The sequence below is a fragment of the Geodermatophilus sp. SYSU D00698 genome, from assembly GCF_054050335.1.
In genome coordinates this window covers 113,201-169,762 of the sequence record NZ_JBJGZD010000006.1, presented here as the reverse complement: position 1 = coordinate 169,762, position 56,562 = coordinate 113,201, and the positions used below count along the sequence as shown (strand labels likewise).

Below are 56,562 nucleotides of genomic sequence, written 5' to 3'. Positions count from 1 at the left end.
TCAGGTCCGCGTCCGACGGCAGCACCTGGTCCTCGCCGAGCACCGGGCCGGTGACCTCGGTGAGCCGGTGCGGCAGGTCCACGGGCGTGCGCAGCGGCGCGCGCAGCGCGGTGCTCCGGTAGTCCGGGAAGCCGACGGGCGTCCGGGTCCCGTCGGGTTCGCGCAGGTACCGCGGCAGGACGAGCCTGCCCTCCGACGTGGTCCCGGTCATGGCGGGAACGTACGTCCGGGCGGCGGCGGCGGGCGAGCGTCGGGTCCCGTCCAGCGGAAGACGCCGGTCGGTCAGCGGGCCGCGGACGACGCCGCGAGCGAGGCCAGGTGGGCGTGCACGAGCGTCACCGCGAGCGCGCCCTCCCCGACCGCCGAGGCCACCCGCTTGACCGAGCCCTGCCGCACGTCGCCGGCGGCGAAGACGCCCGGCGTGCTGGTCTCCAGCAGCGCCGGCGGCCGGTCCAGCGGCCAGGCCGGCGCGACGTCGCCGCCGGCCAGCAGCGCCGCCCCGGTGAGCAGGAAGCCCCAGCGGTCGCGGGCCAGCGTCCCGGCCAGCCAGTCGGTGCGCGGCTCGCTGCCGATCATCACGAACAGCATCCCCGGCTCCTCGGTCTCCGCGCCGGTGTCCAGGTCGCGCAGGACGACGGTCTCCAGGACGTCGCTGCCGCGCCCGCCGGCCACCTGCACGCGGTACCGGACGTCGACCCGCGGCAGCGCCTCGAGCTCGCGGATGAGGTAGTCCGACATCGTCTCGGCGAGCGAGGACCGGCGGACCAGCACGGTCACCCGCTCGGCGTAGCGCGAGAGGTACACCGCCGCCTGCCCGGCCGAGTTGCCGCCGCCGACGACGAACACGTGCCGCCCGGCCATCGCCGGCGCCTCGCTGACCGCCGCCCCGTAGAAGACGCCGCGGCCGGTGAACGCCTCCAGCTCCGGCACGCCGACCCGCCGCCAGGCCGCGCCGGTGGCGATCACCACGCTGCGCGCCCGCACCGCCGTCCCGTCGTGCAGCGTGATCCGGTGCAGCCCGTCCTCGGTGCGCAGCGACGCGGCGGTGCGCATGAAGGAGAACGTCGTGCCGAACGCCCACGCCTGCAGGTAGGCGGAGAACGCCAGCCGGCTGCCGCTCACCCCGGTGGGGAACCCGAGGTAGTTGCGGATCAGCGAGCTGGTGCCCGCCTGCCCGCCGACCGCCTCGCACTCCAGGTGCAGGGTGTCCAGCCCCTCGGAGGCGGCGTACACGCTGGCACCCAGGCCCGCGGGCCCGGCGCCGACGATCGCGACGTCGTGGACGGCGTCGGGGTCCAGCGGGTCGAACAGGCCGAACGCCTCGGCCACCTCGAGGTCGGTCGGCGCCTCGAGCACGGTCTGCTCGGGCCGGAACCGGACGACGACGACCGGCAGCCGCGGCTGCTCCAGCTCCAGGTCGGCGAGCATCGCGCGGCCCTCGGGCGAGCCGGCCTCGTAGATGCCGAGCGGGATGCGGTTGCGGGTCATCTGGTCGCGCAGGTGCTGGGCGTGCGGGTCCCACCGGTGCCCGATGATCCGCACCGCCTCGAAGCCGCCGCCGCGCCGCGAGGACCACTCGTCGAGGATCTCGGTCACCGAGCGGTGGAACTCCTCGTCGGGGCAGCCCTGCGGGGCGTACACCCAGCGGTCGAGCTGGCCGACGGTGATCGCCTCGAAGATCGGCCGGGCGGTCTCGAACGCGCCCCACCGGACCAGCGCCACGGCGATGGCACCGGGGTGCTCCGCGTGGCAGGCGCGCAGCACCTCCAGCCCGTCGGGGTCGTCCTCCCCGAGGCCGCCGAGGAGCACGGCCACCGTCGGGTCGCCCGCGGCGGACAGCGCGGCGTCCAGCTCGCCGCGGCCGGTCCCGGAGACGACGCGGTAGTCGCTGCCGTAGCGGCGCTCGAGCTCCCGGGTGGTCGAGGTCCGCAGGCCGGCGTCCCGGGCGACGACGGCCAGGGCGGTGCCGGTCACGACGCCGCTCCGGACGGGCGGGCGGGGACCGGGATAGGGGCACCGTGCACGGGGCTCTCCGGGTGCGCGCATCCCCCGTGCGGACCGTGGGCGCGGCCAGCCAACCACTCCCCCGGGCCCGCTGTCACCGGGTTCCGGGGCGCCTCCGCCGTCCCTAGACTCCGCGACGTCGGCGACCTCGGCAGGAGGTGCACGTGGCCGCTCCGGCGGGGACGCCCGGGATGCCGCGGACCATCGCGACGCCCGACCAGCGGCTGCGCGTCTTCGTCTCCTCCACCCTCGAGGAGCTGGCGGCCGAGCGGCGGGCGGTCCGCGACGCCGTCGCCCGGCTGCGGCTGACCCCGGTGATGTTCGAGCTCGGCGCGCGCCCGCACCCGCCGCGCGACCTGTACCGCGCCTACCTCGCGCAGAGCGACGTCTTCGTCGGCGTCTACGGCGACCGCTACGGCTGGGTGGGCCCGGACATGGCGGTGTCGGGCCTGGAGGACGAGCTCGAGCTGTCCGAGGGGATGCCGCGGCTGCTCTACGTCCGCACGCCGGCGCCCGGCCGCGACCCCCGGCTGGCCCGGCTGCTCGAGCGGGTGCAGGCCGAGGGCGGCGTCTCGACCACGCCCTACCGCGACCCCGCCGAGCTCGGCGAGCTGGTCGCCGACGACCTCGCCGTGCTGCTGAGCGAGCGCTTCACCCGGTCGGTGCCGGCGCCGCCCGGGCTGGCCGCCGGGTGGCTGCCGACGCCGCCCACGCCGATGGTCGACCGCACCGCGGAACTGGCCACCGTCACCGGGCTGCTGGGCGACCCGGCGGTGCGGCTGGTGGTGCTCACCGGGCCCGGCGGCATCGGGAAGACCCGGCTGGCGCTGGCCGCGGCCGCGGCGGTGGAGCCCGGCCGCGACGGCGTGTGGTTCGTGGACCTCTCCGGCGTCCGCGACCGCGCCGACGTGCCCGCGGCCGTGGCCGAGGCGGTCGGGGTGTCCGCCGAGGGCAGCCGCCCCCTGCTCGACCAGGTGGCCGCCCGGCTGGCCGGCCGCCGGGCGCTGCTCGTCGTCGACAACCTCGAGCAGGTGGCCGGCGCCGCCCCGGACCTCGCGGCGCTGCTGGCCCGCTGCCCGCTCACCCAGCTGCTGGTCACCAGCCGCACCGTGCTGCGGCTGCGCGGCGAGCACGACGTGCCGATCGAGCCGCTGCGGACGCCGGCCGCCGACGAGGTCCCCGGCTCGGCCCCCGCGGTGGAGCTGTTCGTGGCCCGCGCCCGCCAGGCCGACCCCTCCTTCGCGCTCACCGCCGCCACCGCCGGCCCGGTCGCCGAGCTGGTGCGCCGGCTCGACGGGCTGCCGCTGGCGGTCGAGCTGGCCGCGGCCCGGGTGCGCACGCTGCCGCCGCGGCTGCTGCTGGCCCGCCTGGACCGCGCGCTCGACCTCGGCGACCCCGACGTCGACGTCCCCGACCGCCAGCGCACCCTGCGGTCCACCATCGCCTGGAGCCACGACCTGCTCGACGAGCGCGGCCGGGCGCTGCTGGCGCGGCTGTCGGTGTGCGCGGACGGCTGCACCCTCGACACCGCCGAGGTGGTGGGCGCCGGCCGGGGCGAGGACGGGGCCGGCGACCTCGACGTCCTGGAGACGCTGTCGGACCTGGTCGGGCACAGCCTGGTCACCCCCACCGACACCGGCGACGGCGAGCCGCGGTTCCGCATGCTCGAGCTGGTCCGCGCGTTCGCCGCCGAGCGGCTGCGCGAGCGCGGCGAGGAGGAGGCGACCCGGGTCCGCTGGGCGCAGCACCTGGCCCGGCTGGGCGCCGAGGCCGGCGCGGGGCTGGCCGGCCCGGCCGCGCGGCTGTGGCGGGACCGGCTGGACGCCGAGACCGCCGACCTGCGCGCCGCGCTGCGCTGGGCGGTGGCCACCGACCGCGCGGACCTCGCCGTCCGGCTCACCGCGCCGCTGGTCCGCTGGTGGTGGGCGCGCGGGCTGCTGCCGGCGATGGCGGGGCTGGCCGAGCAGACGGCGGCGCTGCCGTCGGCGGCCGCGCTGCCGCCGGACCTGGCCGGCCGGCTGGCCTGGGCGCGGGCCGCGCTGCGGATCGCCCTCGGCGACCGGGCGGGCGCGGCCGGCCTGCTCGACGGCGTGGTCGACGACGCCCGCCGCCGCGACGACGCGTGGCTGCTCGGCCACGCCCTCGGCGCGCGGGCGATGAGCCTGTCCCCGGCCGACCCGCGCGTCGTCCCGCTGCTCGACGAGGCGCTGGACCAGCTGCGGCGCAGCGGCGACGGCTGGTCGGTCGCGTTCAGCGGGATGCTGCGTGTGGGGGTCGCGCTGGCCGGCGGGGACGTGGCCGCCGCCGAGCGGGTCGCGGGCGAGGCGCGGGAGCTGGCCGCGGCGGCCGCCGACGACCAGCTCGCCGCGCTGCTCGGCGACGCCCTGGCGCTGGCCGCGCTGCTGGCCGGCGACCTGCCCCGCGCGCGGGCCCGGCTGGACGAGGCCGTGGCGCTGCACCGGCGCACCCGCGACCTGGAGGGCGCGGCGACCTGCCTGGAGGTGCTCGCCGCGCTCGCCCTCGCCGAGGGCCGGCACGCCGCGGCGGCCCGGCTCGTGGGCGCCGCCGACGCCGCCCGCACCACCCTCGGGGTGGCCCGCTGGTCGCCGCACCAGGCGCTGGCCGACCGGCTGCGGGAGGCGCTGCGCGCCGCGCTCGGGGACGACGGCGAGGCGCGCGGGCGGGCCGCCGGCGCGGCGCTGGGCCCCTGGGCCGCGCTGGACGAGGAGCTGGGCGGGCGCTCCTGATCAGCCGCCCGCGACCGGCGGGTACTGCGGCAGCGGCGCGGTCCCCGGGTGGGCCACGGTGAACCGGGCGAACTCCTCGTCCCGGCCGGGGTGCACGGGGGCGGGGGCGGCGTCCGCCGTCCCGAGCGGCCGGCCCGCCGGCAGCGTGCTGCGGTACCCGACGGCGCGGAAGGCGGCCAGCGGCGCGAGGGACAGGCCGAGGGCGCCCAGCGCGTCGGCGACCGGGTGCTCCCCCAGCGCGAGCTCGGCACCCCCGGGCCGCGCCTGCCAGCGGGCGAGCACCGGGATCCGCGTCTCCAGCAGCCGACCGCCGCGGACCGACCACAGCGTCCGCGCCGGGCTGCCGCGCAGTGCCGGGCCGCGGGCGCGCACGGTGTGCACCAGCACGCCGGCGCCGGCCTCCGACAGCCGGACCCTCTGCCGGCCGGGCTCGTCGACGAAGTCCATGTCGCCCAGCCACTTGGGCAGCCCCCACTCGGCGCGGCCGAGGTCCCGGGCCTCGCGGGAGGTCACCGGCAGCTGCAGCACGAAGCCGCCGACCGCCGGGCGGGCGCCGCGCACCGGCCGGCCCGCGACGACGCCCGCGGTCACGCCCACCTCGCCGTAGGGCGCCAGCACGCGCGTGCCGCCGTCGGCGTCGGTCCAGGTGACGGTGCGGTAGCGGAAGGCGTGCACCGCGACGAGCGTGCGGCCGCCGGGCAGGGCGAGCGGCCGGAGCAGCGGCCGGCCGCCGTCGCGGGGCAGCAGCGCGGCGACCGCGCCGGCCGAGGCGAGGTGGTAGGAGCTGGCCACCGCCGCGTCGTGGTAGGCCAGCGGCAGCCGGACGGGATCGGTCACGCACCCCAGCCCAGCGGGCCGGGACGCGCACCGGCAGGGTCCGAGGTCCTCCGGCTTCCGCTGGGTGGGAGACTGGTGGGGTGGCGGGCGGTGCGGGCGAGCGGGGGCGGTCGGTGACCTCCCGCGCGCTGGCCATCCTCGACGCCTTCGACGCGAGCGCGCCGCGGCTGACCCTCACCGAGATCGCCGAGCGGTCGGGCACGCCGCTGACCACCGCGCACCGGCTGCTCGCCGAGCTCACCGGCTGGGGCGCGCTGGCCCGCCGCGCCGACGGCCGCTACGAGATCGGCCGCAAGCTGTGGGACCTCGGCCTGCTCGCCCCCGTGTCGCTCGAGCTGCGCCAGGTGGCCGCGCCGTACCTGCTGGACGTGCACACGGCCACGCGGGACACCGTCCACCTCGCCGTCCGCGACGGCCTGTCGGCGCTGTACGTCGAGCGCATCTCCGGCCGCGAGTCGGTGCCGGTGGTCAGCCAGGTGGGCAGCCGGCTGCCGCTGCACGCCACCGGCGTGGGCAAGGTGCTGCTCGCCGCCGCCCCCGACGACGTCGTCGCCGAGGCCCTGGCCGCGCCGGCCCGGGCCACCCGGCACACCGTCGTCGAGCCGGCCCGGCTGCGCCGGGAGCTCGCCGAGGTGCGCCGGCGCGGCTTCGCGCGCACCGCCGAGGAGATGTCGCTGGGCACGCTGTCGGTGGCCGTTCCGGTGCCGGTGGAGCGCGGCGGCAGCACCGCCGTGGCCGCGGCGCTGGGGATCGTCGTCCCCAGCCACCGGCGCGACCTCTCCCGGCTGGTGCCGGTGCTGGAGGTGGCCGCGCGGGGCATCGGCCGCGCGCTGGCCCGGGCCGCGCACCCGGGCTGACCGGCACTTCCGCTGGGCGGCAGGCCCAGGTGTCGACCCGCGGACGGCCCGGGTCACACTCGCCGCATGCGCACCCAGGTGGGGATCATCGGCGCCGGCCCGGCCGGCCTGCTGCTGTCGCGGCTGCTCGCTCTGCAGGGCATCGACTCCGTGGTGCTGGAGAACCGCTCGCGCGAGTACGTCGAGGCCCGCATCCGCGCCGGCATCCTCGAGCAGAACACCGTCGACGTCCTCACCGGGGCCGGGATGGGCGACCGGCTGCACCGCGAGGGCCTCGAGCACCGCGGCATCCACCTGCAGTACCCGGGCACGCGGCACACGCTGGACTTCCCCGAGCTGTGCGGCCGGCGGGTGTGGGTCTACGGCCAGACCGAGGTGGTCAAGGACCTGGTCGCCGCCCAGCTCGCCGGCGGCCCGCCGCTGCACTTCGGGGTCTCCGACGTCGCGGTCGAGGACGTCGACACCGACAGCCCGCGCATCCGGTTCACCGGCGCCGACGGGACGGCGCAGGTGCTCGAGTGCGACGTCGTCGCCGGCACCGACGGCTTCCACGGCCCGTCGCGGGCCGTCGTCGCCGAGGGCACCCGGCAGCGGCTGTGGGAGCGCACCTACCCGTACGCGTGGCTGGGCATCCTGGCCGACGCCGCCCCGGCCACCGACGAGCTGATCTACGCCTGGCACCCCGAGGGGTTCGCGCTGTACTCGATGCGCTCGCCGTCGGTGTCGCGGCTGTACCTGCAGGTCGACCCGTCGGAGCGGATCGAGGACTGGTCCGACGACCGCATCTGGGAGGGCCTGGCCACCCGCTTCGCGCACGAGGGCTGGGAGATCAACACCGGCCCGGTGCTGGAGAAGTCGATCCTGCCGATGCGCAGCTTCGTCAGCGCGCCGATGCGCCGCGGCCGGCTGTTCCTCGCCGGCGACGCCGCGCACATCGTGCCGCCCACCGGCGCCAAGGGCCTCAACCTCGCCGTCGCCGACGTCGTCCTGCTCTCCCGCGCGCTGGTCCGGCTGCTGCAGGAGAAGGAGACCGACCTCGCCGACGCCTACTCCGACACCGCGCTGCAGCGGGTCTGGCGGGCCACCCACTTCTCCTGGTGGATGACCTCGATGCTGCACACCACCGGCGACCCCTTCGACGCCGAGCTGCAGCTGTCGCAGCTGCGCCGGGTGTGCTCGTCGGAGGCCGCGGCGCGCGAGCTGGCCGAGAACTACACCGGCCTGCCGTACTAGCCGAGCAGCTCGCGCACCCGGCCGGCGGTGCCCGGCGCCAGCGGCAGGTGCGGCAGCACGCCGGTCACCTCCTCGGGCTCCAGCCCCTGCTCGGCCAGGACGGCCACCAGCCGGGCGGCGCGGTCCGGGGGCACCGGGGAGGGCAGGCCGGCGTCCCGGACGGCGGCCAGCGCGAGGAACAGCGCACCCGAGAGCCCCTCGTCCGGCTCGGGCTCTCGACCGCCGTCCGCCCGGCCCGGCGCCGCCGCGGCGCGGGTGGCGGCCTCGGCGGCGCGGACCAGCGACAGCGGCAGCCCCTCCGACTCCACCTCCAGCAGCGGCGTGCGGCCCAGCGCGGCCAGCACGAGGTGCTCGGCCTCGGTGCGCAGCGGCTCCTCCCACTCCATCGCGTGCACGACCTCGCCGAGGTCGGCGCCGTCCTCGCCGAGGTCGTCGAGCAGCTCGGCCCACCGCGCCGGCCGGGTGCGGCGGGCGCGGTCGGCGGCGAGCACGCAGGTCTCGCGCACGAAGGGCTCGAGGACCTCGCGGTCGAACCGGTCGGCGAACACGGTGCCGTCGGCGTCGACGGCGTTGAGCGCGTCCTGGAAGCTGCCCGGGCGGGCGTCGCCGAGCTCGATCCGGCCGTCCTCCTCGCCGGACAGCGGCTGCCCGGTGGCGGCGCGGTCGCCGATGGTGGTGCCGGTGGCCACCAGCCGGCCGCGCAGCCGCAGGTGGTGCGGCCGGTCGGACAGGCCCACCGCCCAGGCGCAGGCCTCGGCGATCAGCGCCCCGCGGCGCTCCCGGAGCACCTCGCGGCCGAGCAGGCCGACCCAGTCGACGTCGAAGGAGGAGCCGTCGAAGGAGGAGCCGTCGGAGGTCACGCTGTCGAACACCCCTCCTTGCTACCCCTCTCGGAGCGGTCCGCGGAGCAGCGCCTCCACGGTGGCCGCCGCCCCGCGGGTGCGCAGCGAGTCCAGCGCGGCCCGGTAGGCGGCCGCGAAGCGGGGGCGGTCGCCGAGGTCGCCGAACAGCTCGCGGTCGGCCAGCGGCGCGAGCGGGTCCTCCCGGGACCGGCGCGCCGCGGCGACCAGGCGGTCGCGGCGGGCGTCGACGAGGCCGGCGGCGTCCCCGCGCCGCTCGAGCCCGTGCACCCACGCCGCGACCACCGCCGCCGAGCGCCGCACCTCGCCGCCGCGGTCCAGGTTGGCCCGCAGCACCGGGAACAGGAACTGCGGCAGCCGGTCGGAGGCGTGCTCGACGATCCGGGCGAGGGTGTCGCGCACGTGCGGGTTGCCGAAGCGGGTGACCAGCTCGGCCCGGTAGCGGCGCAGGTCGGTGCCCGGGACCGGCGGCAGCGTCGGCGTCCCCTCCTCCTCCAGGTAGCCGACCAGCAGCTCGCGCAGCAGCGGGTCGCGCGTCGCCTCGTGCACGTGCTCGTGGCCGAGCAGCGGGCCGAGGTGGCCGAGCACCTGGTGGCCGGCGTTGAGCAGCCGCAGCTTCATCAGCTCGTACGGCACGACGTCACCGACCACCTGCACGCCGACGTCCTCCAGCGGCGGCCGCCCGGCCGGGAAGGCGTCCTCGAGCACCCACTGCGTCCACGGCTCGCACACCACCGGCCAGCGGTCCTCGACGCCGAAGGTGGCGGCGAGCCGGGCGCGGTCGTCGTCGGTGGTGACCGGGGTGATCCGGTCGACCATCGACGACGGGAACGGCACCTCCCGGGTCACCCACTCGCCGAGGGCGTCGTCGCGCAACCCGGCGAAGGCGGCGAAGCTGCGGCGGGCCAGGGCGCCGTTGGCGGGCACGTTGTCGCAGGAGGCGACGGCGAACGGCGGGAGCCCGCGGGCGCGGCGGCGCACCAGCGCCTCGGTGACCAGGCCGAAGACCGTCGCCGGCGCGGCGCCCGGCCGGAGGTCGGCGACCACGGCGGGCGCCGTCGCGTCGAACTCGCCGGTGGCCGCGGACGCGTTGTAGCCGCCCTCGGTCACGGTCAGCGTGACGATCCGGGTGCCCGGCGCCGCCATCGCCTCGACCACCGCCCCGGGGTCGTCCGGCGCGAGCCGGTAGCCCACGAGCGAGCCGACCACCCGGGCGGTGAGGTGGCCGTCGGGGTGCTTCTCGACCAGCGTGTACAGGCGGTCCTGCGCGGCCATGACCTCGGCCATCCGCCGGTCCGCGGGCAGCACGCCGACGCCGCAGATCCCCCAGTCCTGCCCCGCGCCGGCCTCGAGCAGCCGGTCGAGGTACAGCGCCTGGTGCGCGCGGTGGAAGCCGCCGACGCCGAGGTGGACCACCCCCGGCCGCACCGCGGCGCGGTCGTAGCGCGGCGTCCACACCGACGCGGGCAGCTCGGCCAGCGTCGCGGCGCTCAGCCGGGTCATCGGCGCTCCTCGGGGTCCGGGACGGGACCTCCTCCTACCCCGCCCGGGCGGGCACCGGCACGCGCTGGAGATCGGTGGCGACGACGAGGTCGCCGTCGAACTCCTCCCGCGCCTCGTCCGTGAAGGCGCGCGGGTCGGCGTAGCGCTGGGAGAAGTGGGTGAGCACCAGCGTGCGCACCCCGGCCTGCGCGGCGACCCGGGCGGCCCGGCGGGCGGTGAGGTGCCCGTACCGCTCGGCCAGGGCCTCGTCGGCGGCGAGGAACGTCGCCTCGATCACCAGCAGGTCCGCGCGGTCGGCGAGCGCGGGGACGGCGTCGCACATGCGGGTGTCCATGACGAAGGCGAACCGCTGCCCGGGCCGCGGCGCGCTGACCTCGGCGAGCCGCACGGTCCGCTCCCCCACCCGCAGGACGCCCTCGCGCTGCAGCCGGCCGACGTCGGGACCGGCCACGCCCGCCCCGGCCAGTCGGTCGGGCAGCATCCGGACGCCGTCCGGCTCGGTCAGCCGGTAGCCGAAGGACTCGACCGGGTGGCTGAGCCGGCACGCCTCGAGGACGCCGGCGGGGTCGTCGGCCAGCCGACCGTCCCCGGACACCGGCTCCTCGCGGACCTCGGCCAGGTCGGCGAACGGGGTGGCGTGCCGCAGCCGGTCGAAGAAGGCCTGCCCCGACGCCGGGTAGTGCGCGACCACCGGGTGCGCGACGCCGTCCAGGGACATCCGCTGGACGACGCCGGGCAGGCCCAGGCAGTGGTCGCCGTGGAAGTGGCTGAGCAGGATCCGGTGGACGGCGCTGCTCGGCACCCCGGCGAGCAGCATCTGCCGCTGGGTGCCCTCACCGGGGTCGAACAGGAAGCCGCGGCCGTCCCAGCGCAGCAGGTAGCCGTTGTGGTTGCGGGTGCGGGTGGGCGCCTGGCTCGCGGTGCCGAGCACGACCAGCTCCCGCGCCGCCACCCCCGCGACGCTACCGGCGCCGGCCGCTAGCCGAAGAGGTCGGACAGGAAGGACTCCTTGCGCTTCTTGCCGTGCGTGCCGTAGGAGCCGTGCGACGACGAGTGCGAGGAGCCGCGCACCGCGCCGAGCACCTCGTTCACCACGGCGCCGAGCCCCGCGCCGCCGGCGGCCGGATACTGGCCCCCGTGCTGCTGCGGTGTGCCGTGCTGCTGTGGCGGCTGCTGGGCACCGTGGCCGCCGGACTGCGCGGCGGCCGGCGCGGCGTGCCAGGAGTTCTCGGCGTCGATGAGCCGCTCGAGCTCCCCGCGGTCCAGGAAGATGCCCCGGCACTCGGTGCACTGGTCGACGTGGACGCCGTTGCGCTCGTAGGTGCGCATCGTGCCGTGGCACTTGGGACAGACGAGATCCATGCCGCACGGTACGACGCACGCGGGACCCCCGGAGACCGGGACCGCGTGCCAGGGTGCGCGCCCGTGAGGACAGAGCGCACGGTGACCCTCCGGTTCGGCACGGCCTCCCGGCGGAGCGCCACCCACACCAACCTCTCCGCCGTCCGCAGCGACGGGCCGGTCCTCTGGGTGGCCGGCGACGAGACCGCCACGATCGAGCGGCTGGTGGCCGACGACCCCGCCGACCCCACCTCCTACGGCGACCAGACCAGCTTCTCCCTCGCCGACCTCGTGCCGCTGCCCGGCGGCACCGGCCCCGGGGTCGAGGAGGAGGCGGACGTCGAGGGCCTGGCGCGCACCGGCGACGCGCTGTGGGCGGTCGGCTCGCACAGCCTGCGGCGCCGCCGCATCCGCGACGAGCACGACGGTGAGCAGGCGCTGCGCCGCCTGGCGCGGGTCACCGGCCAGCCGCGCCGGCAGGTGCTGGTGCGCATCCCGGTGGTCGACGTCGACGGGCTGCCCACCCTGGTCAAGGACGACGGCACCCGCAGCGCCGCCGTCTTCGGCACCCGCGGGAGGGACCTGCGCGACCTGCTCGCCGACGACGAGCACCTCGCGCCGTTCCTCCCGATCCCCGGCAAGGACAACGGCCTGGACGTCGAGGGCATCGCGGTCTCCGGCGAGCGCGTCTACCTCGGCCTGCGCGGCCCGGTGCTGCGCGGCTGGGCGGTGGTGCTCGAGCTGCGGCCGGAGGTCGACCGGCGCGACCCCGCCCGGCTGCGCCTGCGGAAGTTCCCCGACGGCCGCCGGTACCGCAAGCACGTGCTGCGGCTGGCGGGCCTGGGCGTGCGCGACCTGTGCCCGCAGGGCGAGGACCTGCTGGTGCTCGCCGGCCCGACCATGGACCTCGACGGCCCGGTGCACGTCTACCGCTGGCACCAGGCCTGCGCGGCGGAGGAGCCGACCGTCGTCCGCGGCGACCGGCTCACCCGCGAGCTGGCGCTGCCCTTCGGCGACGGCGACGACCACGCCGAGGGCATCGGCCTGCTCGGCCCGGCCGAGGACGGCCGGCTGCTGGTCGTCTACGACAGCCCCGCGCCGGCGCGGCTCACCGCCGACGGCGGCGTGCTGGCCGACGTCGTCCGGCTGCCCTGAGTCAGCCGACGCGGACCGGCCGGGCGGCGACGACCCCGGCCGCCGCCAGGCCGAGGCCGACGGCGAGCAGGAGCAGCAGCGGCGCGGTCCACCCGCCGGTCGCCCCCGACAGCGCGCCGACGACGACCGGGCCGAGCGCGCCGACGCCGTAGCCGACCAGCTGGCTCATGCCCGACAGCCGGGCCGCGGCATCGGCGTCGGCCGCGCGCAGCACCACGAGGGTGACCGCCAGCGCGATGCCCGCGCCCTGTGCCAGCCCGCCGACCACCGCCCACGCGGGCCACGCCCCGGGTGCGGCGAGCAGCCCGGCGACCGGCACCACCCACAGCGCGGCCACGCCGAGCGCGAGCCCCGCCTGCCCGGGGCGGCGGGCGAGCACGGCCGGCACCAGCAGGCTGCCCGCGATGCCGAGCACCTGGTAGACGGAGGCGGCCACCGAGCCGGTGGCGGCGTCGGTGCCGGCGCGGTCGGCCAGCAGCGTCGGCAGCCACGCGGTGAGCGAGAAGTACAGCGCGGAGTGCAGCGCCTGCACCGCGGTCACCGCCCACGCGACCGGCGCCCGCCACAGCGGCCGCGCGCGGGCGGAGGAGGCGGCCGGGACGGGAGCGGCGGCGTCGGCGTGCCGCGCGGCCGCCGCCCAGACGACCGCCGCGACGACGGCCAGCAGCCCCTCCGCGGCGAGCGCGCCCCGCCAGCCCAGCACCGCCGCCAGCGGCGCGGTGAACGCCGCGCCCGCGGCGGCGCCGGCCACCAGGGCCGCGGTGTAGAGGCCGGTCACCGTGCCCGCGCGCCGGCCGAACCCCGCCTTGACCACGGCCGGGAGCAGCACGTTGCCCACCGTCATGGCCGCGCCGGTGAGGAAGGTGCCGGCCAGCAGCACGGGGGCGCCGTCGAGGACCCGCAGCCCCTGCGCGACCGCGAGCAGCACCAGCGAGCCGAGGACGGCCGCGCCCGCGCCGACCCGGCGCCCGACGGCGGCCGAGGCCGGCGCCAGCAGCGCGAAGCACAGCACCGGCAGCGTGGTCAGCAGACCCGCGGCGGCCGCGGAGAGGCCGAGGGCGGCGCGGACGTCGTCGAGGACGGGCCCGACGGCGGCGATCGCGCCCCGCAGGTTGAGCGCCGTCAGCAGGACGGCGGCCAGCAGCAGCCGGCCGCCGGGCGAGGCGGCCGGCACGCCCCCATCCTGCGCCGCCGACCGCGGACCCGCCGGTTCCGGACCCGGTGCGGATCGTGAAACACGGGCCGCTAGTGTCCCAGCGGCCCGTGGTCCAGCTCACACAGCGGTGAGCTCGCGGGCGACCCAGGAGGTCCCGTGCGCATCCCCGTCCCGCGATCCCTCGGCCGGTCCGTCCTCGCCCTGGTCACCGGCGCCGCGCTCGTCACCGGCGCCGTCGTCACCGCCGGCCCGGCCGCCGCGGTGCCCGGCAACGGCAACGGCGGCGGGGCCGGCGACGCCGCCCCGACGCTCGTCCGGACCGACGAGGGCAAGCTCCGCGGCACCCGGCTCGACGGGTACCGCACCTTCGAGGGCATCCGGTACGCCGAGGCGCCGGTCGGCGAGCGCCGGTTCCGCCCGCCCGTGCCGGTGCAGCCCTTCCGCGGCGTCGCCGACGCCACCACCCCGCACGAGCCGTGCGCGCAGCTGGCCAACGGCACGACCAACGCGTTCCAGACCTTCAACGAGGACTGCCTGTTCCTCAACGTCACCACCCCGGCGGGCCTGGACGCGGCCCGCTCGGACCTGCCGGTCATGGTGTGGATCCACGGCGGCTCCTGGGTCTACGGCAACGGCGCCGACTACGACGCCTCGACGCTGGCCGTCGAGGGCGACGCCGTCGTCGTGACGATCAACTACCGCCTCGGCCCCCTGGGCTTCCTGGCCCAGCGCGACCTGTCCGCCGGCAACGGCGCGGTCGGGTCCGGCAGCGCCGGGCTGCTCGACCAGCAGGAGGCGCTGCGCTGGGTGCAGCGCAACATCGACGCCTTCGGCGGCGACCCGGACAACGTGACGGTCTTCGGAGAGTCCGCCGGCGCCTCCTCCGTCTGCGCCCAGCTGGCCTCCCCCACGGCCGCCGGCCTGTTCGACAAGGCGCTCGCGCAGAGCTACAGCTGCACCGCCACCTACGACACGCTGGCCACCGAGGAGGCCACCGGCCAGACCGTCGCGACCACCGTCGGCTGCGCCACCGCCGCCGACGTCGCCGCCTGCCTGCGCGCCGCGCCCGCCGAGGCGCTGCTGCGCGCCTGGCCCGGCGGCTCGTTCGTCGTCGGCGGGTCGTCGCTGCCCGAGCAGCCGGGGACCGCGATCGCGGCCGGCCGGTGGAACCGCGTGCCGGTCGTGCACGGCAACCTGCAGGACGAGAACACGCTGTTCACCCCGCTGTCGCTGACCGAGACCCAGCGCCAGGCACTGCTGTCGGCCGACCCGGCCGTCTACACGGCCACGCTGCAGCAGCGGTTCCCGGGCCGGGCCGAGGCGGTGGCCCAGCGCTACCCGCTGGCGGAGTACGGCTCGACGCTGCGGGTGCTGGCGGCCGTGGCCAGCGACGTCGGCAGCGCGCTGTCGACCTGCACCCACGTGGCGGCCCACGACCTGCTCGGCGGGCAGCAGCCGCCGGGGGTCTTCGCCTACTCGTTCCGCGACCAGGACGCCCCGGCCCTGCTGGACTTCCCGTACGACCCGGCGCGCTACGACGAGGGCGCCCAGCACGCGGGCGAGCTGCCGTACCTGTTCCCGGGCCTGTTCGGCGCCCCGCTGACCGCCGAGCAGCAGGCGCTGTCGACGACGATGGTCCGCTACTGGACCAACTTCGCGGCCACCGGCGACCCGAACGGCCGCGGCGTCCCGGCGTGGAACGCCTACCGCACCCCGGCCGACGTCCAGGGCCTGGACGTCGCGTCGCAGGGCGGCGTCGGCCCGGTCGACGTCGCCGCGGACGCGAACTGCGCGTTCTGGGCGACCCGCTGAGCACCTGAGCAGGGCACCCGGGCAGCAGGGCCCCCGGGCAGCAGGGCGCCCGGGCACCACCCCGGGCCCCGGGAGCGGCACGTCCGGTGACCGCCACCCGGGGCCCGGGGCACGTCCCGCCCCACCCGTCCCACGCTCCGAGAGCCGGATCTACTGATCGGTAACGAATGTGGGATCGTCGAGGAACACGTCGAGACGGCGTCACACCGCCGTCAGGAGAGAGGTCCCATGCGGTTGCAGCTTTCCCCGGAGATGGAGGCCTTCCGGGATGAGATGCGCACCTTCTTCACCACCCAGGTGCCGCAGGAGATCCGCGACACCGTCGCGGCCCACCGCCACCTGACCCGCGACCAGTACGTCGAGGCCCAGCGCGTCCTCAACGCCGCCGGCCTGGCCGTGCCGCACTGGCCGGTCGAGTGGGGCGGCCGGGACTGGACGCCGCTGCAGCGCCACATCTGGCGCGAGGAGATGCAGCTCGCCAACGTCCCCGAGCCGCTCGCCTTCAACGCCAGCATGATCGGCCCGGTCATCGCGACGTTCGGCGACCAGGAGCAGAAGGAGCGCTTCCTGGCCAAGACCGCGAGCCTCGACATCTGGTGGTGCCAGGGCTTCTCGGAGCCCGACGCCGGCTCCGACCTCGCCTCGCTGCGCACCACCGCCGTCCGCGACGGCGACGACTGGGTGGTCAACGGCCAGAAGACGTGGACCACCCTCGGCCAGTACGCCGACTGGATCTTCTGCCTGGTCCGCACCGACCCGACCGCGGAGAAGAAGCAGCGTGGCATCTCGATGCTGGTCTTCCCGATGGACACCCCGGGCGTGACCCTCCGCCCGATCCAGCTGATCGACGGCGGCCACGAGGTCAACGAGGTCTTCTTCGAGGACGTCCGCGTGCCCGCCGAGAACCTGATCGGCGAGGAGAACCGCGGCTGGGACTACGCCAAGTTCCTCCTCGGCAACGAGCGCGTGGGCATCGCTCGCGTCGGCGCCACCAAGAAGCTCATCGCCCAGGCCAAGGAGCACGCCCGCGAGGTCGTCGTCGCCGGCCGGCCGCTGTCGCAGGACCCGCGCCTGACCGCGCGCATCGCCGAGCTCGAGAACGAGCTGCTGGCCCTGGAGCTGACCGCGCTGCGCGTGGTCGCCAACTCCGCCGACGGCAAGCCGCACCCGGCCTCCTCGGTGCTCAAGCTGCGCGGCTCGGAGCTGCAGCAGGCCGCCACCGAGCTGCTGGTCGACATCGCCGGCCCGCTGTCGGTCGCGTCCTTCGCCGACGGCGGCTCGCAGGTCCCCCAGTGGGCCCGGGTGGCCACGCCGGAGTACCTGAACTACCGCAAGGTCTCCATCTACGGGGGCTCCAACGAGGTCCAGCGGACCATCATCGCCGGCACGATCCTGGGGCTGTGAGCTAGCAGTGGACTTCCAGTACGACAGCGAGCAGAACGACCTCCGCGAGGCCGTCGCGGGCCTGCTGGGCCGCGCCTACGGCGACAGCGAGCGGCGCCGCCAGGTGGTCGCCACCGACCCCGGCTTCGACGAGAAGACCTGGGCGCAGCTGGCCGAGATGGGCGTCCTCGGGCTGCCCTTCGCCGAGGAGGACGGCGGCATGGGCGCCGGCCCGATCGAGGTGGCCCTGGTGGCCGAGGAGATCGGCCGGGTGCTCGCGCCCGAGCCGTTCGTCGAGGCCGTGGTCCTGGCCGGTGGCCTCGTCGCCGCCGTGGGCACCGCGCAGCAGCGGGCGGCGGTCCTCGGGCCGCTGTCCGAGGGCGGAAGCGTGCTCGCGTTCGCGCACGCCGAGCCCGGCACCCGGTGGAGCCCGGCGGCGTCGGCCGTGACCGCCACGCAGGACGGCGGCACCTGGCGGCTGACCGGCGTCAAGGAGCCGGTGCCGGGCGGCGCCCGCGCCGACGTCCTCGTCGTCAGCGCCGTGACCGAGGGCGGCACCGCGCTGTTCCTCGTCCGGGGCGACGCCGAGGGTCTGACCCGCACCGGCTACCGCACCCACGACGGCACCCGCGCGGCCAACGTCACCCTCGACGGCACCCCGGCCGAGCTGCTCGGCGAGGGCACCGCGGACCGCACCGCCGACGTCGAGCGGGCGCAGGCCCTGGCCCGGATCGCCTACAGCGCCGAGGCCGTCGGGGCGATGGACACCGCGCTCAGGACGACCGCGGAGTACCTGAAGACCCGCAAGCAGTTCGGCGTCACGCTCAACCGGTTCCAGGCGCTGACCTTCCGCGCGGCGGACATGTACGTGTCCCTGGAGCTGGCCCGCAGCACCGCGCTGTGGGCCAGCATGGTGGCCGACACCGGCGGCGACGTCGTCACCGCCGCCGACCGCGCCCGGCTGCAGACCAGCCGCGCCGGCCGGCACGTCGGCAAGGAGGCCATCCAGCTGCACGGTGGCATCGGCGTCACCGCGGAGTACTCGGTCGGCCACTACACCAGCCGGCTGACCGCGATCGACCACCTGCTCGGCGACGGCGACTGGGCCGCCGACCGGCTGGCGTCGGCCGTGGACTCCTACCCGACGGTCGACCCGCTGGGCGCCCCGTACACGGGCTGACCCCCCGCAGCAGCAGCCGGCGGCCGGCGTCCCCTCCGCGGGGGCGCCGGCCGCTGCCGTTCCCGCCGGCCGACCACCTAGGGTCCGGCGGGTGCTCGCCTGGCTCCTGGTCCCCGCCGTGCTCGCGACGGTCCTCGCCTGGGCCGCGGCGCGGCTGGTCCGGCGCCGCGCCCGCGGCCGCCGTGGCGGGCGGCTCGCCGCCGTCCTGGTCGCCGTCCTCGCCTGGCTGGCCGTCGCGGCGGGCGGGCTGCAGGTGTGGGCGCGGGCGTCCCTGGACTCCTCCGGCATCGCCCGCGCGATCGTGTGGATGGACGCCGACGTCGACGACCGGCTCCGGTTCCCCGAGCTGCCGGTCCCGGCCGGCGGCACCCCGCTGCCGCTGACCGCCGGCTCCCTTCCCGCCGGCGTCCTCGACGAGGTCACCGTCCCCGGCGGCGGCACCGAGGACCTCGCCGCGCTGCTGGACCGCACGCAGACCACGGGCTTCGTCGTGCTGCGCGGGAACGAGGTGCTGCTCGAGCGGTACGGCGCCGGCGGCACCCGGGAGACGCCGATGACGTCGTTCTCGGTGGCCAAGTCGGTGCTGTCCACGCTGGTCGGGCTGGCGATCGACCGCGGCGCGATCGGCGGCCTGGACGACCCGGTCACCGACCACGTCCCCGAGCTGCTCGACCGCGACCCTCGCTTCGGCGCCATCACGCTGCGGCACCTGGTGACCATGTCGTCGGGCCTGTCCTACGAGGAGGAGGGCCTGCCCTGGAGCGACGACGCGCTCACCTACTACGACGTCGACCTGCGGCGGCTCGCCCTGTCGGCCGAGGTCGCGCAGGAGCCGGGGCGGGAGTGGCTGTACTGCAACTACAACCCGCTGCTCGTGGGCCTGGTGCTCGAGCGCGCCGTCGGCGAGCCGGTCGAGGACTTCGCCGCCGAGGCGCTGTGGGGCCCGATGGGCGCCGAGGCGGACGCGAGCTGGAGCGCCGACAGCACGGCCGGCGGGTTCCCCAAGATGGAGAGCGGGTTCAACGCCGTCGCGCGGGACTGGGCCCGGTTCGGGCTGCTGTTCGCCCGGGAGGGCCGCGCCGGCGACCGGCAGGTCGTGCCCGCCGCGTGGGTCGCCGAGGCCACCGCCCGGGACACCTCCGCCGACCCGGCCGAGCACTACCAGTACTGGTGGTGGGTCGACACCGAGCGCGAGGGGCGGTTCTACGCCCGCGGCAACAAGGGCCAGTACGTCTACGTCGACCCGGCCACCGACGTCGTCGTGGTCCGGCTCGGCCGCGAGGAGGGCGTCGACGACTGGCCGGCGGTGCTCCGCGACGTCGCCGACCGGGTGGGCTGAGCGGGCGGCCCCCTGCAGGGGGGCGCCCCCTCAGTCGCCGACGATGGCGCGGCGCAGGTCCTCGGCGTCGGCGCGCACCTGGTCGAGCACGGCCGCGACGCCGTCCTCGCGCAGCAGCCCGCCGCTGAGCCGCTCGACCGGCACCGGCACGTGCTCCGGGTCGGCGTGGCGGGCGCCGAGCTCGAACGCGACCCGCAGCAGCGTGCCCTCGGCGGAGGTGGGGTCGTCGACGGCGGCCAGCGGCGCGACCATCGCCGGCGGGAAGCCCCACTGTTCCAGCGCCACCGCGGACAGCCGCAGCGCGGAGATGCCGTACCGGCACACCTCCGCGGTCCGCCGGGCGGCGAAGGGACGCTGACCGGCGGCCAGCTCGCGGTAGCCCTCCTGGTCGGCGGCGTGCAGCAGCGCCACGCCGACCTGGGCGAGCAGCCCGAGGCACAGGGCGTCCTGCGGCCGGCTGCCGAAGCGCGGGGCCAGCGCGGAGGCGGCCAGCGCGATGCCGGTGCTGGTCTCCCAGAACCGGTCGGGCAGCTGCGACTCGTCGTCCAGGCAGGTCAGCGCCACCGTCGCCATGGTGCGCACCGCGGTGAACCCGATGACGGTGACGGCGAACTGCAGCGTCGTCGCCCGCCCGCTCATGCCGAAGTAGGCCGAGTTGGCCAGCTTCATCACCCGGCCGGCCAGGGCGACGTCGGCGGCGAGCACGTCGGCGAGGGTGCGGGCGCTGGCGTCCTCGGTGTTGGCGACGGCCACCACCTGCGCGGCGACCGGGTGCTGCGCGGCCATGGTGTCGATGCCGGCGAGCAGCCGGTCCAGGTCCACCGCGGGGCGGGACAGGGGCACCGCGGTCACCGGGCACCCACCCAGGTGGCGACGGCCGCGCCGTCCATCGGCTCGGCCAGGGAGAAGCCCTGCAGGTAGGTGGCCCCGAGCTGGCGCAGCGCCACGGCCTGGGCGGAGGTGGCCACGCCCTCGGCGACGGTGGACAGCCCCAGGCTGCGGGCCAGCGCGATGACGGCGCTGGCGATCTCGACGTGCCCGTCGGCGAGCTCGGCCACGAAGGACCGGTCCACCTTGAGGCAGTCGACCGGCAGGTGGCGCAGGTAGGCCAGCGACGAGTAGCCGGTGCCGAAGTCGTCGATCGCCAGCGCCACCCCGAGGTCGCGCAGCCGCTGCAGCAGCGCACGGGCGGCGGCGGGGTCGGTCATGAGCGCGGACTCGGTGATCTCGATCGACAGCCGGGCCGGGGCGACGCCGTGCCGGTCCAGGGCGGCGACCACCTCGCCGGGCAGGCCGGCGTCGAGCTGCAGCGCCGAGACGTTGACGTTGACCTGGGGCGGCGCGGCCGCGCCGAGCGTGCGGTCCCACTCGGCCACCTGGCGGCACGCCTCGTCGAGGACCAGCAGCCCGAGCGCGCCCACCAGCCCGCTCTCCTCGGCCAGCGGCACGAACGTCGCGGGGCTGATCGGGCCGCGCTCGGGGTGCACCCAGCGGGCCAGCGCCTCGACGGCCTCCAGCGAGCCGTCGGCGGCGGAGACGATGGGCTGGTAGTGCAGGCCGATCCGCCGCTGCTCGATGGCGTCCCGCAGGTCGGCGACCAGCCGCAGCTTGTCGCGGGCCTCGGCGCGGCCGGCGCGGTCCAGCACCCGCACCCGGCCCTTGCCGCCGGCCTTGGCCTGGTACATGGCGATGTCGCAGTCGCGGACCAGGTCCGCGGCGTCGGCGTGCTCGGGGGCCTGCACGGTGACGCCGACGCTGCAGTGCGGCCGGAACCGCACGCCGGCCAGGTGCACCGGCACCGCGAGCGCGGCGACGATGCGCTCGGCCAGCGCGGCGGCGTCGGCCTCGTCGACGTCCTCGCAGACGACGACGAACTCGTCCCCGCCGAAGCGGGCGACCAGGTCGCCGGGGCGGACCGTGGCGCGCAGCCGCCCGGCGACCTCCACCAGCAGCTCGTCGCCGGCCTCGTGGCCGAGGGAGTCGTTGACCACCTTGAAGTCGTCGAGGTCCAGGAACAGGCAGGCCAGGCCGCCGCCGGCGGTGAACCGGCCGGCGAGGTGCTGGTCGAGCAGGGTGCGGTTGGGCAGGCCGGTCAGCGGGTCGTGCTGGGCCTGGTGCGCCAGCCGCGCCTCGAACGCCATCCGGTCGGTGACGTCCTCGACGGTGCCGAGGAAGCCCGCGCCCGCGCCCGGGGTGAACACGTGCCCGAAGCGCAGCACGGTGGTCCGCTCGGTGCCGTCGGGGCGCACCAGGCGCGCCAGCACCTCGCCGTCCCCGCCTTCGAGGACGGCGGCCACGACCTCCACGACGGCGCCCAGGTCGTCCTCGTGCACGCAGCCGGTCCACCCGGTGCCCAGCAGGACCTCGGCGGGCCGCCCGGCCAGCCGGCAGAACGCGTCGTTGACGTGCGCCAGCCGCATGCCCTGCTCGGACAGCAGCGTCGGGACCGGCGAGCGCTCGCTCAGGGTGGCGAAGCGGCGCTCGGCGGCGTCGGCGCCGGCGCGCGACACCCGGTCGGCGTTCCCGGCCCCGGGCGTGATCGCCAGCGTCCACGCGTCCCCGGCCGGCGCGGGGGTCGCCCGCACGACCGCGTCGGTCAGGCCGCCGTCCGCGGTGCGGACCGGCAGGGCCAGCCGGGAGGTGTGCTCGCGGCGCAGCAGCAGCGGGAGCTCGCCGGCGGCGAGCGTGGGGACCAGGTCGGTGACCGGCCGCCCGGCGAGGTCCTCCGGGGCGGGACCGAGCAGCCGGACGGCGCCCTCGTTGGCCCAGGTGACCCGCGGCGCGTCCCCGATGGTCTCGGCCACGAGCAGGGCGGTCCCCTCGCCCCCCGCCGCCGCGGAGAAGACCGCGGCCACCACCTCCGGGGTCACGGCACCGGCCGGACCCGTGACGGGCGGGCTGGCGGGCACGGGCGTCCTCCTCGACTGCGTCGGCCTGCACGGTCGGTGTCCCCGCACGGGGACACCCCCGCTGCGTCGGCACCGGCGGGGCCGGACTGCAGCCGGGGACGCCGTCCCCTCACCCCGAGGGGTGGGTCCGGGCCGCCTGCGATCCGCGTCACGATCGGGTCCCGGGGGGCGAGGGATGCCGGGTGCGCCTGTCACCATGCAGCCCCGGGGTGGCGAGAGCCCGCCTCCCCCGCAGCACCACCCAGGCCCGCCGGCAACGACGCCGGCCCGAGCTGTCGTTGGAGTGCGCGTGCTCATCGGTGTGCCCGCAGAGACCCGGCGGAACGAGACGCGGGTCGCCGCGACCCCCGCGAGCGTCGGCCGGCTGTGCGCCCTCGGCCACGAGGTCCTCGTCCAGTCCGGCGCCGGGGAGGCGGCCAGCTGCCCCGACGAGGCCTACGTCGCCGCCGGCGCGCGGATCGGCTCGGCCGCCGAGGCGTGGGGCGCCGACGTCGTCCTGCACGTCAACGCCCCGACCCTCGACGAGGTCGCCCGGCTGCGCCCGGACGCGGTGCTGGTCAGCCTGCTGGCCCCGGCCCTGGCGCCCGACCTGCTCGACGCGCTGACCGCCCGCGGCGTCACCGCCCTGGCGATGGACGCCGTCCCCCGCATCTCCCGGGCCCAGTCGCTGGACGTGCTGTCCTCGATGGCCAACATCGCCGGCTACCGGGCCGTCGTCGAGGCCGCGCACGCCTTCGGCCGGTTCTTCACCGGGCAGGTCACCGCGGCGGGCAAGGTGCCGCCGGCCAAGGTCTTCGTGGCCGGCGCCGGCGTCGCGGGGCTCGCCGCCATCGGCGCGGCGAGCAGCCTGGGCGCGATCGTGCGGGCCACCGACGTCCGGCCCGAGGTCGCCGAGCAGGTGCGCTCGCTGGGCGGCGAGTACGTCGGCGTGCCGGCCGACGAGGAGGAGCAGGCCGCCGGCAGCGGCACCGGCTACGCGTCGGTGACGTCGGAGAGCTTCAACGCGCGGGCCGCCGTCATGTACGCCGAGCAGGCCCGCGACGTCGACGTCGTCATCACCACCGCGCTCATCCCCGGCCGCCCGGCACCCCGGCTGCTCACCGAGGACATGGTGGCGAGCATGAAGCCGGGGTCGGTCGTCGTGGACATGGCCGCCGCGCAGGGCGGCAACGTCGCCGGCTCGGTGCCCGACGAGGTGGTGGTGACCCCGAACGGCGTCACGATCATCGGCTACACGGACCTGCCTGCCCGGCTGCCGGCGCAGGCCTCGCAGCTGTTCGCCACCAACCTGGTCAACCTGCTCACGCTGCTCACCCCCGGCAAGGACGGGCGGCTGGTCCTGGACACGGACGACGTCGTGCAGCGGGCGATGACCGTGACCCGCGACGGCGAGCTGCTGTGGCCCCCGCCGCCGGTGCAGGTCTCCGCCGCCCCGGCCGCCGCCGCGCCGCCACCGGCGCCGCTGCCGCCACCGGAGAGCAAGGCGCCGACGCCCCAGCGGCGGGCCGCGCTGGTGGGCCTGGCCGCCGCGCTGCTGTTCCTGCTGGCCGCCTTCTCCCCCGACCAGCTCATCGGCAACCTGACGGTGTTCGCCCTCGCCGTCGTCGTCGGCTTCTACGTCATCGGGCACGTGCACCACGCGCTGCACACCCCGCTGATGAGCGTCACCAACGCGATCTCCGGGATCATCGTGGTCGGCGCCCTGCTGCAGCTGGGCCACGTCAGCACCGTGGTCACCGTGCTCGCGTTCCTCGCCGTCCTGCTGGCCAGCATCAACGTGTTCGGCGGCTTCGCGGTGACCCGCCGCATGCTCGGCATGTTCCGGAGGGCCTGACCGCCATGACCGCCACCAGCGCCGCGTCCGCGGCCTACATCGTCGCCGGCCTGCTGTTCGTCCTGAGCCTGGCCGGCCTGTCGAGGCACGAGACCGCCAAGGCGGGCAACGCCTACGGCATCGCCGGCATGGCCGTCGCCCTGGTCGCCACCGTCGGGCTGGCCTGGCGCGACGGCGACGCGCTCGCCGTCGGGCTGATCGCCGTCGCCATGGCCCTCGGCGCGGCCATCGGCCTGTGGCGGGCGCGCATCGTCGAGATGACCGGCATGCCCGAGCTCATCGCGCTGCTGCACAGCTTCGTCGGCCTGGCCGCGGTGCTGGTCGGCTGGAACGGCTACCTGTCGGTCGAGGGGGCCGGGTCGTCAGGAGGCGGGGCCGGCGAGGCCGAGGAGCTCGGCCTGCCGGTCGGCATCCACTCCGCCGAGGTCGCGATCGGCGTCTTCATCGGCGCGGTCACCTTCACCGGCTCGATCGTCGCGTTCCTCAAGCTGTCGGCGCGGATCAGGAGCAACCCGCTGGTGCTGCCGGGCAAGAACGCGCTGAACCTGGGCGCGCTCGCGGCGTTCGCCGTCCTGACCGTCGTCTTCGTCGTCTCGCCCGGCCTGGGCGTGCTCGCCGCGGTCACCGTGCTGGCGCTGGCGCTGGGCTGGCACCTGGTCGCCTCGATCGGCGGCGGCGACATGCCGGTCGTCGTCTCGATGCTCAACAGCTACTCCGGCTGGGCGGCGGCGGCGTCGGGCTTCCTGCTCGACAACGACCTGCTCATCATCACCGGCGCGCTGGTCGGCTCCTCGGGTGCCTACCTCTCCTACATCATGTGCCAGGCGATGAACCGCTCCTTCATCTCCGTCATCGCCGGCGGCTTCGGCAACGAGGGCAGCACCACCGGGACCGGCACGGTCGAGGGCGAGCACACCGAGACCACCGCCGAGGAGGTCGCGCAGCTGCTGCGCGACGCCGACAGCGTCGTCATCACCCCCGGCTACGGCATGGCGGTCGCGCACGCGCAGAACGCCGTCGCCGACCTCACCCGCACCCTGTCGGACAAGGGCGTGCCGGTGCGCTTCGGCATCCACCCGGTCGCCGGGCGGCTGCCCGGGCACATGAACGTGCTGCTGGCCGAGGCGAAGGTGCCCTACGACGTCGTCCTGGAGATGGACGAGATCAACGACGACTTCCCGAAGACGTCGGTCGTGCTGGTCATCGGCGCCAACGACACCGTGAACCCGGCCGCGGCCGAGGACCCGGGCTCCCCCATCGCCGGCATGCCGGTGCTGCACGTGTGGGAGGCCGAGCACGTCGTCGTGTTCAAGCGGTCGATGAGCACCGGCTACGCCGGTGTCCAGAACCCGCTGTTCTTCCGCGAGAACACCCGGATGCTGTTCGGCGACGCGCGCGAGCGCGTCGAGGACATCCTGCGGGCGCTGTGAACGTGCTCGTCAGCCCGGCCTGGCTGATCGGCGGGCTGCGCAACGTGCCGGGCTTCCTGGCCACCGACGGGCGGGGGCTGGCGTTCGTCGGCGACACCCCGGTGTTCGACGTGCCGCTCGACGCGGTCACCGACGTCTCGTGGCCGTGGTGGTGGTTCGGCGGCGGGCTGAGGCTGTCGGCGGCCGGGCAGCGGTGGAAGGTCACGTTCGTGCGACCCAACGGGATGCCGCCGCCGCAGCCGTCGGTGCTGGCGTCGTCGGTGGGCACCGTCGGGGTGCTCACCGGGACGCTGCCCCCGCACGTCCTGGCCGACCTCGACGCGCTGCGCGGGCTGGCCGACGTCCGTGACGGCCGCGCGGCCGGACGGCGCTGGCGCGAGGTGCTGCCGGGCTGAGTTGCGGCGTGGTCGGCCCGGGCGCGACGGTGGACGACGTGGACCCCTTCCGCCTCGGCATGCCGAAGATCCCCGGCCTCACGGAGCTGCTCACGCTCCTGCAGACGCAGACCGAGGCGCTGGCCCAGCTGCCGCGGACCCTGACCGACCTCAACGCCGCTGTCCGGGAGCTCATCGCCGCGACCTCGACGGCGACGTCGGCCATCTCGTCGGCGCAACGCACCGCCGAGCGGCTGGAGGGGCTGGTCGGCGAGCTCGAGGAGCCGGTGCGGGCACTCAAGCCGGGGCTGGAGCGGGTCGGGCGGGTGCTCGACGACCCCGCGGTGGATGCGGTGCCGGACATCATCCGCACCATCGACGAGGACCTGATGCCGATGATCGCGACGCTGCGTCAGGCGCAGTCACGGGTCGCCGGCGTCACCGGCCTGCTGCGCCGCCGCGGCCGCCCCGACGAGCGCCCCGACGACCGCCCCGACGACGCGGACGCGGCGGGCTGACGGTCGCCGCGGCCGCCGTCCAGTGCGGCGGGCGCCCGAGGACGGCGGGCAGGCGGGTGCCGGCGTCGCCGCGGGCGGCGGCCACCTGCGGGCGGGTGAGGAACAGCGCACCGCTGAGGTCGGCGCCGCGCAGGTCGGCCGCGCGCAGGTCCGCGCCGAGCAGGTCGGTGCCGGTGAGGTCGGCCCCGCGCAGGTCCGCGCCGATCAGGTAGGCGCCGCGCAGGCTCACCCGGCGCAGGTCGGTCCGTCGCAGGTCGGCGCCGACCAGGTCGGCGTTGCGCCGGTCCCGCCCGCCGGTGCGGACGGCGGCGCTGACCCGGCCCAGCAGCTCCCCCGCCTCCCCGCGGACCGCTCCGGCGTCGACCGCTGCCAGCTCGGCCGGTGGGCCCGCGGCCAGCCGCTCCGTGCGCCCGAGCGCCGCGGTGACCTCCCCGTGCAGACCGGCCGGCAGCGGCAGCGCGGCCGCCTCGGTGAGATACCAGAGCAGCTCGTGCAGCTGCCGCAGGACGGGGAACGCCGCCGCGACGCCGGGGTCGGCGGCCGGGTGCTCGACGGCGGCGGCCTGCACCAGCCGCTGGCCGGCGCCGAAGCAGTCGAAGACCGTGCAGCCGGGGAAGCCGCGCTGCCGCAGGTCGGCGTGGATGCCGCAGCGGGCGTCGGCGGTGAGGTGGAGGCAGGCCCGGCCGGCCGGCTTGTCGATGGCGAAGTCGGCCGAGGCGGCGAAGGCGGGCAGCACGCAGCACAGCCCGGCGCAGGACGAGCAGTCGGCGGCCAGGTCCCGCCGCCGGTCGGCGGGGGCGGCCGCCGGCGGGGCGGGAGGGGTCACCGGCCGAGGGTATGCCGCGGGCATGGACGTGCTGAGCAGCCGCGTGCTCCTGCGGCCCACCGACCCCGAGCGCTCGCAGGCGTTCTACCGCGACGTCCTCGGGCTGGCCGTGCACCGCGAGTTCGGCCCGCCCGGGCACCGCGGGCTGGTGTTCTTCCTCGGCAACGGCCTGCTCGAGGTGTCCGGCCGGGCCGACCAGCGCCCGCGCGGGCTGGCGCTGTGGGTGCAGGTGCGCGACCTGGCCGCCGAGGTGGCGCGGCTGGCCGGGGCCGGCGTCCCCGTCGTCGCGGAGCCCGGGCGCATGCCGTGGGGCCTGCTGGAGGCGACGGTCGAGGACCCCGACGGCGTGGCGATCGTGCTCGTCGAGGTCCCCGCCGACCACCCGCTCCGGGTGGACCTCCGCCCCCTGGGTCGAGACGCGAACGTGTGAGCGGCGTGCGGGGACGGCCCCGTCCAGAGGCTCGCCCCGAGCCTGCGAGGGGCGAGGAGGACGGGGTCCCTCCCTAGTCGGTGCCGGACTCCATCGCGGCGCGGTCGAGCGCCTCGTCGTCGACCGGGGCGGTGCGGCCGGCGATCGCCTGCGCGCCGCCCTCGGTCATCCGGTCGATCAGCCCGGTGGCGGCCGCCTGCGCGGCGCCGATGACGGCGGGCTCGGCCCCGCCGCCGACCATGCCGAGCCGCGCGTACTGCTCGAGCTTGGCGCGGGAGTCGGCGATGTCGAGGTTGCGCATGGTCAGCTGGCCGATCCGGTCCGTGGGGCCGAAGGCGGGGTCCTCGGTGCGCTCCATCGACAGCTTGTCCGGGTGGTAGCTGAAGGCCGGGCCGGTGGTGTCGACGACCGACCAGTCCTCCCCGCGCCGCAGCCGCAGCGTGACCTCGCCGGTGACGGCCATGCCGACCCACCGCTGCAGCGACTCCCGCAGCATGAGCGCCTGGGGGTCCAGCCACCGGCCCTCGTACATGAGCCGGCCCAGCCGCCGGCCCTCGGTGTGGTAGGTGGCGAGGGTGTCCTCGTTGTGGATGGCGTTGACCAGCCGCTCGTACGCGGCGTGCAGCAGCGCCATGCCCGGCGCCTCGTAGATGCCGCGGCTCTTGGCCTCGATGACCCGGTTCTCGATCTGGTCGGACATGCCCAGCCCGTGCCGGCCGCCGATCGCGTTCACCTCGAGCACGAGGTCGACGGCGGAGGCGTACTCCTTGCCGTTGACCGAGACCGGCCGCCCGTTGGCGAAGCCGATCGTCACGTCCTCGGTCTCGATCTCGACGGCGGGGTCCCAGAACCGGACGCCCATGATCGGCTCGACGATCTCGATGCTCGCGTCGAGGTGCTCCAGCCGCTTGGCCTCGTGGGTGGCACCCCAGATGTTGGCGTCGGTGGAGTAGGCCTTCTCCGCGCTGTCCCGGTAGGGCAGGCCGTGCGCGGTCAGCCACTCCGACATCTCCTTGCGGCCGCCCAGCTCCTCGACGAACCGGGCGTCCAGCCACGGCTTGTAGATCCGCAGCGAGGGGTTGGCCAGCAGGCCGTACCGGTAGAACCGCTCGATGTCGTTGCCCTTGAACGTCGAGCCGTCGCCCCAGATCTGGACGTCGTCCTCGAGCATGGCGCGCACCAGCAGCGTGCCGGTGACCGCGCGGCCGAGCGGGGTGGTGTTGAAGTAGCTGCGCCCGCCGGAGCGGATGTGGAACGCCCCGCAGGTCAGGGCCGCCAGGCCCTCCTCGACCAGCGCCTCGCGGCAGTCGACCAGCCGGGCGATCTCCGCGCCGTAGGCGGTGGCCCGGCCGGGCACCGAGGCGATGTCGGGCTCGTCGTACTGGCCGATGTCCGCGGTGTAGGTGCAGGGGACCGCGCCCCGGTCGCGCATCCAGGCGACCGCCACGGAGGTGTCGAGACCACCGGAGAAGGCGATCCCGACGCGTTCGCCGACGGGCAGGGACGTGAGCACCTTGGACACGAGAGAGATTATGCACGTCCGCGCATGACCATTCACGGGCGGGGGTCGGGGCGCCCGGCCCGTGGGGCAGGATCGCAGGCGTGCCGGACCTCTCCCTCGGCGACGACCTGCGCGGTCTCGTCGACGCCGCCCCCTCCCCGTTCCACGCCGTGGCCGAGCTCACCCGCCGGCTGACCGCCGCCGGGTTCACCGAGCTGGCCGAGGCCGACGCGTGGCGGCTCGCCCCCGGCGGGGCGCACTTCGTGGTGCGGCAGGGCAGCCTCGTCGCGTTCCGGCTGGGCAGCGCCCCGCTCGCCGAGGCCGGCATGCGGCTGGTCGGCGCGCACACCGACTCCCCCACCTTCCGGGTCCGGCCGCGGTCCGACGTCCGGCAGGCCGGCTACCGGCTGGTCGGCGTCGAGCCGTACGGCGGCGGGTTGTGGCACACCTGGCTGGACCGGGAGCTGACCGTCGCCGGGCGGGTGGTGCTGCGCGGCGGCCGCACCGCGCTGGTCCGGCTCGACGGCGCCCCGCTGCGGCTGCCGTCGCTGGCCGTCCACCTCGACCGGAGCGTGCGCGAGGGGCTGACGCTGGACCCGCAGCGGCACCTGGTCCCCGTCTGGTCGCGGGACCTGGACACCGAGCCCGGGCTCACCGAGGCGCTCGCCGCGGCCGTCGGGGGATCGCCGGGCGACGTCGTCGGGCACGACCTGGTGCTGGCCGACACCCAGCCCGCGGCCCCCGCCGGCGCGGACGGCACGTGGGTCGCGGCGCCGCGGCTGGACAACCTGGCCAGCTGCCACGCCGGCGTGACGGCGCTGGTCGGCGCGGCACCCGGCGAGCGCACCCAGGTGCTGGTCGCCAACGACCACGAGGAGGTGGGCAGCGGCTCGATGTCGGGGGCGCGCGGCAGCTTCCTGGAGGACGTCGTCCGCCGGCTGGTCGCCGTCACCGACCCCGCGGACCCGCAGGCGCTGCCCCGGACGCTCGCGCGGTCCCGGCTGGTCTCGGCGGACACGGCGCACGCCGTCCACCCGACCCGGTACGACCGGCACGAGCCCGCCCACACCCCGCAGCTCGGCGGCGGCCCGGTGCTGAAGGTGAACGCCAACCAGGCCTACGCCACCGACGCGGCCGGCAGCGGCTGGTTCGCCGAGCGGTGCGCCGAGGCGGGCGTGCCGGTGCAGTACTTCGTCTCCCGCGCCGACCTGCCCTGCGGCTCGACGATCGGCCCGCTGACCGCCACCCGGCTGGGCGTGGCGACCGTCGACGTCGGCGCGCCGATGCTGGCCATGCACTCCTGCCGCGAGCTCGCCTCCGCGCTCGACGTGCCGCTGGTGGTGGCCGCGCTGACCGCCTGCTACGAGGACTGAGCGGGCGGCGGTTCCTGGCCGGTGGGCCGGTCGGCCGGCCGGTCCGACGGGGAGCGGCGGAGGACGTCGGCGAAGGACTCCTCCAGCCGCGCCCAGGTGCCGCTCCACTCGACGAGCGGCTCGAGGATCCGCTCGAAGACCGCCAGCTGCTCGTCGAAGGCCTGCAACTGGCCCACCAGACCCTCGACGAGCTGCCGCTGCGCCCGCACCGACGACGCGATCGACCGCACCTGCGCCGCCGACATCGCCCCGGGCGGCGAGGGCAGCCGCGGCAGCGACAGCCCCGACGGGACGGCGCCGGCGGCCAGCCGGGTGGCCCGGTCGGTGAAGCCGCGCAGCTGCGCCACGAACTCCTCGACCGACCGCGCCACCAGCCCGCCGTCGCGGGGCCTGTCCTCGGACTCGCTCACGCGCACCTCCCCCGGCCCGCCCGCCCCGGTGGGCGGGAACCGGACCCAGTCTCGCGGCTGCGGACCTCAGCCGCCGGTCAGCGCGCGCAGGGTCTCCGCGTTCCGGACCGCGTGGCCGTACCCGTCGTTGTTGAAGTACGCGTAGACGTCGCGCCCCTGCCCGGCCCACTCGCCGATCCGGTCGGCCCACCAGCGCAGGTCGGCGTCGGGGTAGGAGCCGGCGTACAGGTGCGCGGCGTCGGGCCCGTGCAGCCGGACGTAGACGAACGGCGCCGTCGCGCGCAGCACGCACGGCAGGCCGGCGCCGCTCATCACACAGTAGGCGGCGCCGTGCCGCTCGAGCAGCGCGAACACGCCGTCGTCGTGCCAGCTGGGGTGCCGGAACTCCACGGCCACCCGCATCCAGTCCGGCAGCAGGCCGAGGAAGTGGTCGAGCCGGGCGTCGTCGCGGGCGGCGGCCGGGTGCAGCTGGACCAGCAGCACCGCCCGCCGGGGCCCCAGCTCGTGCCAGGCCGCGGTCATCCGCTCGACCCAGGCCTCCGGGGCGTACAGCCGCTTGGCGTGGGTCAGCCCGCGCGGGGCCTTGACCGACAGCCGGAAGCCCTCGGGCAGGCGCTGCCGCCACCCGGCGAAGGTCGCGGTGCGCGGCCAGCGGTAGAAGCTGGCGTTGAGCTCGACGGTGCCGAACCGGCGGACGTAGTGGGCCAGCCGGTCGCGGGACGGCGTCCCCGGCGGGTACAGGACGTCCTCCCAGTGGTCGTAGCTCCAGCCCGACGTGCCGACGTGGACGGCCACCGGCGCCCCTGCGCGGTCAGGCCCGGCGCAGGGCGGCCAGGCGGGTGGCGGCGGCGAGCACCCTCCCGTACGAGCCGGGCGCCAGGCGCACCAGGACGTCCGGGACGACGGCGCTGGCGCCGATGAGCAGCCGCGGCCGGCGCCGCTCCACCGCGTCGACGATCCGCTGCGCGGCGCGGCCGGCCGGGTACCGCAGCAGCCTGGCGAACTCCCGCTTGCCCCGCTCGGCCTCCGCCGGGTCCGCGCCACTGGCGACACGGGCGGTCTCGGCGATGCGGGTCGCGATGCCACCGGGGTGCACGCTGGTCACGCCGACGCCGTCCTCGGCCAGCTCGTGCCGCAGCGCCTCGGTGAACCCGCGGACGGCGAACTTGCTCGACGCGTACGCCGCCTGCCCGGCCGGCGCCATGAGCCCGAACAGGCTGGAGACGTTCACCAGGTGCGACCCGGGGTGCGCCTGGAGCGTCGGCAGCAGCGCGTGGGTGAGCCGGACGGTGGCGCGGAAGTTGACGTCCACGACCCACTCGAACTCCTCGAGGGTCACCTGGTCGAACCGCCCGCCCAGCGCGACGCCGGCGTTGTTGACCAGCAGCGTCGTCCCCGGGTGGTCCGCGACGACCCGGTCGGCGGCCGCGCGCAGCTGCCCGGCGTCGGCGAGGTCGGCGACGACGGTGGCCACCGACTGGCCCGGGGAGGCCGCACGCACCGCCGCCGCGACGCCCTCGAGCCGCTCGGCGTCGCGGTCGAGCAGCACGAGGTCGTTGCCGCGGGCGGCCAGCCGCGGGGCGAGCGCGGCGCCGATGCCGCTGGCCGCCCCGGTGACGACGGCGGTACCGGTGAAGGCGTAGGGGCGCACGCGGCGACCGTATCCGGCGGCGCTCAGGGCAGCCGCCACACCGTCGTCCGGCGCAGCCCGGGCCCCTCCGTCTCGGGGACCTCGTACACCGCGGCCGACTCCAGCCGCTCGTGCGGGAGGTACGGGCGGCCGGGGTCGCCGACGAGCACCTCGCAGCCGCGGGCCCGCGCCCGGTCGAGGAAGGGCAGCACCCGCCCGGTCATCTCCCGGTCGTAGCAGACGTCCCCGGCGACGACGACGTCGACGGCGGGCGGCTCGCGGTCCAGCACGTCGCCGGTGACGCTGATGCCCGCGACGCCGTTGAGGCCGGCGTTGACGCCGACCGCCGTCCGGGAGAACGGGTCGACGTCGCTGGCCAGCACCCACCGGGCACCGGCGAGGACGGCGGCGACGGCCACCAGGCCGCTGCCCGACCCGAGGTCGAGCACCGTGCGGCCGCCGACGGTGGCGGGCTCGTCGAGCAGGTGGCGGGCCAGCGCCTGCCCGCCGGGCCAGGCGGCGGCCCAGAACGGCGGCTCCTCGCCCGCCCCGCCGGCCGCGGTCTCCATCGCCTCCCACAGGGCGACGACGTCGTCGGCGACGTGCAGCCGCACCTCGGGGACGAGCGAGGGCCGGCGCACCTGGGTGTGCGCGCGGACGAACCCCGCTGGCACCACCCGGGTGGCCGGCCCTCGATGAATCACGTGTCGATCAGTACCAGCCGGTGGCCTGGCTGTGCGCCCAGGCGTCGCACGGCGAGCCGTAGCGCTCCTCGATGTAGATCAGGCCGGCGTCGATCTGGCGGTAGCCGTCGGAGGTCTTGGCGATCCCGGTGCTGGCCCAGGTGGAGTCCAGGAACTGCGGGATGCCGTAGGCGGTGCTGGTGGGGTTCTGGGCGTTGGGGTTCCAGCCGCTCTCCTTGCCCCACAGCTTCTCCAGGCAGGAGAACTGCTCGCCGCTGCCGACCTTGCTCAGCGCGTAGTCCTTGAAGGAGCCGGAGGGCGCGGCGGGGGCGGCCTCCTCGGCGGCCTGCTCCTCGGCGGCCTGCTCCGCGGCGGCCTGCTCCGCGGCGGCGGCCTCGGCGGCGGCCTGCGCCTCGGCGGCCTGGCGGGCGGCCTCCTGCTCCGCGGCGACGCGGGCGGCCTCCTGCTCGGCGGCGACGCGGGCGGCCTCGGCCTCGGCGGCCTGGCGGTCGCGCTCGGCCTGCTCGGCGGCGAGCTGCGCGTGGGCGGCACCGGCCTCCTGCGCGCTGCGCTCGGCGCGCGAGGCGGCGATGTCGGCCAGCGACGTCAGGTCGGGGGCGGTCGCGGCCTGCTGCTGCGGGATGCCCAGCTCGTCGGCGACGCTGACCGCGGTGCCGGCGGTGTCGGTGCCGGCGGAGGCGGCGGGGCCGCTGGTGGAGACGACGCCGACGATCAGCGCGCCGGCGGCGGCGGCGCCGAGCAGGAGGGCCGGGCGGCGCGGGCCCAGCGGCGGGCTGCCGCGGCGGAACAGGCGCCGGCGGGCGGGGGCCTCGGCGGCGTCCGCGACCGCGGGCAGCTCGCGGGTGGCGGTGCCGGCCGTGGTCTCGGCGGCGGTGTCGGGGGTGTCGGCGGTGGCGAGCTCGACGGTCGCGGGGGCGTCGGCAGGCGTGTTCGGGACGTGGCGGGACATGAGGGGGTGAGGGCTCCGAGGGAGAGTGCGCGCGGCAGCGGGCCCGGAGGCGGACCTCGGGCATGCGCGTGCGGCGCGGGGCTACGGGTGTCGCGGACTACGGGGTCCCCGGCGACGTCGTCGCAGGGAGCGGCAGGGCAGGGGCGGCCGGCGTCAGGCGGACGCGGGAGCGCGGTGTGCGCGCGGGCAGCTGCACCTGCGGGCCGCTTCGGCCCGGAGGCGGGGCATGCGGGGACTCTCCGTTTCTTCCGTGAGCCGCCTACCGAGTTAGCTGACGGGTTCGGGCGGGAAGCAGCCCTACGCGCGCCGGGCCGGAGCTCGGCGGGCGCGATTCACCCCAGTACTGCGGTGGGTCCCCGGCTCGCGTCCACGGGCGCGGACACGACTCGGCGGCGTCCGGCCGGGCTCCCCAGGACGGGGACCTGACGACCAGCCGGACGCCAGCCACCGTACGGTCGTTACCGGTTCGTGACAACCGCCGGGGCCGGAGGTGCGGCCGTGACGGGTGGGGCGGACCCCCTCGTCCCGGAACCCGCCCCCGCGTCGCCGCTGGTCAGGAGGCCGCGGCCACCTCGGGCCGGCCGGGCCCGTGCAGCGGTGTCACGTCGGACACGTCCGTCCCGGACGACGCCGGACGCGACTCCGCCCGGAGTCCACCGGCGGAGTCCTCCAGACGGGCCAGCCCCCGCTTGTCGCCCAGGGCGGGGACGTCGTCGGGCACGACGCCGGTGACGACGGCGAGCGCCTCGTCCAACTGCCCGGTCAGCAGGCGCAGCCAGTCGCGCGCCCGGTCGCGCTCGTCGCGCAGGGGCTCGAGCTCGGCCTCGACGGCGTGCCGGCGCTCGAGCGCCTCGGCGTCGGCCCGCGCCCGTGCCGCGGCGGCCTCGCGGTCCCGCCGCTCGCGCTCCGCGGCGGCCGCCTCCTCCAGCCGGGCCGCCTCGCGGCGCGCGGCCTCGAGGACGGCGGCGGCCTCGCTGCGGGTCTGCTCGCGGGCGGCGAGCACCGCCTCGCGCATCTCGGCCACCCCGGACAGCCGGGCCTGCGCCTCGGCGAGCGCCTCGGCGCGGATCCGCCCGGCCTCCTCCTCGGCGGCGGCGGTCAGCGCGGCGGCCTCCTCCTCGGCCCGCCGCACGATCGCCGCCGCGTCCTCGGGGCCGGGCAGGCTCTGCCGCTCGCGGACCAGCTGGGCCAGCCGCCGGCGGGCGTTCTGCAACTCGGCCGAGGCGGCGGCGTAGCGGCTGAGCAGGTGCTCGTTCTCCCGGCGCAGGACCAGGAGCTCGGTCTCGGCCCAGGCGACGTAGTCGTCGACCTGCACGCGGTCGTAGCCGCGGACCGCCCCGGTGAACACCGGTCCGGTGCCCAGCAGGCCGTCGAGCCCACGTCCCGGAGGCGGCTCCGCGGTGCCGTCCCCGGTCCCGTCGGGAGCAGCTCCCCGTCCCCGCAGCGACATCCCGGTTCCCCCTCGGTGCGCCGTCCGATCCGGCCCCCCACCGGCGTGCCGGTCGGGGGTGATCACAGAGTTCCACCCGCCGCGTGCGGCCGGACGGGTCGACACGGACGCGTGCGGGGCGTCCGGACCGGTCGCGCCCGGACGTGCCGGGCCGGTCACCGAGCGCGGTCGAGAGGTCTCAGTACGGTCACGGAGGCGTCGGGAATGCCCGGCGGGGGCGGGTCGTTGGGCCGGGTACAGTAGTTGCACTCTCAACCACATGGAGCGCGAGATGCAGTTCGGGGTCTTCACGGTCAGCGACGTCACGACCGACCCGACGACGGGGCGGACGCCGAGCGAGGCGGAGCGGATCAAGGCCGTCGTCACCATCGCGAAGAAGGCCGAGGAGGTGGGCCTCGACGTCTTCGCGCTCGGTGAGCACCACAACCCGCCGTTCTTCTCGTCCTCCCCCACGACCACGCTGGCCTACGTCGCGGCGCAGACCTCCCGGCTGCAGCTGTCGACGTCGACCACGCTGATCACCACCAACGACCCGGTGAAGATCGCCGAGGACTACGCGATGCTGCAGCACCTCGCGGACGGCCGCGTCGACCTGATGATGGGCCGCGGCAACACCGGCCCGGTCTACCCGTGGTTCGGCCAGGACATCCGCAACGGCATCCCGCTGGCGGTGGAGAACTACGCGCTGCTGCGCCGGCTGTGGGACGAGGAGGTCGTGGACTGGCAGGGCCGGTTCCGCACCCCGCTGCAGGGCTTCACCTCCACCCCGCGGCCGCTGGACGGCGTCCCGCCGTTCGTGTGGCACGGCTCGATCCGCTCGCCGCAGATCGCCGAGCAGGCCGCCTACTACGGCGACGGCTTCTTCCACAACCACATCTTCTGGCCGAAGGAGCACACCCAGCGGATGGTGGAGTTCTACCGGTCCCGGTTCGAGCACCACGGCCACGGCGCCGCCGACCAGGCGATCGTCGGCCTCGGCGGGCAGGTGTTCATGCGGAGGAACAGCCAGGACGCCGTCGCCGAGTTCCGGCCCTACTTCGACGACGCGCCGGTCTACGGGCACGGGCCCTCGCTCGAGGACTTCTCCCGGGAGACGCCGCTGACGGTGGGCAGCCCGCAGCAGGTCGTCGAGCGCACCCTCGGCTTCCGCGACTACGTCGGCGACTACCAGCGGCAGCTGTTCCTGATCGACCACGCCGGCCTGCCGCTCAAGACCGTGCTCGAGCAGCTGGACCTGCTCGGCGAGGAGGTCGTGCCGGTGCTGCGCCGCGAGTTCGCCGCGCTCAAGCCGGCGCACGTGCCCGACGCCCCGACCCACGCCGCCCGGGTGGCGGCGCGCGGCGGCGCGCAGGACTCCACGGTGTACGCCGCGGGTGACGACGTCACCGGCCGTGCCGACGACGGGGCCCGCGAGGAGGTGTCCGTCCGATGACCACCCGCACCCTGGCCGTCGTCAGCGCGGGGCTCGGCGTCCCGTCGTCGACCCGGCTGCTGGCCGACCGGCTCGCGGCGGCGACCGTCGCCGCGCTGCGCGAGCGCGGCGAGGACGCCACCGTCGAGGTCGTCGAGCTGCGCGAGCACGCCCGCGACGTCGCGGACGCGCTCGTCACCGGCTTCCCCAACGCCGCGCTGCGCGCGGCGGTCGCGACGGTGACCGGCGCGGACGCGGTCATCGCGGTCACGCCGGTGTTCACCGCCTCCTACAGCGGCCTGTTCAAGTCCTTCGTCGACGTGCTGGACAAGGACGCGCTCACCGGCACGCCGGTGCTGCTCGCGGCGACCGCCGGCACCGCCCGGCACTCGCTGGTGCTCGAGCACGCCGTGCGGCCGCTGTTCAGCTACCTGCGCGCGGTGACCGTGCCGACGGCGGTCTTCGCGGCGAGCGAGGACTGGGCCGGCGGGGACGGCGCCGGCCAGGAGCTGGCCGCGCGGATCACCCGCGCGGCCGGCGAGCTGGCCGACGTCGTCACCGGCCGGCCGGCGGCGGCCCGCCCGGCCGACCCGTTCACCGACGTCCCCTCCTTCGAGGACCTCCTCCGGGGCACCGCCTAGGACCGGTCCTGGACCGGCGCCTGGGACGACCCGCCGCCGCGCGGGTCGGCGTGCCGCGCCGTGTCGCGCTCGGGGGCCTGCCGGGCGACCGGCACGCCCTCCGGCGCGGCCGGCGGCCCCGCCGGCACCGGCGCGGCCGGCGGGACGGCCGGCTGCGGGCGGCCCCGCAGCCGCGGGTACGCCAGCACCAGGCTGGCCGCCAGGACGATGGCCAGGATGACCGCCCACGTGCCGGTGTAGTCGGCCCAGGAGCCGGTGAGCAGCAGGAACGCCGGCAGGGCGGCGGTGAGCAGCCCGGCGACGACGGCGATCGCGCCCGTGTAGCGGGTGAACTCCTCCCGCTTCAGCCCCAGGACGACGAAGAACAGCGCCCAGAGCACCGCCCAGTACAGCCAGATGACGCCGAAGCCCGGGTCCCGCGGCTCGACGTAGAAGAAGTTCAGCCCGGCGTACACCAGCGCGCACGCCGCGACGAACGCCGAGAACCAGCCCAGCCCCGTGCCGTCGAGGCCGGCGAGCAGGTTGATCCCCACGTACAGGTACGTGAAGCCGAACAGGTAGAGGCCCGACGCGGCCAGGATCGTGGCCGTGTCCCCGTCGGCCGTGACGAGCAGGACGGTCGGCGTCACCACCTGCAGCGCCCCGACGAACAGGTTGAGCGGGGCGGCGGCGCGGGCGTCCACCAGCCCCAGCAGCATCAGGCCGTTGACGACCAGGACGGCTCCCACGTACAGCAGTCCCACGGCTCCCATGTGCAGTCATCTCCTCGGGTCCCGCGACGGTGCGGACGTCCCCCGTGGCTGGTGCCGGCGGCGGTCGCGCCGGCGGTCAGGAGCCCGGCTCCCCGGACTCCCGTTCGTTCTCCCGGACGGCCTCGTCCTGCTCGAGGGCCTCGTCCTCCTGCAGGGCCTCGTCCTCCTGCAGGGCCTCGTTCTCCTGCAGGGCGCTGTCGATGAGGTCGGCCAGCCCGCCGACGGAGCGGTGCGGACCGCCCCGGCGGACGACGACCGGCTCGGGCACGTCGTCGTCGGACGACAGCCCCTCGGTGAGGTCGTGCGCCGCCCGCAGCGCGGCCTTGCCGGCGCGGTCGGCCGCCTCGTGTCGCTCGATCCGCGGGACCTCGTCGGTCACCTGCCGCCTCCCTCCCCGGCGTCCCGCCACGGTCGGTGACCCCCGGTCCCGGTTGGGCGGACGGCGCGCCGGGTACCCGTCTCCCCGGCCTCGAACATCCGGGAGCCGTGCAGTGCTCGTGTGAGGAGCGATCCGTGCAACTCCGGGTCGAGGTGGTGTGGACGTGCGCGCCGTGCGAGGTCGGCGGGCAGGACGTGGCGGAGGACGGTGACGACGACCCGACCTGCTGGAACTGCGGCGGGCCGGTCGTGGTGACCGCCCGGCCCTCCGTCCGCCGGCCCCTCCCCCAGCCGTTCCCCGAGCCGGACGCCGCCTGAGGGCGGCGCCCGGCCCGGGCGGGCGGGTCCCGGCGTGCGCCGGGACCCGTCGGGCGGTCAGGACGTGACGGCGCACTGCCCGCGGTCGGCTCGGACCGGCCCCGACGCCGACGGCTTCACGTCGAAGTCGAAGATCGCCGTCGGCAGGTACAGCGAGCAGCAGGCGTTCGGGATGTCGACGACCCCGCTGACGCGGCCCTCGATCGGCGCCGACCCGAGCAGCAGGTAGGCCTGCTCGCCGGAGTAGCCGAACTTCTGCAGGTACCGGACGGCGTTGAGGCAGGCGTTGCGGTAGGCCTGCGTGGCGTCCAGGTAGAGGTTGCGGTCCTCCTCGTGCTCGACCGAGATCCCGATGAAGGTCAGGAACTCCGAGTAGCGGGGCTCGACGTTGCCCGGGATGAACACCGGGTTGGTGGTCACCCCGTAGGTCTCCATGCCGCCCTTGATCAGGTCGATGTGGAAGTCGATGAACCCGCCCATCTCGATGGCGCCGCAGAACGTGATCTCGCCGTCGCCCTGGCTGAAGTGCAGGTCGCCGCCGGACAGCTTCGCGTCCTGCACGTGCACCGGGTAGAAGACGCGGGAACCGCGGGAGAAGTTCTTGATGTCGTGGTTGCCGCCGTTCTCCCGCGCCGGCACCGTACGTGCGCCGTCCCGGGCGATCGCCGCAGCCACGTCACCGTCGGCCTGCCCAGCCAGCGTCTGGTCCTCGATCGGGAGCAGCGCCAGGGCGGGCACGCGGTCGGGGTCGGTGTCGGCCAGGGCCTTCTCCCGCCGGTTCCACCGGGCGAGCAGGTCGGCCGACGGGGCGGTGCCGAACAGCCCCGGGTGGGTCAGGCCGGTGTAGCGGACGCCCGGGATGTGCCGGGAGGTCGCCACCTGGCCGTGGAAGTCCCAGATGGCCTTGTAGGCGTCCGGGAAGTAGTCGGTCAGGAAGCCGCCGCCGTTGGCCTTGGCGAAGATGCCGGTGTAGCCCCAGCCCTGTCCGGGGGCCTCGCCGTACTCCTGCGGCGCCTGCACCGGGCCGAGGTCGAGGATGTCGACGACCAGCAGGTCGCCGGGCTCGGCCCCCTCGACGCCGATCGGGCCGCTGAGCATGTGCGCCCGGGTCAGGTCGACGTCGCGGACGTCGTTGGCCGAGTCGTTGTTGCCGATCTGGCCGTCTGTCCACTCCCGGCACTCCACCCGGATGTCCTGCCCGGGCCGGACCATCGTGGCGACGGGTACGTCCGGGTGCCAGCGGTTGTGCCCCGGGACGGCCTGGTCCCGCATGGACTTGGCCTGGTCGACGGTGAAGACGACGTCTGGCATGTCCCCCACACTCCGATCTCCGTTGACGGGAGGGCCGACCCGCGTCCGCGGGCCGTTCGTGGCGGCTCCGCGCGGGGAGCCGGGGAGGCGACGGCGGCCCGGCCCGGGGCCGCCGCGCGGGCCGGTCAGGGCCGGGGCAGGGCGCTCCACCGGGGGTCGCGCCGCACCGGGCGGCGGGGGGCGGGCGGCACGGCCGTCGTCACGGCGGGCGCGTCGGCGCTGGCCTCCTCGCGCGACCGCGCCGCGGCCAGCGGCGCCGGGGTGCGCGCCAGCAGCGGGGCGGTGTAGACGCGCCGGCCGGTGTCGCCGCACGAGGGGCACGGCTCCTCGGCCTGCGCGGTGCCGATGGGCCGCCGCACCTCCCACGGGCCGCACGCCGGGCACCGGTACAGGTAGGCCGCCATCTTGGCCTCCGCGGGGAAGTCGGGACCACTCGGGAGCGGGCGACGCTAGTGACGGGCCCGGACGGACCGGCGGGACCTTCGACCCCACCGGTAGCGCGTCGCCACGGGCGGCCCCCGGGTGGTGACCGCGGGTGGGCTCAGCGGGCGGCGTCCTCCGACGGCGCCGCGGACCCGCCCTGCGGGGCCTCCGCCGTCATGATCCGGACGACCTCCGCCCGGTCCGCGGCCGAGGGCAGGCCCCAGCCGGGCTCGTAGCCGTAGACCTCCGACAGCGGCCGCGACGCCGTCCGGCCGGTGAGCACCTCCACCGAGCCGGTGTCGATCAGCCCCGGGTGCTCGACGCCGCACGCCTCGGCCACCTTGAGCAGGTCCCGGCGCAGGGTGGCCACGTAGTTGGCCAGCCGCACCGACTTCAGCGCCGGGTCCAGGCCGTGCGCCAGCCACGCGTTCTGGGTGGCGACGCCGGTCGGGCAGGTGTCGGTGTGGCACTTCTGCGCCTGGATGCAGCCGATGGCGAGCATCGCCTCGCGGGCCACGTTGACCATGTCGCAGCCCAGCGCGAAGGCCACCACCGCGTTGTCGGGCAGGCCCAGCTTGCCGGCGCCGACGAAGGTGACCTGCTCGGCCAGCCCGCGGCGGGCGAAGGTGCTGTACACGCGGGCGAAGCCGAGCTGGAAGGGCAGCGACACCGAGTCGGTGAAGATCAGCGGCGCGGCGCCGGTGCCCCCCTCGCCGCCGTCGACGGTCACGAAGTCGACGCCGCGGCCGGTGTCGGCCATGAGCCGGGTCAGCTCGTCCCAGAAGGCCAGGTCGCCGACCGCGGACTTGATCCCCACCGGCAGGCCGGTCTCGGCCGCGAGCAGCTCCACCCAGTCGAGCAGGCTGTCGACGTCGGTGAACTCCGCGTGCCGGGACGGGCTGACGCAGTCCACGCCCTCGGGCACCCCGCGCGCGGCGGCGATCTCGGCGGTCACCTTGGCCGCCGGCAGCACGCCGCCCAGGCCCGGCTTGGCGCCCTGGCTGAGCTTGACCTCCAGTGCCCGGACGGGAGCGGACTCGACGAGGTCCTTCAGCCGCTGGAGGTCGAACCGGCCGGCCTCGTCGCGGCAGCCGAAGTAGGCGGTGCCGATCTGGAACACCAGCTCGCCGCCGTGCCGGTGGTGCACCGACAGCCCGCCCTCGCCGGTGTTGTGCAGACACCCGGCCAGCGCCGCGCCGCGGTTGAGCGCCTCGACCGCGGCCCCGGACAGCGAGCCGAAGCTCATCGCCGACACGTTGACCACCGACGACGGCCGGAACGCCCTGGCCCGCCCGCGCGGGCCGCCGAGCACCTTCGCCGACGGGATCGCGACGTCGGCCGCCGAGTGCGGGTGCGACGGCGGGACGGCGCGGCCGAAGGTGCGGTGGTTGATGACCGGGTAGCCGGCCGTGTACTCGAGGTCGTTGTCGGTGCCGAACCCGAAGTAGTTGTTCTCGCCCTTGGCCGAGGCGTACACCCAGCGCCGCTGGTCGCGGGTGAACGGCCGCTCCTCGTTGTTGCCGGCGACCAGGTACTGCCGCAGCTCCGGGCCGATCGACTCCAGCAGGTAGCGGGCGTGGCCGATCACCGGGAAGTTGCGCAGCAGGGTGTGCTCCCGCTGCGCCAGGTCCCGGGCGGCCACCGCCGCCAGCGCCCCGAGTCCGGCCACCGCGGCCCGCGCCGCACCCCTCATCGCACTCTCCCTCCGCGCCCCTGCGGTCTGGGCTGACATCGTGGCCCCGAACGCGGCCGTCCGCGGCCCGGCGCGGCCCGCCGTCTCAGCGCGGGGTGTCGTCGAGGGCGTCGAGGGTGCGCAGCACGTCCTCGAGCGCGCGGGTGGACCGCTCGACCAGCGGGCGGGTCCGCCGGTGGAGGTCCGCGGCGACCGGGTCGGGTCCGACCGGGTCGGAGACGCCGACCAGCGTGGTGGCGGCGTCGAGGTCGGACAGCATGCCGAGCGCGTGCAGGCCGAGCAGGCAGGCGCCCAGGCCCGTCCCCTCCGGGGAGTCGGCGACCCGCACCGGCAGGTCCAGGGCCGCGGCCAGCGTGGCCACCCACAGCGGCGAGGCGACCGCGCCGCCGGTGGCCCGCACCTCGGTCACGGGCAGGCCGGTGGCCGAGAACGCGTCGCGGACCAGCGCCAGCTGCTGGCACACCCCCTCCACGGCGGCGCGCACCAGGTGCCCGCGCCGGTGCTCGCGGCGCAGCCCGACGTACGCCCCGCGCAGCCCGGACCGCCACCACGGCGCCCGCTCCCCCAGCAGGTAGGGCAGGCACAGCAGCCCGGCGCTGCCGGGGGGCACCGCGGCGGCCTCCTCGAGCAGCCGGGCGTCGAGGGCGTCGGCGTCCTCCCCCGTGACCCCCTCCCCATCGGCGAGCGCCTGGGCGGCCCAGCGCACCACCGAGCCGCCGTTGTTGACCGCGCCGCCGACCACCCAGTGGTCGTCGGTGAGCGCGTAGCAGAACAGCCGGTGCGCCGGGTCCACGGTCGGCGCCGGGACGACGACGCGCATCGCGCCGCTGGTGCCCAGCGACACGGCGGCGACCTCGGGGCGGACCGCGCCGATGCCGAGGTTGGCCAGCACCCCGTCGGAGGCGCCGAGGACCAGCGGCGTGTCCGCGGGCAGGCCGGCGGCCGCGGCGACCTCCGGGCGCAGGCCCTCGAGCACCGTCGTCGTGGGCAGGACCTCGCCGAGCTGCCCGGGGCGGATACCGGCCACGTCCAGCGCCTCGGCGTCCCAGGTACCGGTGCGGATGCCGTAGAGGCCGGTGGCCGAGGCGCAGGAGCGGTCGAGGACCTGCGGGCCGCCGCGCAGCGCGGAGACGACGAGTTCCTTGACCCCGCCCCAGCGCGGCACCGCGTCCAGCCGGCCGGGCTCCTCGGCGCGCATCCAGGCGAGCTTGAGCAGCGGGGACATGGGGTGCACCGGCGTCCCGGTGCGGGCGTGCAGCCCGCCGGCGCGGCCGTCGGCGCGCAGGGCCTCGGCGAAGCCCGCCGCGCGGTCGTCGGCCCAGGTGACCACGGGACCCAGCGGGCGGCCGTCGTCGTCCATGGGGACCAGGCCGTGCATGGCCGCGGACAGGCAGATCCCGACCACCCGGTCGCCGCGCTCGCGGGCGGCCCGGCTGACGGCGGCCAGCGCCTCGACGGCGGCGTCGGCGAGCCGGTGGGCGTCGAGCTCGGCGCGGCCGGGGGCGGGCACCGACAGCGGGTAGCCGACGCTCACCAGGTCGCGCACCCGCCCGTCGGTGCCGGCGGTGACCGCCTTGGTCGCCGTGGTCCCGCTGTCCAGCCCGACCACGACGTCCATGCGGGCGATCCTGCCCGCAGCCGCAGGGCGGCCGCGAGGTCAGCGCTGGATCTCCACCAGCAGCACCCAGGCGTTCAGACAGGACGCCGCGATCCCGCCGACCAGCGCCCCCACCAGCCAGTAGAGCCCGCCGCCGGCCCCGAGGACCAGCGACAGCGCCGCCGCCAGCAGCGCGCCGGCGGGCAGCAGCACCAGGCCCGCCGCGAGGACGCGGCGGGCCCGCGGGGCGTCCGCCTCCGCCGGGACCCGCACCAGCTCCGCCGCGCCGCCGGCGGCGAGCAGGACACCGGTGCCGGCGAGCTCGGCGGCGAGGGCGGGCACCGGCTGGCCGGGGACGAGGACGAACACGCCCGCGGCGAGCAGCGCCACCAGCAGCACCAGCGTGGCCGCGGCCCGGCGGGGCAGCGTCGGGAAGGCGAGGATCCGGCCGAGGTTGATGGAGACCGCGACGAACAGCAGCCCGGCCAGCGCCGCGGTGGCGCCGACGGCCGCCACCGCGAGGTCGTGCCAGGCCGCCGGGTCGTAGGCCTCGGCGCCGGCGGCGTCGGGGCGGGTGGCCTCCACGCCGCCCGATCCTGGCGCACGGGCGGCCGGGGCGGCGCCCCCGCGGCCGGGGTCAGCGGTAGGCGGACCCGCCGCGCAGCCGGGCGCCGACCGCCGTCACCAGCGGGGCGAGGACGACGCCGTCACGGGCCAGCCGCGCCCGCAGCGCCCGGCGGTGGCGCAGCACGCCGACCAGGCCGATCGCCCAGAACAGGTACTGGACGGCGAACGCGGCGCGGAAGGCGTCGAGGTCGTAGGCGGTCGAGGCGCCGGGCGTGAGGACGTCGAGCACCGCGCCGATCGCCAGGACGGTCAGCAGCGAGGCGACGAAGCCGCCGACGTTGACCACGCCGCTGGCGCTGCCCTGCCGCTCGGCCGGGTTCCAGGTGCGCGCGAAGTCGAAGCCGATCATCGAGCCGGGGCCGTTGGTGCCGAGCACGACGACCAGCAGCACGAGCAGCCACAGCGGCGCGCGGCCGGGCCACAGCAGGACGACGGTCCAGGTGGCGGCGGTGACGGCGAGGATGCCGAGGACCAGCACCGAGCGGCGCAGCGGCCAGCGCCCGCACAGCCGGCCGAGCAGCGGCCCGACCCCCATGCCGACGACGACCAGCAGCGTGAGCAGCCCGGCCGCCGTCGCCGGGGACAGCCCCTGCCCGACGACGATGAAGGGATAGCCCCACAGCAGCGCGAAGACCGTGCCGGAGAACTGGGTGACCAGGTGGGTGTAGAGGCCGATCCGGGTGCCGGACTCCTGCCAGGTGAGCGCCAGGTTGCGGCGCACCTCGGCCAGCCCCGCCGGGGTGGCGGGCTCGACGCCGGGCGGGGCGTCGCGCAGCGTGGCGAGCACCAGGACGACGACCAGCACGCCGACCGCCGCCGCGCCGAGGAAGGTGCTGCGCCAGCCGGCCGTGTGCAGCAGCGCGACCAGCGGGTAGGCGGCGACGACCTGCCCGAGCTGGCCGAGGATGCCGGTGAGCTGGGTGACCAGCGGGACGGTGCGGCCGGGGAACCAGAAGCCGATCACCCGCAGCACGCTGATGAACGTCATCGCGTCGCCGGCGCCGACCAGCACGCGGGCCGCGACGGCGGTGGGGACGTCGGTGGCCAGCGCCAGCACCAGCTGGCCGAGGGCCATGGTCACCCCGCCCGCGACGATCAGCCGGCGCGAGCCGAAGCGGTCCAGCGCCACCCCGACCGGCACCTGCAGCCCGGCGTAGACCGCCAGCTGCAGCACCAGGAACAGCGAGACCGCGGACGCCCCGGCGGAGAACCGCTCCTGCGCCTCCACCCCCGCCACGCCGAGCGAGGCGCGGTGGAAGACGGCGACGACGTAGGCGGCGAGCGCGGTGAGCCAGACGGCGTAGGCGCGCAGCGGGGTGCGGGCGGCGGTCGCGGGCGTCACGGGGAGGACGACAGCTGCGGCGGACCGTCTGTTCCCGGATCTCCGGTGAGTCGCCTCACGGCGCGCCCGAGCGCACCCGGACGGGGGCTGCCCGGCCCTACGATCGGCGGGGTGGCCGCCGCGCTGGTCTCCCCCGAGGACCTGACCGAGGACGACGCCAACCGCCGGGTGCGCATCCTCCTCGCGCTGGCCACCTGCATGGCCGAGAAGGGCTACCGCGCGACGACGGTCTCCGACATCGCCCGCGAGGGCCGGGTGTCCAAGACCGTCGTCTACGCGCACTTCCGCGACAAGGAGCACTGCCTCCTAGAGCTCTACACCCGCGCCACCGACAAGGTGCTCGCCACCGTGCGCGCCGCGCAGGACCGGGCGGCCGCCGAGGGGCTGGCCTGGCGGGACCGGCTGCGGTCGGCCGTGCGGGCCTACCTGGAGGTGCTCGCCGCCAACCCGGAGGTGGCCTGGGCGGCGCTGGTCGAGGTGCAGGCCGCCGGCCGGCACGCGCTCACCCTGCGGCGGCAGGTCATCGACCGTTACGTGGAGCTGATCCGCGGGGTCGCCGCCGAGATGGCCGAGCGGTACCCCGACGAGGTGCGGGCGGTGGACCGCGCGCTCGTCGTCGCCGCGGTCGGCGGGCTCAACGAGCTGATGCTCGCCCGGGTCGAGCGCGGCGAGGCCGGCTCGCTGGCCGAGGACACCGACGTCGCCACCGAGGTGCTGGTCGGGCTCGTCGCCCGCCGCTGAGCCCGCCGGGTCAGCGGCGCGCCGGTCGCAGCGCCAGGACCGCCAGCGCCCCGGCCGCGCTGACCCCGGCGCCGGCGAGCGCGGCCGCGTCCCACCCGGCGAGCAGCCCGGCCGCGGTGCCGGCGGGCGCGCCCGCGGTCACCAGCAGGACGACCAGCGTGACGCCGACGGCGGCGCCCAGGTAGCGGGCGGTGTTGTTGGCGCCGCTGCCCATGCCGGCCCGCTCCGGCGGCACGTGCGCCACCGCCTCGCGGCCGAGCGCGGCGTTGGCCGCGCCGTAGCCGACGCCCAGGACCAGCAGGCCCGGCAGCAGCGCGGCGGCCCGGTCGCCCGGGTCGAGGACGGCCAGCGCCGCCAGTCCCGCGGCCGACACCGCCAGGCCGCCGGCCAGCAGCACCCGCCCGTCGACGCCGGGCAGCCAGCGCAGCCCCACCGACGTCGCCGTCGCGACCGCGGACCACACGAGCACGAGCACCGTCGTCGCGAGCAGGCTCTCGCCCAGCGCCCGCTGCAGCACGGTGGCGAGGAAGGACATCAGCCCGACCGTGGCCGCGCCGGTGACCAGCGCGCCGACGCTCGCGGCCAGGAAGCCGCGGACGCGGAACAGGCCCAGGTCGACCATCGGCGCGCGCACCCGGGACTCGGCCAGCACGAACGCGACGGCGAGCACCGCGCCGCCGGCGAGCAGCGCGACCACGGTCCCGGTCCCGGTGCCGGTGCGGGTGGCGACCAGCCCGACGAGCAGGCAGCACACCGCGGCGACGAGCAGCACCGGCCCGGCGACGTCGACCCGCGGCCGGCGGCCGGGTGCGGCCTCCGGCAGCAGCAGCCGGGCGGTGACCGCCAGCAGCAGCGTGACGACGGCGGTGGCGACGTGCGTGGCCCGCCAGCCGGTGTCGCCGTCGAGGACCACCGCGGCCAGCCCGCCCACGCCGGTGCCCGCGCCCAGGCTGGCGCCCCACACCGCCGCCGCGCGCGCCCGCGCCGGGCCGAGCGGGAACACCTGGGCGATCAGCCCGAGCGAGCAGGCCAGGACGGCCGCGCCGCCGACGCCCTCGACCAGCCGGCCGGCGACGAAGACCCCGGTGGACCCCGCGGCGGCCGACAGCGCGGCGCCGGCGGCCAGCAGCACGAGGCCCGCGGTGAACACCCGGCGGCGGCCGAGGTCGTCGGCGGCGGCGCCGGTGACCAGCAGCGCCGCGGCCAGCCCGACGCTCATCGCCGCCAGCAGCCACGCCTGCCCGCCCGCGCCGGTGCCCAGGTCGGCCGCGGTGGCCACGGCGGTGGCCAGCGGGGTGACGAAGGCGGCGAGGACGACGAGGGTGCTGACCGCGACGACGGCGAGCGTCCGCCGCTGCAGCGGGGCGCCGTCGGCGGCCGCGGGGACGGGACGGGACTCGACCGATCGGGACACGCGCGCCCCCAGCAGACCTGTCGGTTGGACATTCCAACCGGGATGCGGCGACGCTAGCAGGGGTCGGTGGAGCGACGCCACCCCGTCGGGCGGCGAGGCATGGCGCGCGCGGCTGGAGGGCAAGGCTGGTCCGAGGAGCACCGTCCGGGTGCCGCGAGACAGGGAGGAGCGCCGTCCATGGCGTCCGTCATCCACTTCACCATCGCGACCGTCGCCGAGGAGAGCCCCGACTTCCGCCGGGTCCTGTGGACCGGGGAGAACACGCAGCTGGTCGTCATGACCATCCCGCCGGGCGGGGAGATCGGCGAGGAGGTCCACGAGGACATCGACCAGATCCTCACCTTCGTCAGCGGCGTCGGCGAGGCGAAGGTCGGCGGTGCCACGAAGAAGGTGGCGCAGGGCGACCTGGTCGTCGTCCCGGCCGGGACGAAGCACAACTTCCTCAACACGGGGCCGAACCCGCTGGTCCTGTACACGGTCTACGGCCCGCCGGAGCACGCCGACGGCGCGGTGCACCACACCAAGGAGGAGGCCGACGCCGCCGAGGAGTCCGGCGAGGACGAGCCGCCGACCGGGGACTGACCCTCCTCCCCCGGTGCCGTCCACCCCCGCGGCGGCACCGGGGACACTGGTGGGGTGAGCAGCGCACTCGCCGACACCCCCTCCGACACCGCCGAGGTCACCGCCGCGCTCCGCCGGGCCGGGATCGGCGACGTCGACGACTCGGGCCTGGCCCGGGCGCTGTACTCCTCCGACGGCTCGCTGTACCGCGTGCTGCCGCGCGCCGTCGTCCGCCCGCGCGACGCCGACGAGGTCGTGGCCGCCCTCGAGGTCTGCCGGACGCTCGGCGTGCCGCTGACCATGCGCGGCGCGGGCACCTCAATCGCCGGCAACGCGGTGGGCACCGGGGTCGTCGTCGACACCAGCCGGTACCTGGACCGGGTGCACGCGGTGGACGCCGAGGCGCGCACCGCGGTGATCGACCCCGGCGTCGTCCAGGCCCGGCTGCAGCTGGCCGCCCGGCCGCACGGGCTGCGCTTCGGGCCGGACCCGAGCACGGCCAACCGCTGCACCGTCGGCGGGATGATCGGCAACAACGCCTGCGGCTCCCGCGCGCTGGGCTACGGCCGGACGTCGGACAACGTCGTCGGCCTCGACGTCGTCACCGGGACCGGGCAGCGGCTGCGGCTGACCTCCGGGGCGGCCGTGGACGGCACGGGCAGCGGGGTGGTCGAGGACCTGCGCGCCCTGGTCGGCCGCGAGCTGGCCACCATCCGCACCGAGCTCGGCCGCTTCGGCCGGCAGGTGTCGGGCTACTCGCTGGAGCACCTGCTGCCCGAGCACGGCTTCGACGTCACCCGGGCGCTGGTGGGCAGCGAGGGGACGCTGGCCGTCGTCCTCGGCGCGACCGTGCGGCTGGTCGCCGACGCCCCGTACCGCGGGCTGGTGGTGCTCGGCTACCCGTCGATGGCCGAGGCCGCCGACGCCACACCGGGCCTGCTCCGGCACGGGCCGACCGCCGTCGAGGGCCTGGACGAGCGGATCGTGCAGCGGCTGCGCGACGTGCCGGCCGCCGTCGTCCCCGACCTGCCGCGCGGCGCGGGCTGGCTGATCGTCGAGGTCACCGGCGACACCGTCGCCGAGGTGGAGGCGAAGGGCGCGGGCGTCGTCGCCGACGCCGGCGCGCTGGACTCCCTGGTGGTCACCGACGTCGCGCACGCCGCGGCGATCTGGCGGATCCGCGAGGACGGCGCCGGCCTGGCCGCGCGCACCTCCGACGGCCGCCCCGCGCACGCCGGCTGGGAGGACGCCGCCGTGCCGGTGGAGTCCCTCGGCGCCTACCTGCGCGAGTTCGACGCGCTGCTGGAGCAGCACGGGCTGCAGGGCGTGCCGTACGGACACTTCGGCGACGGCTGCGTGCACGTGCGCATCGACTTCCCGTTCGGGCGCGAGCCCGACCGCGGCCGCGCCGCCTACCGCTCCTTCGTCGAGGACGCCGCCCGGCTGGTCGCCCGCTACGGCGGGTCGGTGTCGGGCGAGCACGGCGACGGCCGGGCCCGCAGCGAGCTGCTGCCGACCATGTACTCCCCCGCCGCGCTGGACCTCTTCGCGCAGGTCAAGGCGCTGTTCGACCCCGACGACGTGCTCAACCCCGGCGTGCTGGTGCGCCCGGCCCGACTGGACGACGACGTCCGGGTGGCCGCCGCGCCCCGGCTGCTCCGCACCGGGCCGCCCACCCTGGCGCTGGCCTACCGGCACGACGGCGGCGACCTGTCCAACGCGGTGCACCGCTGCACCGGCGTCGGCAAGTGCCGGGCCGACCCGTCCGGCGTCGCCGTCATGTGCCCGTCGTTCCCGGCGACCCGCGAGGAGAAGGACTCCACCCGCGGCCGCGCCCGGGTGCTGCAGGAGATGCTCGCGCCCGGCGGGCCGGTGCGGGACTGGCGCTCCCCGGAGGTGCACGCCGCGCTCGACCTGTGCCTGTCGTGCAAGGGCTGCTCGCGGGACTGCCCGACCGGCGTGGACATGGCCAGCTACAAGTCCGAGGTGCTGCACCAGTCCTACCGGCGCCGCCTCCGGCCGCTGGCGCACTACACGCTGGGCAGGCTGCCCATGTGGTCCGACCTGGCCGCGCGGGCGCCGCGGCTGGTGAACGCCGTGCTGCGCAACCGGCTCGGCGGGCGGCTGGCGAGGTGGGGCGCCGGCGTGGACCAGCGGCGGTCGCTGCCGTCGTTCGCGCCGCGCACCTTCCGGCAGTCGTTCACCCCGCGGCCCGGCGGCGGCGCGCCGGTGGCGCTGTGGGTGGACTCGTTCACCGACCACTTCGCGCCGGAGGCCGCGCACGCCGCCGTCCGGGTGCTCGAGGCCGCCGGCTACTCGGTGCAGGTGCCCGGCGACGACACCTGCTGCGGGCTCACCTGGATCACCACGGGGCAGCTGGACACCGCCAGGCGCATCCTCGGCGACACGGTGCGCCGGCTCGCGCCGCTGGCCGACGCCGGCATCCCGATCGTCGGGGTGGAGCCCTCGTGCACCGCGGCGCTGCGCAGCGACGCCGTGGAGCTGCTCGACGACCCGGCCGCCGGGCGGGTCGCCGCGGCCACCCGGACGCTGGCCGAGCTGCTCACGGCCACCGAGGGGTGGGCGCCGCCGTCACTGTCCGGGGTCGAGGTGGTCGCGCAGCCGCACTGCCACCACCACGCGGTGATGGGCTGGGCGGCCGATGAGCGGCTGCTGCGCCGGGCCGGTGCGACGGTCACCCGGCTCGGCGGCTGCTGCGGGCTGGCCGGCAACTGGGGCGTCGAGCGTGGCCACCACGAGGTGTCGGTGGCGATCGCGGAGCAGCAGCTGCTGCCCGCCGTCCGCGCGGCCGGGCCGGACGCCGTCGTGCTGGCCGACGGGTTCTCCTGCCGCACGCAGCTGGACCAGCTCGCCGACCGCCCCGGCCGGCACCTGGCCGAGCTGCTCGCCGACGCGCTGGACCGGGCACGCGAGGCGTAGGGAATGGGCCGCCGGCGGGCGCGTTGGCGGCAGGCATGACCACTCTCGGCATCATCGGGGCCGGCCACATCGGCACGGCGCTCGCGCAGGCGGCCACCGACCTCGGCCACGACGTCGTCCTGTCCAACTCGCGCGGCCCGGAGACGCTCGCCGGCCTCGTCGACGCGCTCGGGGACCGGCCCTCCCGCCGCGGCTCCGTGCGCGCCGCGACCGCCGCCGAGGCCGGCGCCGCCGGCGACCTGGTCGTCGTCACCGTGCCGCTCAGGGCCCTGCCCGACATCCCGGTGGAGCCGCTGGCCGGGAAGGTGGTCATCGACACCAACAACTACTACCCGGAGCGCGACGGGCACGTCGCCGCCCTCGACCAGGGGACCACCACCAGCTCGCAGCTGCTGCAGGACCACCTCCCCACGTCCCGGGTGGTCAAGGCGTTCAACCACATCCAGGCCGCGCAGATCACCGCGCGGCGGACGCCGAGCGGCACGCCGCACCGGCGGGCGCTCGCCGTCGCCGGGGACGACGCCTCGGCGAAGGAGGTCGTCGCCTCGTTCATCGACGAGGTCGGCTTCGACGTGCTCGACCTGGGCCCGCTGTCCGAGAGCTGGCGGATCGAGCCCGGCACCCCCGGCTACGGCCCGGACCTCAACCTCGAGGGCCTGCGCCGGGCGACCGCGGAGGCGACCCGGGCCGCGTGAGCTCAGGCGGCGCGGCGGTCCCGGCGGGCGCGGGCGGCGGCCAGCACCGTCGGGGCCAGCGCCGCCGCGATCCGCGCGTAGCCGGCCGAGGAGGGGTGGAACCGGTCGGCGGAGAACAGCGCCGGGTCGGTGCTGAACGCCCGGCCCACCTCGGCGGACACCGCCGCGACGACGGCGCCGCGCGCCTGCGCCGCCTCCGCCTGCCGCTGCTGCAGCACCGCGCAGGCGGCCTGCACGACCGGCCGGAACGCCGGCGGCACGAACGGCACGCTGGACATGTCCGGCGCCGGCACGACGACGACGTCGGTGCCCGCGGCGCGCAGCCCGTCGACGGCGGAGCCGAGCGCGGCGACCGCCTGCTCGACGGGGAGGAACCGGGCCAGGTCGTTGGCGCCGATCACCACGACGGCGAGGTCGGCGTCCACCGGCGCGGCCCGGCGCACCTGCGCCGCGAGGTCGCGGGAGACGGCGCCGGGCACGGCGAGCACGGACAGGTCGGTCTCGATGCCCGCGCTGCGCAGCACCTGCGCCAGCCGCGGGCCGAGCCCGTCCTCGACCCGCGCGGCACCGGTGCCGTACGCGATCGAGTCACCGAGGACGGCGAGGCGGAGACGGTCGGTCACGCCCGGTACAACGCCGGCCGGCGGGTCGCTCTGCCCGCCGCCCGGGCCGGCCGCCGGTGACCCCGGCCACCGTGCGGCCGGACCCGCGACGCTCTGCCACGATGCCCGCGTGGTGGATCTGGACGAGACCATGCTGCCCGGCGTCGGCGTGCGTTACGGGCTCACGACCCGTGCCGGCGACCGCCTGGCCGTCGTCGTCCAGCGCGAGGGCGGCGCGGAGGTGGCCGTGTTCGACCGGCGCGACCCGGACCGCGCCCGCGCCGTGTTCCGCCTCGACGCCGAGGAGACCGGCGTCCTGGCCGAGCTCCTGGGAGCGCCGCGGCTGACCCAGCGGTTCGTGGACCTCTCGCGGGAGGTGCCGGGGCTCCGGTCCGCCCGCTTCCTCGTGCACGCCGGGTCACCCTTCGACGGGCGCCCGCTCGGCGAGACCCGCGCCCGGACCCTGACCGGGTGCTCGATCGTGGCCGTGGTGCGCGAGCACGACGTCGTCCCCTCCCCCGGCCCGGCGGAGGTGCTGCACGCCGGGGACGTGCTGGTCGCCATCGGCTCCGACGCCGGGCTCACCCAGCTCGGCGCGCGGCTGGACGGCGCGGCCTAGGCCCCCGACGTGCACGGCACCGAGGCGCTGCTGGTCGAGCTGGGGCTGCTGTTCCTGGGGCTCGCGCTGCTCGGCCTGCTCGCCCGGCGCCTGGACCTCTCCCCCATCCCGTTCGTCCTCGTGGCCGCGCTCGCGGTGGGCGACGGCGGGCTCGCGCCCCTGACCACGGCCACGCCGTTCATCGAGGCCGCGGCCGAGATCGGCGTCGTGCTGCTGCTGCTCGCCCTCGGTCTCGAGTTCTCACCCGACGAGCTGTTCACCTCGCTGCGCCACCACGGCCGCTCCGGCCTGGTGGACCTGCTGCTCAACGCGCCGCCGGGCATCGTGGCCGGCCTGGCGCTCGGCCTGCCCTGGCAGGGCGCGCTCGCCCTCGGGGGCATCACCTACATCTCGTCGTCCGGCATCGTGGCCCGGCTGCTCGCCGACCTCGGCCGGCTGGCCAACCGGGAGACACCGGCCGTGCTCTCGGTCCTGGTGCTCGAGGACCTCGCCATGGCGCTGGTGCTGCCCCTGCTGGCCGTGGCGCTGGCCGGGGGCGGCCCGGCCGCGGCCGCCGGCGGACTCGCCCTGGCCGCCGGGACCGTGGTCCTCGTCCTGGCCGCCGCCCGGCGCCACGGCCGGCTCCTGGGGCGGTTGCTCACCTCCCCGGACGACGAGCAGGTGCTCCTGCGGCTGGTCGGGCTGACCCTGCTGGTCGCCGGCGCGGCGCAGGCGCTGGGCGTCTCGGCCGCGGTCGGCGCCTTCCTGGTCGGGCTGGCCCTGCCCGCACCCTTCGCCGAACGGGTGCGGCGGATCCTCACCCCGCTGCGCGACCTGTTCGCGGCCACCTTCTTCGTCGCCTTCGGGCTGGGCACCGACCCCGCCGACGTCCTCCCGGTCCTGCCGGCGGCGCTGCTCCTCGCCGTCGTGACCGCGGCGACCAAGGTGGGAACGGGCTGGTACGCCGCCCGCCGGGACGGTGTCGCCGCTCCGGGCCGCTGGCGAGCCGGGACGGCGTTGATCGCCCGCGGCGAGTTCTCCGTGGTCATCGCCGGCCTGGCCGTGGCGGCCGGACTGACCGAGCTGGGTCCCCTGACCACCGCGTACGTGCTGGTGCTCGCCGTCGCCGGTCCCGTGGTGACGCGGCTGGCCGAGCCCCGGACCGCGCTCCCCGGCACGGCCCATCCCGGGCCCGCGGCGCCGGCCGCGTGAGCGCCGGCGCGGCGGGCCCGGGGCGGGACACGGCCGCCGCTCCACGACGCGACGGGGCCCGGCCGGGATCGCTCCCGGCCGGGCCCCGTGGGTCCGTGCGTGGTGGCCGTCAGGCCTTCGGGCCACCCGCGGCGTACACGACCTGACCCGAGACGAAGCCGGCGCCCTCGCTGACGAAGAACGACACCAGGTGCGCGATGTCCTCGGGCTGGCCGACGCGGGCCACCGGGATCTGCGAGGCGGCGCCCTTGATGAAGTCGTCGAAGGGGATGCCCATGCGCTCGGCGGTGGCCATCGTCATCTCGGTCTGGATGAAGCCCGGGGCGATCGCGTTGGCGGTGACGCCGAACTTGCCCAGCTCGATGGCGAGGGTCTTGGTGAAGCCCTGCAGGCCCGCCTTCGCCGTCGAGTAGTTCGCCTGGCCGCGGTTGCCCAGCGCCGAGGTGCTCGACAGGTTCACGATCCGGCCCCACTTGGCCTCGACCATGTGCTTCTGGCAGGCCCGGCTCATGAGGAAGGCGCCGCGCAGGTGCACGTTCATGACCAGGTCCCAGTCGACCTCGGTCATCTTGAACAGCATGTTGTCGCGGATGACGCCCGCGTTGTTGACGAGGACGACGGGCGGGCCGAGCTCGGCGGCGATCCGGTCGACAGCGGCCTGCACCTGCTCGGCGTCGCTGACGTCGGCGCCCACGCCGAGCGCGCGCCCGCCGGCGGACTCGATCGCCTGCACGGTGTCCTTGGTGTTCGCCTCGTCGAGGTCGAGCACGGCGACGGCGAAGCCGTCGGCGGCCAGGCGCTTCGCCGTCGCGGCGCCGATGCCGCGCGCGGCGCCGGTCACGATGGCGACGCGGGGGGTGGCCTCGCTCATGGCAGTTCCTCTCGTTGGTGGCGGCGTCGTCGCCGGCCGGTCCGGGTGGGGGGCTCGGGCCGGGTCGACCCCGCGCCGGCCCCCGGGCTGCGCCGGACAGGTTACGGCGGGCCCCCGCGGCGTCCGGAGACGCCCCCGTACCGGTGCGCGGCGGCCGTCACGGCCAGATCGAGGCGACGATGATCGCGGCGACCGAGAGCTGGGTCGCGGCCATCACCAGGCTCGCGGGGTGGAAGCCGGTCTCGGTGACGAGCTGGCCCATCTTCCCCGGCGTGAGCAGGTCGAGGACGAGGAAGGCGACGGCCTGCAGCACCACGCCGAGCACGCCGAAGACCACGGTCCAGAGCAGCGCCTCCCCGAACCCGGACGTCGCGTTGGTCCAGATCGCGGCGAAGATGACCGCGCCCTGGGCGAGGAACCCGGCGGACAGGACGACCGCGGCACTCACCGACCGGTCCTCGTAGATGCGCCGGCCCAGGTGGCCGGGCGTCAGCAGGTCGAGGACGAGGAAGCCGAGGGCCAGCAGCACGAGGCCGACGGCGGTGTAGGCGACGGCGTAGCCGATGCTGGCCAGCACGGGACGGGTACCTCCGGGGGACGGGAGCGGACGGGCCTGCCAGTTCCTACCGCACCGGCTCCCCCGGCCGCACGCGACGGTCCGGCCGGTCAGTCCCCCGGGCGCGCCACATC

General features: G+C 76.7%; 54 protein-coding genes and 1 riboswitch (2 of these 55 only partly in view). Of the genes, 23 read left to right on the top strand and 31 right to left on the bottom strand.

The window, feature by feature from the left end:
- Together pcaH and ACI8AB_RS07930 are read right to left on the bottom strand one after the other, a co-directional pair.
- Positions 1-211, bottom strand: partial view of a protocatechuate 3,4-dioxygenase subunit beta gene (pcaH, locus tag ACI8AB_RS07935; protein WP_456949662.1) — the start only. The gene continues 536 nt to the left of window position 1, outside the view; the window shows 211 of its 747 coding nt (coding positions 1-211); the start codon lies at positions 209-211; the stop codon falls past the left edge of the window.
- Between the two features lie 71 nt (positions 212-282).
- Positions 283-1,974, bottom strand: coding sequence for an FAD-dependent oxidoreductase (locus ACI8AB_RS07930; protein WP_456949661.1), 1,692 nt, complete (start codon positions 1,972-1,974; stop codon positions 283-285).
- A gap of 194 nt (positions 1,975-2,168) precedes the next feature.
- Between ACI8AB_RS07930 and ACI8AB_RS07925 the strand changes: the two genes are divergently transcribed.
- Entirely contained in the window at positions 2,169-4,751 is a 2,583-nt protein-coding gene (locus ACI8AB_RS07925; RefSeq protein ID WP_456949660.1) for an ATP-binding protein, read from the top strand.
- Here the strand turns inward: ACI8AB_RS07925 and ACI8AB_RS07920 are convergent, their stop codons facing one another.
- Positions 4,752-5,588 (bottom strand): acetoacetate decarboxylase family protein, encoded by an 837-nt coding sequence (locus ACI8AB_RS07920; protein WP_456949659.1) that lies wholly within the window; start codon positions 5,586-5,588, stop codon positions 4,752-4,754.
- A gap of 80 nt (positions 5,589-5,668) precedes the next feature.
- Between ACI8AB_RS07920 and ACI8AB_RS07915 the strand changes: the two genes are divergently transcribed.
- Both ACI8AB_RS07915 and ACI8AB_RS07910 read left to right on the top strand, forming a co-directional pair.
- Positions 5,669-6,445 (top strand): IclR family transcriptional regulator, encoded by a 777-nt coding sequence (locus ACI8AB_RS07915; RefSeq protein WP_456949658.1) that lies wholly within the window; start codon positions 5,669-5,671, stop codon positions 6,443-6,445.
- A 66-nt stretch (positions 6,446-6,511) separates the two neighbouring features.
- Entirely contained in the window at positions 6,512-7,678 is a 1,167-nt protein-coding gene (locus ACI8AB_RS07910) for a 4-hydroxybenzoate 3-monooxygenase (protein WP_456949657.1), read from the top strand.
- Here the strand turns inward: ACI8AB_RS07910 and ACI8AB_RS07905 are convergent.
- The 4 genes from ACI8AB_RS07905 to ACI8AB_RS07890 are packed head-to-tail and all read right to left on the bottom strand — an operon-like array spanning position 7,675 to position 11,403.
- Positions 7,675-8,550, bottom strand: coding sequence for a hypothetical protein (locus ACI8AB_RS07905; protein WP_456949656.1), 876 nt, complete (start codon positions 8,548-8,550; stop codon positions 7,675-7,677). The two genes, ACI8AB_RS07910 and ACI8AB_RS07905, sit on opposite strands and share 4 nt — an antisense overlap.
- A gap of 9 nt (positions 8,551-8,559) precedes the next feature.
- Positions 8,560-10,041: a mannitol dehydrogenase family protein gene (locus ACI8AB_RS07900; RefSeq protein WP_456949655.1), complete on the bottom strand. Its 1,482-nt coding sequence runs from the start codon at positions 10,039-10,041 to the stop codon at positions 8,560-8,562.
- Between the two features lie 34 nt (positions 10,042-10,075).
- The gene (locus tag ACI8AB_RS07895; protein ID WP_456949654.1) at positions 10,076-10,993 is read right to left on the bottom strand and encodes a ribonuclease Z; all 918 of its coding nucleotides are present in this window, start codon (positions 10,991-10,993) and stop codon (positions 10,076-10,078) included.
- 26 nt (positions 10,994-11,019) lie between these two features.
- Entirely contained in the window at positions 11,020-11,403 is a 384-nt protein-coding gene (locus ACI8AB_RS07890) for a TFIIB-type zinc ribbon-containing protein (RefSeq protein WP_456949653.1), read from the bottom strand.
- A 63-nt stretch (positions 11,404-11,466) separates the two neighbouring features.
- Between ACI8AB_RS07890 and ACI8AB_RS07885 the strand changes: the two genes are divergently transcribed.
- A complete protein-coding gene (locus ACI8AB_RS07885) occupies positions 11,467-12,537 on the top strand; it encodes a DUF3616 domain-containing protein (protein WP_456949652.1) in 1,071 nt (356 codons plus the stop codon).
- A gap of 1 nt (position 12,538) precedes the next feature.
- On the opposite strand, the gene ACI8AB_RS07880 is transcribed toward ACI8AB_RS07885, so the two are convergent.
- Complete coding sequence (locus ACI8AB_RS07880; RefSeq protein WP_456949651.1) at positions 12,539-13,711, bottom strand: MFS transporter; 1,173 nt, start codon at positions 13,709-13,711, stop codon at positions 12,539-12,541.
- A 138-nt stretch (positions 13,712-13,849) separates the two neighbouring features.
- Between ACI8AB_RS07880 and ACI8AB_RS07875 the strand changes: the two genes are divergently transcribed.
- The 4 genes from ACI8AB_RS07875 (at position 13,850) to ACI8AB_RS07860 (ending at position 19,407) form a co-directional block, all read left to right on the top strand.
- Entirely contained in the window at positions 13,850-15,505 is a 1,656-nt protein-coding gene (locus ACI8AB_RS07875) for a carboxylesterase/lipase family protein (protein ID WP_456949650.1), read from the top strand.
- 228 nt (positions 15,506-15,733) lie between these two features.
- Complete coding sequence (locus tag ACI8AB_RS07870; protein ID WP_456949649.1) at positions 15,734-16,909, top strand: acyl-CoA dehydrogenase family protein; 1,176 nt, start codon at positions 15,734-15,736, stop codon at positions 16,907-16,909.
- A 7-nt stretch (positions 16,910-16,916) separates the two neighbouring features.
- On the top strand, positions 16,917-18,068 hold the full coding sequence (locus ACI8AB_RS07865; RefSeq protein ID WP_456949648.1) for an acyl-CoA dehydrogenase family protein: 1,152 nt from the start codon (positions 16,917-16,919) through the stop codon (positions 18,066-18,068).
- Between the two features lie 91 nt (positions 18,069-18,159).
- Positions 18,160-19,407, top strand: coding sequence for a serine hydrolase domain-containing protein (locus tag ACI8AB_RS07860; RefSeq protein WP_456949647.1), 1,248 nt, complete (start codon positions 18,160-18,162; stop codon positions 19,405-19,407).
- Positions 19,408-19,437: 30 nt separating this feature from the next.
- Here ACI8AB_RS07860 and ACI8AB_RS07855 read toward each other — a convergent pair whose 3' ends face one another.
- Together ACI8AB_RS07855 and ACI8AB_RS07850 are read right to left on the bottom strand one after the other, a co-directional pair.
- Positions 19,438-20,259, bottom strand: coding sequence for an HDOD domain-containing protein (locus ACI8AB_RS07855; protein WP_387989944.1), 822 nt, complete (start codon positions 20,257-20,259; stop codon positions 19,438-19,440).
- On the bottom strand, positions 20,256-22,316 hold the full coding sequence (locus ACI8AB_RS07850) for a putative bifunctional diguanylate cyclase/phosphodiesterase (RefSeq protein WP_456949646.1): 2,061 nt from the start codon (positions 22,314-22,316) through the stop codon (positions 20,256-20,258). The genes ACI8AB_RS07855 and ACI8AB_RS07850 overlap by 4 nt, the downstream gene beginning before the upstream one ends.
- A gap of 289 nt (positions 22,317-22,605) precedes the next feature.
- On the opposite strand from ACI8AB_RS07850, the gene ACI8AB_RS07845 reads away from it, so the two are divergent.
- The 4 genes from ACI8AB_RS07845 to ACI8AB_RS07830 are packed head-to-tail and all read left to right on the top strand — an operon-like array spanning position 22,606 to position 26,472.
- Positions 22,606-24,150 carry a Re/Si-specific NAD(P)(+) transhydrogenase subunit alpha gene (locus ACI8AB_RS07845; protein WP_456949645.1) on the top strand — a complete coding sequence of 515 codons (1,545 nt, stop codon included), beginning with the start codon at positions 22,606-22,608 and terminating at the stop codon, positions 24,148-24,150.
- Positions 24,151-24,155: 5 nt separating this feature from the next.
- The gene (gene pntB / locus ACI8AB_RS07840; protein ID WP_456949644.1) at positions 24,156-25,580 is read left to right on the top strand and encodes a Re/Si-specific NAD(P)(+) transhydrogenase subunit beta; all 1,425 of its coding nucleotides are present in this window, start codon (positions 24,156-24,158) and stop codon (positions 25,578-25,580) included.
- Complete coding sequence (locus ACI8AB_RS07835) at positions 25,577-25,975, top strand: hypothetical protein (RefSeq protein ID WP_456949643.1); 399 nt, start codon at positions 25,577-25,579, stop codon at positions 25,973-25,975. Before pntB ends, ACI8AB_RS07835 begins: the two co-directional genes overlap by 4 nt.
- A 38-nt stretch (positions 25,976-26,013) precedes the next feature.
- Positions 26,014-26,472: a hypothetical protein gene (locus ACI8AB_RS07830; RefSeq protein ID WP_456949642.1), complete on the top strand. Its 459-nt coding sequence runs from the start codon at positions 26,014-26,016 to the stop codon at positions 26,470-26,472.
- On the opposite strand, the gene ACI8AB_RS07825 is transcribed toward ACI8AB_RS07830, so the two are convergent.
- Positions 26,393-27,298 carry a pentapeptide repeat-containing protein gene (locus ACI8AB_RS07825; RefSeq protein WP_456949641.1) on the bottom strand — a complete coding sequence of 302 codons (906 nt, stop codon included), beginning with the start codon at positions 27,296-27,298 and terminating at the stop codon, positions 26,393-26,395. The two genes, ACI8AB_RS07830 and ACI8AB_RS07825, sit on opposite strands and share 80 nt — an antisense overlap.
- A 22-nt stretch (positions 27,299-27,320) precedes the next feature.
- Between ACI8AB_RS07825 and ACI8AB_RS07820 the strand changes: the two genes are divergently transcribed.
- Positions 27,321-27,728, top strand: coding sequence for a VOC family protein (locus ACI8AB_RS07820; RefSeq protein ID WP_456949640.1), 408 nt, complete (start codon positions 27,321-27,323; stop codon positions 27,726-27,728).
- Between the two features lie 73 nt (positions 27,729-27,801).
- Here the strand turns inward: ACI8AB_RS07820 and argG are convergent, their stop codons facing one another.
- Positions 27,802-29,250 carry an argininosuccinate synthase gene (argG, locus tag ACI8AB_RS07815; protein WP_456949639.1) on the bottom strand — a complete coding sequence of 483 codons (1,449 nt, stop codon included), beginning with the start codon at positions 29,248-29,250 and terminating at the stop codon, positions 27,802-27,804.
- 80 nt (positions 29,251-29,330) lie between these two features.
- Between argG and ACI8AB_RS07810 the strand changes: the two genes are divergently transcribed.
- Positions 29,331-30,602, top strand: coding sequence for a M18 family aminopeptidase (locus ACI8AB_RS07810; RefSeq protein WP_456949638.1), 1,272 nt, complete (start codon positions 29,331-29,333; stop codon positions 30,600-30,602).
- On the opposite strand, the gene ACI8AB_RS07805 is transcribed toward ACI8AB_RS07810, so the two are convergent.
- From ACI8AB_RS07805 to ACI8AB_RS07780, 6 genes are all read right to left on the bottom strand, one after another.
- Positions 30,590-31,012, bottom strand: coding sequence for a hypothetical protein (locus tag ACI8AB_RS07805; RefSeq protein WP_387989916.1), 423 nt, complete (start codon positions 31,010-31,012; stop codon positions 30,590-30,592). The two genes, ACI8AB_RS07810 and ACI8AB_RS07805, sit on opposite strands and share 13 nt — an antisense overlap.
- 66 nt (positions 31,013-31,078) lie before the next feature.
- The gene (locus tag ACI8AB_RS07800) at positions 31,079-31,807 is read right to left on the bottom strand and encodes a DUF72 domain-containing protein (RefSeq protein WP_456903098.1); all 729 of its coding nucleotides are present in this window, start codon (positions 31,805-31,807) and stop codon (positions 31,079-31,081) included.
- Positions 31,808-31,823: 16 nt separating this feature from the next.
- Entirely contained in the window at positions 31,824-32,663 is an 840-nt protein-coding gene (locus ACI8AB_RS07795; RefSeq protein WP_456949637.1) for an SDR family NAD(P)-dependent oxidoreductase, read from the bottom strand.
- A gap of 23 nt (positions 32,664-32,686) precedes the next feature.
- The gene (locus ACI8AB_RS07790) at positions 32,687-33,346 is read right to left on the bottom strand and encodes a class I SAM-dependent methyltransferase (protein ID WP_456949636.1); all 660 of its coding nucleotides are present in this window, start codon (positions 33,344-33,346) and stop codon (positions 32,687-32,689) included.
- 7 nt (positions 33,347-33,353) lie between these two features.
- Complete coding sequence (locus ACI8AB_RS07785; RefSeq protein ID WP_456949635.1) at positions 33,354-34,295, bottom strand: aggregation-promoting factor C-terminal-like domain-containing protein; 942 nt, start codon at positions 34,293-34,295, stop codon at positions 33,354-33,356.
- 241 nt (positions 34,296-34,536) lie between these two features.
- Positions 34,537-34,697: riboswitch (cyclic di-AMP (ydaO/yuaA leader) on the bottom strand.
- A gap of 151 nt (positions 34,698-34,848) precedes the next feature.
- The gene (locus ACI8AB_RS07780) at positions 34,849-35,745 is read right to left on the bottom strand and encodes a hypothetical protein (RefSeq protein ID WP_456949634.1); all 897 of its coding nucleotides are present in this window, start codon (positions 35,743-35,745) and stop codon (positions 34,849-34,851) included.
- A gap of 259 nt (positions 35,746-36,004) precedes the next feature.
- Here ACI8AB_RS07780 and ACI8AB_RS07775 point away from each other — a divergent pair, with 259 nt between their 5' ends.
- Positions 36,005-37,177: an LLM class flavin-dependent oxidoreductase gene (locus tag ACI8AB_RS07775; protein WP_456949633.1), complete on the top strand. Its 1,173-nt coding sequence runs from the start codon at positions 36,005-36,007 to the stop codon at positions 37,175-37,177.
- Positions 37,174-37,797, top strand: coding sequence for an FMN reductase (locus ACI8AB_RS07770; RefSeq protein WP_387989898.1), 624 nt, complete (start codon positions 37,174-37,176; stop codon positions 37,795-37,797). The genes ACI8AB_RS07775 and ACI8AB_RS07770 overlap by 4 nt, the downstream gene beginning before the upstream one ends.
- Here the strand turns inward: ACI8AB_RS07770 and ACI8AB_RS07765 are convergent.
- Both ACI8AB_RS07765 and ACI8AB_RS07760 read right to left on the bottom strand, forming a co-directional pair.
- Positions 37,794-38,549, bottom strand: a complete 756-nt coding sequence (locus ACI8AB_RS07765) for an AmiS/UreI family transporter (protein ID WP_456949632.1) — start codon at positions 38,547-38,549, stop codon at positions 37,794-37,796. The genes ACI8AB_RS07770 and ACI8AB_RS07765 overlap by 4 nt on opposite strands.
- A gap of 76 nt (positions 38,550-38,625) precedes the next feature.
- Entirely contained in the window at positions 38,626-38,928 is a 303-nt protein-coding gene (locus tag ACI8AB_RS07760) for a hypothetical protein (RefSeq protein WP_456949631.1), read from the bottom strand.
- A 134-nt stretch (positions 38,929-39,062) separates the two neighbouring features.
- Here ACI8AB_RS07760 and ACI8AB_RS07755 point away from each other — a divergent pair, with 134 nt between their 5' ends.
- Positions 39,063-39,245, top strand: a complete 183-nt coding sequence (locus ACI8AB_RS07755) for a hypothetical protein (protein WP_387989889.1) — start codon at positions 39,063-39,065, stop codon at positions 39,243-39,245.
- 57 nt (positions 39,246-39,302) lie between these two features.
- Here ACI8AB_RS07755 and fmdA read toward each other — a convergent pair whose 3' ends face one another.
- From fmdA to ACI8AB_RS07725, 6 genes are all read right to left on the bottom strand, one after another.
- Entirely contained in the window at positions 39,303-40,556 is a 1,254-nt protein-coding gene (gene fmdA, locus ACI8AB_RS07750; RefSeq protein WP_456949630.1) for a formamidase, read from the bottom strand.
- A 125-nt stretch (positions 40,557-40,681) separates the two neighbouring features.
- The gene (locus ACI8AB_RS07745; RefSeq protein WP_456949629.1) at positions 40,682-40,960 is read right to left on the bottom strand and encodes an FmdB family zinc ribbon protein; all 279 of its coding nucleotides are present in this window, start codon (positions 40,958-40,960) and stop codon (positions 40,682-40,684) included.
- 137 nt (positions 40,961-41,097) lie between these two features.
- Positions 41,098-42,672 (bottom strand): FMN-binding glutamate synthase family protein, encoded by a 1,575-nt coding sequence (locus tag ACI8AB_RS07740; protein ID WP_456949628.1) that lies wholly within the window; start codon positions 42,670-42,672, stop codon positions 41,098-41,100.
- A gap of 85 nt (positions 42,673-42,757) precedes the next feature.
- On the bottom strand, positions 42,758-44,290 hold the full coding sequence (locus ACI8AB_RS07735) for a gluconokinase (RefSeq protein ID WP_456949627.1): 1,533 nt from the start codon (positions 44,288-44,290) through the stop codon (positions 42,758-42,760).
- A gap of 39 nt (positions 44,291-44,329) precedes the next feature.
- Complete coding sequence (locus tag ACI8AB_RS07730) at positions 44,330-44,854, bottom strand: hypothetical protein (protein WP_456949626.1); 525 nt, start codon at positions 44,852-44,854, stop codon at positions 44,330-44,332.
- 52 nt (positions 44,855-44,906) lie between these two features.
- The gene (locus tag ACI8AB_RS07725) at positions 44,907-46,238 is read right to left on the bottom strand and encodes an MFS transporter (RefSeq protein ID WP_456949625.1); all 1,332 of its coding nucleotides are present in this window, start codon (positions 46,236-46,238) and stop codon (positions 44,907-44,909) included.
- A 111-nt stretch (positions 46,239-46,349) separates the two neighbouring features.
- Here ACI8AB_RS07725 and ACI8AB_RS07720 point away from each other — a divergent pair, with 111 nt between their 5' ends.
- Entirely contained in the window at positions 46,350-46,979 is a 630-nt protein-coding gene (locus ACI8AB_RS07720) for a TetR/AcrR family transcriptional regulator (RefSeq protein ID WP_456903108.1), read from the top strand.
- Between the two features lie 10 nt (positions 46,980-46,989).
- Here the strand turns inward: ACI8AB_RS07720 and ACI8AB_RS07715 are convergent, their stop codons facing one another.
- On the bottom strand, positions 46,990-48,393 hold the full coding sequence (locus ACI8AB_RS07715; RefSeq protein ID WP_456949624.1) for an MFS transporter: 1,404 nt from the start codon (positions 48,391-48,393) through the stop codon (positions 46,990-46,992).
- Between the two features lie 177 nt (positions 48,394-48,570).
- Between ACI8AB_RS07715 and ACI8AB_RS07710 the strand changes: the two genes are divergently transcribed.
- From ACI8AB_RS07710 to ACI8AB_RS07700, 3 genes are read left to right on the top strand one after another with little or no spacing between them, the layout of a single operon-like run.
- Complete coding sequence (locus ACI8AB_RS07710; RefSeq protein WP_456949623.1) at positions 48,571-48,975, top strand: cupin domain-containing protein; 405 nt, start codon at positions 48,571-48,573, stop codon at positions 48,973-48,975.
- 54 nt (positions 48,976-49,029) lie between these two features.
- On the top strand, positions 49,030-51,894 hold the full coding sequence (locus tag ACI8AB_RS07705) for an FAD-binding and (Fe-S)-binding domain-containing protein (protein WP_456949622.1): 2,865 nt from the start codon (positions 49,030-49,032) through the stop codon (positions 51,892-51,894).
- A gap of 35 nt (positions 51,895-51,929) precedes the next feature.
- Positions 51,930-52,589 carry an NADPH-dependent F420 reductase gene (locus ACI8AB_RS07700; protein WP_456949621.1) on the top strand — a complete coding sequence of 220 codons (660 nt, stop codon included), beginning with the start codon at positions 51,930-51,932 and terminating at the stop codon, positions 52,587-52,589.
- Positions 52,590-52,591: 2 nt separating this feature from the next.
- On the opposite strand, the gene ACI8AB_RS07695 is transcribed toward ACI8AB_RS07700, so the two are convergent.
- Positions 52,592-53,212: an SGNH/GDSL hydrolase family protein gene (locus ACI8AB_RS07695; RefSeq protein WP_456949620.1), complete on the bottom strand. Its 621-nt coding sequence runs from the start codon at positions 53,210-53,212 to the stop codon at positions 52,592-52,594.
- 109 nt (positions 53,213-53,321) lie between these two features.
- Between ACI8AB_RS07695 and ACI8AB_RS07690 the strand changes: the two genes are divergently transcribed.
- Positions 53,322-53,810 carry a cation:proton antiporter regulatory subunit gene (locus ACI8AB_RS07690; protein WP_387989852.1) on the top strand — a complete coding sequence of 163 codons (489 nt, stop codon included), beginning with the start codon at positions 53,322-53,324 and terminating at the stop codon, positions 53,808-53,810.
- Positions 53,811-53,819: 9 nt separating this feature from the next.
- Positions 53,820-55,001 carry a cation:proton antiporter gene (locus ACI8AB_RS07685; protein ID WP_456949619.1) on the top strand — a complete coding sequence of 394 codons (1,182 nt, stop codon included), beginning with the start codon at positions 53,820-53,822 and terminating at the stop codon, positions 54,999-55,001.
- Between the two features lie 109 nt (positions 55,002-55,110).
- On the opposite strand, the gene fabG is transcribed toward ACI8AB_RS07685, so the two are convergent.
- The 3 genes from fabG to ACI8AB_RS07670 all read right to left on the bottom strand — a co-directional run.
- Positions 55,111-55,872, bottom strand: a complete 762-nt coding sequence (gene fabG, locus ACI8AB_RS07680) for a 3-oxoacyl-ACP reductase FabG (RefSeq protein WP_387989846.1) — start codon at positions 55,870-55,872, stop codon at positions 55,111-55,113.
- Positions 55,873-56,029: 157 nt separating this feature from the next.
- On the bottom strand, positions 56,030-56,449 hold the full coding sequence (locus tag ACI8AB_RS07675) for a DUF350 domain-containing protein (protein ID WP_456934932.1): 420 nt from the start codon (positions 56,447-56,449) through the stop codon (positions 56,030-56,032).
- A gap of 89 nt (positions 56,450-56,538) precedes the next feature.
- Positions 56,539-56,562: the 3' portion of an AAA family ATPase gene (locus tag ACI8AB_RS07670; RefSeq protein WP_456949618.1), read on the bottom strand. The gene runs 438 nt beyond the window's last position; the window shows 24 of its 462 coding nt (coding positions 439-462); the start codon falls outside the window, past its right edge — the gene reads right to left on this strand; the stop codon is at positions 56,539-56,541.

Coding starts and splice junctions, on each gene's coding strand:
- pntB (WP_456949644.1), top strand. CDS start 24,156: ATGACCGCCACCAGCGCCGCGTCCGCGGCCTACATCGTCGCCGGCCTG.
- ACI8AB_RS07745 (WP_456949629.1), bottom strand. CDS start 40,960: ATGGCGGCCTACCTGTACCGGTGCCCGGCGTGCGGCCCGTGGGAGGTG.
- ACI8AB_RS07900 (WP_456949655.1), bottom strand. CDS start 10,041: ATGACCCGGCTGAGCGCCGCGACGCTGGCCGAGCTGCCCGCGTCGGTG.
- ACI8AB_RS07780 (WP_456949634.1), bottom strand. CDS start 35,745: ATGTCGCTGCGGGGACGGGGAGCTGCTCCCGACGGGACCGGGGACGGC.
- ACI8AB_RS07710 (WP_456949623.1), top strand. CDS start 48,571: ATGGCGTCCGTCATCCACTTCACCATCGCGACCGTCGCCGAGGAGAGC.
- ACI8AB_RS07775 (WP_456949633.1), top strand. CDS start 36,005: ATGGAGCGCGAGATGCAGTTCGGGGTCTTCACGGTCAGCGACGTCACG.
- ACI8AB_RS07870 (WP_456949649.1), top strand. CDS start 15,734: ATGCGGTTGCAGCTTTCCCCGGAGATGGAGGCCTTCCGGGATGAGATG.
- ACI8AB_RS07740 (WP_456949628.1), bottom strand. CDS start 42,672: ATGAGGGGTGCGGCGCGGGCCGCGGTGGCCGGACTCGGGGCGCTGGCG.
- ACI8AB_RS07910 (WP_456949657.1), top strand. CDS start 6,512: ATGCGCACCCAGGTGGGGATCATCGGCGCCGGCCCGGCCGGCCTGCTG.
- ACI8AB_RS07735 (WP_456949627.1), bottom strand. CDS start 44,290: ATGGACGTCGTGGTCGGGCTGGACAGCGGGACCACGGCGACCAAGGCG.
- fabG (WP_387989846.1), bottom strand. CDS start 55,872: ATGAGCGAGGCCACCCCCCGCGTCGCCATCGTGACCGGCGCCGCGCGC.
- fmdA (WP_456949630.1), bottom strand. CDS start 40,556: ATGCCAGACGTCGTCTTCACCGTCGACCAGGCCAAGTCCATGCGGGAC.
- ACI8AB_RS07890 (WP_456949653.1), bottom strand. CDS start 11,403: ATGGATCTCGTCTGTCCCAAGTGCCACGGCACGATGCGCACCTACGAG.
- ACI8AB_RS07770 (WP_387989898.1), top strand. CDS start 37,174: ATGACCACCCGCACCCTGGCCGTCGTCAGCGCGGGGCTCGGCGTCCCG.
- ACI8AB_RS07765 (WP_456949632.1), bottom strand. CDS start 38,549: ATGGGAGCCGTGGGACTGCTGTACGTGGGAGCCGTCCTGGTCGTCAAC.
- ACI8AB_RS07820 (WP_456949640.1), top strand. CDS start 27,321: ATGGACGTGCTGAGCAGCCGCGTGCTCCTGCGGCCCACCGACCCCGAG.
- ACI8AB_RS07785 (WP_456949635.1), bottom strand. CDS start 34,295: ATGTCCCGCCACGTCCCGAACACGCCTGCCGACGCCCCCGCGACCGTC.
- ACI8AB_RS07700 (WP_456949621.1), top strand. CDS start 51,930: ATGACCACTCTCGGCATCATCGGGGCCGGCCACATCGGCACGGCGCTC.